Consider the following 57,671-nt stretch of genomic DNA (forward strand, 5'->3'; position numbering starts at 1 on the left):
AACGGCACACTTGCGGTTGAGCTGTGTCGTCGTTATTAGTATCAGTATAGTGTCGATCATTCGTCAATTGACCATACGATTCTGATTAAAAAGGAACTGTCCGTGGCAGAACTGCACCCTGACCTGAGAGAGAACGTCCGCCTGCTGGGCGAGTTGCTGGGCGATAACATCCGCAACTATCCCGGCGAGGAAATCTACGATCTGATCGAGGAAATCCGCGCCGCCGCCAAGGCCGACCGGCTTCAGGAAAGCGGTTCCGGGCAGCGCCTGGTGAGCCTGCTCAGCAACCTGCGGGACGACCAGCTGCTGCCGGTGACCCGGGCCTTCAACCAGTTCCTGAACCTGGCCAATCTGGCGGAACAATACCACGGCATCCGTCGCAAGCGCGGCCACGAGTCCGACCTGATGGTGGAATCCCTGGAGGAAGTCTTCGACCGTCTGAAGGCGGGCGGGGTGGATGCTGACACCCTGCATAGGAAGGTTTCGGATATGCGCCTGGAGTTCGTGCTCACCGCCCATCCCACAGAGGTGGCCCGGCGCACACTGATCATGAAGTATGACGAAATGTCCGGTTGCCTGGCAGCGCTGGACCACGATGACCTGCTGCCCACGGAGCGGGATGAAATCCTGGACCGCCTGCGGCTGCTGGTGGCTGAAGCCTGGCATACCGACGAGATCCGCCATGAGCGACCCACGGCGGTGGACGAGGCCAAGTGGGGCTTTGCGGTCATCGAGAACAGTCTGTGGGAGGCGCTGCCGAAGTTCCTGCGCAGCCTGGATCTGTCCCTGGAGGACGCCACCGGCAAGGGGTTGCCCCTGGACGCCACCCCCATCCGCATCGCGTCCTGGATGGGCGGTGACCGGGACGGCAACCCCAATGTCACCCACGAGGTCACCCGTACCGTGTTCCTGCTCGGTCGCTGGATGGCCGCGGACCTGTACCTGCGGGACATCCAGCAACTCCGGGCCGAGCTGTCCATGTGGCAGGCCAGCGACGAGCTGCGGGAACAGGCGGGGGACTGTCGCGAACCCTACCGGGAAATTCTCGGCCGTCTGCGGGAGCGGCTGATCCGTACCCGGGACTGGGCCGAGGCCAGGGTCAACGGCGAACCGGCGGACGACACCGACATCCTGTTCGAGAACGAGGACCTGACCGCGCCGCTGGAACTGTGCTACCGCTCGCTCATGGAATGTGGCCTGGACACCATCGCCAACGGCCCGTTGCTGGATACCCTGCGCCGGGCCCATACCTTCGGGTTGCCCCTGATCCGCCTGGATATCCGCCAGGAATCCACCCGTCATGCCGAGGCGGTGGCGGAAATGGTGGAGTACCTGGGCATGGGCAATTATCTGGAGTGGAGCGAAGAGGAGCGCCAGCAGTTCCTGGTGCGGGAACTCCAGGGCCGCCGCCCGCTGGTGCCCCGCAACTGGGAACCCTCGGACCCGGTCAGGGAGGTTCTGGACACCTGCGCGGTGGTGGCCGGCCAGACACCGGAGGCCCTGGGCTCCTACGTGATCTCCATGGCCAGCCAACCCTCGGATGTGCTTAGCGTCATCCTGCTGCTGCGGGAGGCAGGCATGAAGTTCCCCATGCGCATCGTGCCCCTGTTTGAGACCCTGGATGACCTGCGGGGCGCCCCGGCGGCCATGGAGGCACTCTATTCCGTGGACTGGTACCGGGAGTACTGCCACGGCGCCCAGGAAGTGATGATCGGCTATTCCGATTCCTCCAAGGATGCCGGCCAGATGATGGCCGCCTGGGCCCAGTACCAGGCCCAGGAGCAACTGACCGAGGTGGCCAACCGCTTCGACATGCACCTGACCCTGTTCCATGGTCGCGGCGGCACCGTGGGGCGGGGCGGCGGTCCCGCCAACCGGGCGATCCTGTCCCAGCCGCCGGGATCGGTGAATGGCAGCTTCCGCATCACCGAGCAGGGGGAGATGATCCGCTTCAAGTTCGGCCTTCCCCGGCTGGCGGAACAGAGCCTGACCCTGTACACCACGGCAGTGGTGGAGGCCACCCTGGCACCACCCCGGGCGCCGGAGCCGGAATGGCGGAAGGCCATGGACTGGCTCACGGAGCGCTCCCTGGAATCCTACCGTGCCGTGGTGCGGGAGAATCCGGATTTCGTGCCCTATTTCCGCCAAGCGACACCGGAACAGGCCCTGGGCAAGCTGGCCCTGGGCAGTCGCCCGGCCAAGCGCAAACCCAGTGGTGGCGTGGAGAGCCTCCGGGCGATCCCATGGATTTTCGCCTGGACCCAGATGCGGCTGATGCTGCCAAGCTGGCTGGGTAGCGACGTGGCCCTGAAGGAGGCCGAGAAGGCGGGCAAGATGCCGCTGCTGCAGGAGATGCGGCAACAGTGGCCGTTCTTCCGCACCTACATCGACATGCTGGAAATGGTGCTGGCCAAGTCGGACCTGCAGATTGCCAGCTACTACGACCAGACGCTGGTGGAAGCCGACCTGCGCCCGCTGGGGCAGGAGCTGCGTGAGCGACTGGCAGGCTGCATCGAGGAGGTCAAGGCCCTGAAGAACCAGCAGGTGCTGCTGGAGGAGGAGCCGGTCTTCGCCCACTCCATGAAGGTGCGCAGCCCCTATACCGACCCGCTCCACTACCTGCAGGCAGAACTGCTGCGGCGTAACCGGGAGGCCGAACAGAATGTGGCCGCCGAAGGTGCCGATGCCGAGGTGCAGCCCATGCCGCAACTGGTGGAACAGGCCCTCAAGGTGACCATGGCGGGCATCGCTGCCGGTATGCGGAACACCGGCTGACGGAGGCCATGATGACAGGGAGTATGATACTCTTTGTCGCCGGTTTATCGTGAACACCGGTTTATAGTGAACTTAAGGAGACGTCAGTGGCAGCGGCCGCCAGAGTCGAGCAGTTTCTCAATCGCAAGGGCCTGGCCTTTGAGTTGGTAACGGTGTCGGAAGATCCCCGTGGCGGGCTGGAGGCGGCCGTGCTCGGGGACGGCATCGACCGGCGCCAGGTGATCCGCAGTACGGCGCTGATCGACGTCAACGGTGTGCTGCTGGTGGTGCATCCCCTGGACAGCTCGCCGGACCTGGATGCCATTGCAGAGCGCACCGGTCGTCGCCTGCAACCACTGACCGTTACCCAGGCGGGCCGGCTGTTCAGCGATTGCGCGCCGGGCTTCGTGCCGCCCTTCGGGTCTGCCTACAACATTCCGGTGCTGGTGGAAGAATCCCTGTACCAGGCGGATCGCGTGGTCATGGCCTGCGGTTCCTCATCGCGTCTGATGATCATGGCAGGACGGGAGTTTCGACTCGCCATGGCCGGTTCGGAAAAGGGGCATGTCACCATCCGCCACAGCGGCCAGACCGCCAACAGCATCACCCTGGAAGAGGTCGCCGAGAAGCTGCAGAAACTGTACCGGCTGCCGCCCATGCCGGCCCTGGCCCTGAAGATCCTCAACCTCACCAGCAACCCGGAGGCCTCGGCCCGGGAACTGGCGGAGGTCATCGAGTACGACCCCAGTGTGACCGCCCAGATTATCCGCTACGCCCGCTCGGCCCTGTTCAACTACCCGGGCCAGATTGATTCAGTGCAGGAGGCCGTCACCCGGGTGCTGGGTTTCGAACGGGTTGCCCATATCGCCCTGGGCATCGCTTCGGTCCGCGCCTTCGACATTCCCCGCCAGGGCCCCCTGGGCATGGACCAGTTCTGGCGCCATTCCCTCTACTGCGCCTTCGTCAGCCAGCGCCTGGCGCCCCAATGCGGGGTGGATACGTCGCTGGCCTACCTGTGCGGCCTGCTCCACAACTTTGGCCTGTTGCTGGTGGGGCACCTGTTCCCCACCGAATTCGAGGAACTCAACCGGCTCCGGGCAGCCAACCCCGAGGTCAGCATGCGGGCCCTGGAGCAACAGGTCTTCGGCGACTCCGACGAACAGCAGATGCTGACGGTGGGGCATGGGGTAATCGGGGGCATCCTGCACAAGCTGTGGCAGATGCCGGATCCGGTGATCAAGGCCGCCGGTGTCCATCAGCAGATGGACTACCAGGGGGACCACAAGACCTATGTCACCATGGTGCAACTGGCCAACGCACTGCTCAAGGAGAAGGGCGTGGGGGACGAGTTCAACCCTGATGATGTCGGCTACCTGGCGGAACAGCTCGGGCTCGATACCGGCAACCTGGACCGCCTGCGGGAGGATGTGGAGCAGGTGGCCGATGATCTGGACAGTCTGGCTCACTCTCTGTCATCCTGACCAACCTTTGTCCGGTCGCCGTTCGTGCCGGCTGGGATGGACTGCGACGGACGTCGACTTTCTCTCACGGTCCCGACTTCGTATAATGCCCGCTTTTCGTGCGCCTGTGGCGGCTGCGAGAGGCTGTTGCCAAGCCTTGTGGCAATTGGGGAGAGTGTTGTAACCCTGGGTTTGGCAACCGCTTTTCAACGATTCAAGACTACACAATTAACCAGGAAATGGGAGCATAACGTATGCGTATTATCATGTTGGGGGCGCCGGGAGCCGGCAAGGGGACCCAGGCACAGTTCATTACGGAACGGTTCGACATTCCCCAGATCTCCACAGGTGACATGCTCCGTGCCGCCGTCAAATCCGGTTCCGAGCTGGGCAAAAAGGTCCAGGCGGTCATGGATTCCGGCTCGCTGGTCTCCGACGACATCATTATCGAGCTGATCGAGGAACGGGTCCAGCAGGATGACTGCCGCAACGGCTTCCTGCTGGATGGCTTCCCGCGTACCATTCCCCAGGCGGAAGCGCTGAAGACCCAGGGCATCAGCATTGACTATGTGGTGGAAATCGCCGTCGACGACGAGGAAATCGTCCAGCGTCTGGCGGGCCGCCGTGTGCACCCGGCCAGTGGTCGCATCTACCACGTCAAGTATGATCCGCCCAAGGTGGACGGCAAGGACGACCAGACCGGCGAACCTCTGGTGCAGCGCGAGGACGACCAGGAAGACACCGTCCGCAGGCGTCTCGAGGTCTACCATGAGCAGACTGAACCGCTTGTGGGCTACTACCAGGACTGGGCCGCCAGCGAGCCGGAACAGGCTCCGAAGTACGTGCGTGTTGAAGGTGTGGGTTCCCTCGACGATATCCGCGAGCAGATCCTCTCCAAACTGGGCTAGTTCACGACCTTGAACCTTCTTGCCATAGATACCTCCACCGATGCCTGCTCCGTGGCCCTGCTTTGTGGCGGGGAACTGAGCGGGCATTGTCGCGTTGAGCCCCGGGGCCATACCCGCCTGATCATGCCCATGGTCCGTCAGTTGCTGGCGGAACAGGGCGTGGCCATGGCTAACCTGGACGCGCTGGCATTCGCCGCCGGGCCTGGCTCGTTCACCGGACTGCGGATTGCCACCGGGGTGATCCAGGGTCTTGCCTGGGGGCTGGATATACCGGTAGTGCCGGTCTCCTCCCTGCAGGCAGTGGCGCTGGAACTGGCGGAGAGCCACGAAGCCGGCGAGGGCGACGGCATGGCGGTGGCCTTCGATGCCCGCATGGATGAGGTCTACTGGGGCTGTTTCCAACTGGTGGATGGCCTGCCGGAGCTACTGACACCTGAGCGGGTCTGCCCCCCGGAACAGGTCAGCCTGCCGGAGGGTTGCAGCCGCTGGTTGGCAGGAGGCAGTGGTTGGCGCTATGCTGACCGCATACCCGAAAGTGTCACGGGTTCGGTGAATCCACCGGATCCGACGCTTACCCCGGATGCCCGCTTCGTCGCCCGACTGGCGGTGGTGGCCTGGCAGCAGGGGAAAGCGGTACCGGCGGCCCGGGCGCAACCGGTGTATCTGCGGGATGAAGTCACCTGGAAGAAACTTCCGGGGCGTTAGGTGGTCTGGTTAGGTTCAGACTCCGTTTAAAGGTACGTGCGGATCAGTGGCCATGATTGGTGGTATCAACTCCAACAACCCCTACGTCGGTAACAACGGCATTGCCCGTGAGCGCAACGATGCGGCCCGCGCTCCCGCTGCACGCCCGGAGGTCCTGACCGATGATCGCCAGGACGCCCGCCCGTCACCGGCCGGTGGCGATGCCCCCGGTACCGGCATGGTGCCCGCCGAGGATAACCAGGGCTACCTGCGCCGGATCCAGGCCCGTTCCGCCGCCGAGGACAGTCGTCTCGAACCCTTCCGGGCGGACGATATTCCCATGGCCAATGCCCGCGCACTGGAGGCCTTTGCTGCTGTCGCCAGCCAGCGTGAGGGCATGGACGGGTACGACGCTGAACTCGCAGGCATCGACATCCGCGTCTGAGCCCCTTTCCCATGCCAACATCTCCGTTTACCGATCACGATGCCGATCACATGGGTATTCCGCCGGTGGCCTGTGACGTTGCCGACCGATACTCCGCTGCCGAAGCCCTGGCCACCCGGCTGGGCGCCAACTTCCTGGGCATCCGATCCGCCAGGGATATCGGGGATAGCCCACTGGTGCTGTTGCTGGACGAGCGTGGCCTTTCACTGCAGGCCACGGGGCGTAAGGCTCCGGGTCCGGTACGGGCGGAGTTTGTCTCCGGCAAGGCCGGCTACCGGCTGGCCCACGGCGGCGGCACCGGCCAGCTTATCGCCAAGGCCATCGGCCTCAAGCGCACCAACGACACCCTGCATATCCTGGATGCCACTGCTGGCCTGGGGCAGGATGCGTTCGTGCTGGCGGGCCTGGGGCACCAGGTCACCCTGCTGGAACGCTCGCCGGTGATCCACGCGCTCCTGGAGGATGGCCTGGCGCGGGCGGCGGCAAACGACAGTACGGCGGCGGTGGTGTCCCGCATGTCCCTGGTACTGGCGGACAGCATCACGTGGCTGAAGGCGCGGGCGGGGGAGCCGGTTGCGGACGTGATCTACCTGGACCCCATGTTCCCGCACCGGGACAAGTCGGCCCTGGTGAAGAAGGAGATGCAGCTGTTCCGGCCGGTGGTGGGGGATGACCCGGATGCCGCCACGCTGCTGGAGGCGGCCCTGGCCTGCGCCCGGTACCGGGTGGTGGTGAAGCGCTCACGCCGGGCACCGGCCATTGAGGGAGCATCGCCGGGCCTCACGCTGGAGGGCAAGAGCAGCCGTTACGATGTCTACCCCCTCAAGGCCCTGCCATCCAACTGATCAGAGCGCGCCGAGCCGGGTCACCTGGGCGATGGCCTGGCGTTTCTCCACATTCAGCACCAGGCGGGCATCCTCCGACACTTCTTCCAGCTCCCGGGTATAGCCCAGTCGCTCGTCGTCGCCGGCAATGATGACGTCGTTCCGGCGCAGGTTGTCGATAAAGTTCCGGAACAGGGCCTTGTCGAAGAATTCCGGGGCATTGAGGCCAAACAGGATCGACATCCGTTCCGCCATCAGCACGCTTTCCTCTTCCAGCTCCCTGGCGGTGAGCATCCCCGGGCCATGCTTGCGCAGGGTGGCGATAACAATGTAGTAGCGCTCCAGGGTCTGGATGATAAACCGTGACAGGGTATGGAGCTGCAGGCGCTGGTCGGTGCCCTCGTCCGGGCCCATGACGCGGTCACCGTCGGTGCGCAGGATACCGTGTTCCACCAGGGTGTCGATCCAGCGGTCCACTTCGACCCCCACGGTGTCGGCGTCGTAACGCAGGAACAGCTCCGACTGCAGATAAGGGTAGATGGCGCTGGCCAGGAAGATCACCCGGTCCCGGGCCAGGGACGTACAGTTCTCGAACAGGCAGGCAATCAGCGCCGGCAGCGCGAACAGGTGCTGGATGTTGTTGCGGTAATAGGTCATCAGGGTGGCATTGACCCCGTCCAGGCCGATGATGTCCCCCAGCTTCTGGGGATGTCGGCCCACCATGCCCATCTTTTCGCAGTAGCGGATCCACTCGCGGCCATCGCCTTCGGGAAAGGTCACGGTGTCCGCATAGGGGTGGGACTTGAGGATTGCCAGATACTGGTCCATCAGCCGTGCCAGTTGCCGCTCGTCCATGGCCATGCGCTCGGTGGCCAGGAGCACCGTCGCCACCAGGGTCACCGGGTTGACGGCCACCGCCGCGTTGATGCCGGTGGCCACCTGCAGGGCCAGGTGATTCACGGCATCGTTCAGCCAGGGCGGCCTGGCCTCCCGTCCGACGGCTTCGTTCTGCCAGCCGGGCCGGGCCTGTTCAAGGGCCGTGGCCAGGTCAATGCCGGTGCCGAAATTGACCGACACCTTGCCGAAGGAGTTGCGCAGTTTGCGGGCCGATTTCGCCAGCCCCACCACGCTTTCCTGTTTCTTCTTCTTGCCCCGCAGTTCGCCCAGGTAGGAACGGCCCTCCATGACCTTCTCATAGCCGATGTAGACGGGCACCAGCACGATGGGCTTCTGGTGGTCCCGCAGGAAACTCCGTACCGTCATGGAAAGCATGCCCGGCCGCGGTTGCAGGGTGCGCCCGGTGCGGCTGCGGCCCCCTTCCACAAAGTACTCCACCGAGTAGCCCCGGGTGAACATGACATGCATGTACTCGTTGAACACCGTGGCGTAGAGGGGGTTGTCGCGGAAACTGCGACGCATGAAGAAGGCACCGCCACGGCGGAGGATGGGGCCCACCACCGGCATGTTCAGGTTGATGCCGGCGGCAATATGGGGCGGCATCAGCCCGTTGCGGTAAAGCACATAGGACAGCAACAGGTAGTCGATATGGGAACGGTGACAGGGCACATAGACCACCGCGTTCTTTTCCGCCAGTTCCTGCACCTCGCGGATGTTGTTGATGCGAACGCCGTTGTAGATCCGGTTCCACAGCCACCCCAGGATGATCTCCAGGATGCGGATGGTGGCGATGGACATACTGGAGGCGATTTCGTTGGCATAGCCCCAGGCCCGGTTGCGGACCTTGTCCGGGTGGACTTCCTCCCGGCGGGAGGTCTCGCGGATGGCGTCCCGCACCGCGGGGGTGCGGATCAGGTCCGCCACCAGGGTGCGACGGTGTGACAGATCCGGCCCCAGCACCGCCTGGCGTACCCGACGGAAGTGGGTGCGCAGCAGCCGGGCGGTCTTGCGGCTGGCCCTGGCCTTGCTGCGATGGTGTTCCCGGACCATGTCGGCCAGGGACATAGGCTCGCCGAAGCGGACCAGGGTATTGCGACCGTGCACCAGGATGATCAGCAGTTTCTGGAAGCGGCCAGCCACCGACCAGGTATCCGACAGCAACAGCTTGAGGAACGACTTCTCCTTGTCCGGTGACCGTCCCCAGAACAGCGAGACCGGCACCAACTGGATGTCCAGGGTGGGGTCTTCCACGGACATGGCCACCAGGTGTTCCATGCGCTGGGTCATCACTGGTGTCGGTCGGGGGCTGAAGGTGCCGCGGGCCCGGCGGTAGAGGAAGCAGAAGGAGTGGCGGGGCCCGTTATGGATCTTCATGGGGCTACGAGCCGGGGGCAGGCCGGCCCTTTCCACCTGCTGCTCCAACACCAGCCGGGCCGACAGGGAACTGTATTGTATGACGTAACAGACCGGGCGCTTGGGATCGAGGTTCAGTTCCTGCTTGCCGGCGCCGAGGACATCCGTGCGCACCCAAAGGAACAGGATCTTTCTCAGCAGGGTGGTCAGAGCGCCGGAAATGGCAGGCAGTAATCGCATTCAGTCAGACTCCGGACAGAGAGGAGCCACAAGTGTACTTTGTCGCCGGTTCCGGACAAAGTGGTGAGTGCGTTCCCCTTTAACAGATATGATACATTTCAGCCTTTGTAACCTGGTGGAGTAGTTGATGGAGAACTGGAGTGCAGGCTGGTCCCGCAAGGCGCCCGCCGCCGACGACCTGGTCGTGGCCATGAATGGCCCGGAAATCTGGTGTCCCGAGGATGGCTGGACCCATCGCTGGGCAGCGGTGGACGGTGCCCTGGATGAGGGGACGGACCCCGTCTACGTGGGTGACCTGGATGGTCGGGCGGTCTACGTGGCCAGCGTCGACCCGGGCATGCTGCTCTACGCCACCCGGCCGATTCACCTGCGGGAGGCACTGCTCACCATGCCGGATGCGCCCGCTGAGATGCTGGGCACCGCCTCCCAGGTGCAGCAGTGGTTCCTGGACCATCGCTTCTGTGGCCGTTGCGGGGGTGAGACCGGGTTCCACCCCGCCGAACGGGCCCGTTGGTGCGGCCGGTGCGATATTCCCTTCTATCCCCGGCTGGCCCCCTGCGTGATCGTGGTGATCCGCCGGGGGGACCGCTTCCTGCTGGCTCGTTCCTCACGGGCTCGCAGCCATTTCTTCAGCCTGATCGCCGGCTTCGTGGAGCCCGGGGAAAGCGCGGAAGAGGCGGTGGCCCGGGAAACGCTGGAGGAAACCGGCCTGACGGTGACCAACGTGCGTTACTGGACATCCCAGCCCTGGCCGTTCCCTCACCAGCTGATGCTGGGCTTCTTTGCCGACTATGAGTCCGGCGACCTGGTGTTGCAGGAGGACGAACTGGCCGAGGCGGACTGGTTTACCCCGGATGATCATCCCCCCGTGCCCCCGGAAACCACCATTGCCGGTCGCCTGATCCGGCAACTGAAGCGGGAGATGGCCGGGTGAGCACGGCACGACCTGACCGGGTGCCGGAAATCCTGGTGTTCGATTCCGGCGTGGGTGGGCTGAGCATTGCCGCCTGTATTCACCAGCATATCCCGGCGGCCCGCCTGACCCACCTGGCGGACAATGCCGGGTTTCCCTATGGCGACCAGCCGGAGGGAGTCGTGGTGGACCGTACCGTCGGCCTGGTACAGGATCAGCTTCGCCAGCGCCCCTTCGATGTGGTGGTGGTGGCCTGTAACACCGCCAGCACCGTGGCGCTGCCGGCGCTACGCTCGGCGGTGAGTGTTCCGGTGGTGGGGGTCGTGCCGGCCATCAAGCCCGCCGCCGCCCTGTCGGAAAACCGTCGTATTGGCCTGCTGGCGACCCCCGCCACGGTACGGCGTCCCTACCTGGAACAACTGGTCCGTGACTTTGCTCCGGATTGTCTGCTGGAACGGGTAGGGCACCCGGAGCTGGTCACCTGGATCGAGGACTGGGCCCGTGGCCGGCCATTACCGGAACCGGCCCTGTCGGTGGCCCTGCAGCCATTCCGCGAGGCGCGGGTCGATACACTGGTACTGGGCTGTACCCATTACCCGCTGATCCGTGACGTGCTCCAGCGCCTGCTGCCGGACGTGCGCCACTGGGTGGATTCCGGTGACGCCATTGCCCGCCGCACCGGGGCCCTGCTGGAAGAAGCGGGCTTTGCACCCCGGGATCTTGTGCGCTACCAGTCCTCCGGCCATCGCTGCCTGTTTTCCGCACCGGCGACGGCGGACATTGATCCCTTCCTGGCCCGGCTCGGATATCGCCGGGACATCGTCCAGGCCTGATCCAGGGCCTGTTCAGAGGCTCTCCAGAAGCGGGAACGGGCTGCGGTCGAGCACCTTGCGCACCTCCGGGCCGGGCTGCGGGCGACCGAACAGGAAACCCTGGACATGGTCGCAGTTGCTGGCGGTCAGGTACTCAAGCTGATCCTGGTTCTCCACCCCCTCGGCGACAATTTCCAGCTTCAGCCCCCGAGCCATGGCGATGATGGCATTAACGATACAGGCCCCGTCGTTGCCGGCACGAATTCCCTGGATAAAACTGCGGTCCACCTTGAGGATGTGTATCGGCAAGTGGTGCAGGTAGCTCAGGGACGAATAGCCGGTGCCGAAATCATCGATGGCAATGCGGATGCCCTGATCGGCCAGCTCCCGCAGCGTCTGGCTCACTTTCTCCAGATCGTTCATGATCACATTCTCGGTGATCTCGATCTCCAGGTTGCCCGGGGGGAAGCCCACCTGGCGCAGTTGCGCCATCAGGCGCTCGGTGAACATGGGATGCTCCACCTGGACCGGCGACAGGTTGACTGCCAGTCGCAGGTCGGGGTGTCCCGAGGCGATCCACTGGCCCACTTCGCGGCAGGCGTTGGCCAGCACCTGATGGCTGACGTCGGCAATCAGGTTGGTTTCCGACGCCAGGGGCAGGAACTCCGATGGCGGTAACAGGCCGCGGTGTGGGTGTCGCCAGCGAACCAGCGCCTCCAGCCCGGCCACCTTGCCGGTGCGCAGGCAGACCTGGGGCTGGTAGTGGACTTCCAGTTCGCCACCTGTGATGGCCCGCCGCAGGTCCCGTTCCAGGGTCAGGCGCTGGCTGGAGTCCACGGTCATGCTGCTGTCAAAGAAGCAGTAGTTGTCCTTGCCCCGGGATTTGACGTGGTACATGGCCAGGTCGGCATTGCGTATCAGTTGTTCGATGCGCTTGCCCGCTTCCGGGTACATGGCGATCCCGATACTGACCCCCACAAAGATATCCTGGTTGTCGAGCCGGAACGGTGCCTTGAGGGCATCGATCAGCTTGCGCGCGATCACGGCGGCGTGATCCCGGTCCGGAACCATCGGCAGCAGCAGAGTGAATTCGTCGCCACCGAATCGTGACAGGGTATCGCCCTTGCGCAGGCATTTTTCCAGGCGCTGGGTTACCGCCTGCAGCAACCGGTCACCCATGGAATGGCCCAGGGTGTCGTTGATGATCTTGAAACGGTCCAGGTCCAGGAACATCACCGCCAGCGGATGACGGTGCCGGTTGGCCTGGTTGATCGCCATGTTGAGCCGGTCCCGGAACAGGGCCCGGTTGGGCAGGCGGGTCAGCAGATCGTGATAGGCCTGGAAACTGATGAAGGCCTCGGCCTCCTTGCGTTCGGTGATATCCCGGGCGATGCCATAGTAGCGTGCGCGTTCGTTGAGCTCGCGCTCGTCGGGATTCCCCGCGCTGCTCCAGCTACCCGGGGCGATGGGGAACGCGGTGATCTCGAAATGTCGGGTTGCCTGGAGGCGGCCCTCGGCCTTCAGGCGAACCTCGAAGGTGGCGGGCCGGTCCGTGCTGATGCCCGGGTCATTGAGAGAGGGGGCGCTCAGTGAGGCGTCCTCGTCATGCAGCAGCAAGCGGAAGTGCTGGCCGATCAGATCGGAGGGCTGGTAGCCGAGCAGGTTGGACACCTTGGGGTTGAGGAAGCAGAAACGCCCCTGGTCGTCGAGCATGAAGACGATGTCGGGGGAGTTGTTGACGATATAGCGGTGCAGGGACTCGGACTTCTCCAGCCGTTGCTGGACGTCCTCGTGGGCGCGCAGCAGTGACTGCCTGCCGAGCACATTTTCCAGGGTCGCCAGAACCTCCTCCGGGTCGAAGGGCTTGCGGATATAGTCGCTGGCTCCCCGCCGCAGGGCGCGACTGACCGACAGGAAGGAGGTTTCGCCACTGACCACCACCAGTGCGCACCGGGGTTGCAGGCGACAGGCTTCCTCCATCACCTGGAAACCGTCGCGCCCGGGCATGTTGAGGTCCAGGAAGGCGAGGGTGAACGGGTGTTGCTGCAACAGGCGGCAGGCTTCATTGCCGTCGGCGGCCATGGAAACCTGGTAGCCATGGTCACAGAGCAGGTCCGACAGGCTTTTCAGCAGGCGCGGATTGTCATCGGCCACCAGTATTCGCTGGCGTTCCCGGTAAGGTTCTGGATCTGATTCGGCTTTATGGATCATCACACGCTACTCGTCGACCTTTGCCGGTTTTCAGCGAGTTCCCTTGCCGCAGTTGCCCCGGGACGATAGCCTCCGGGCCCTGCTGTGCTGTTACCGGTCTTCGGTACTGGTCCCCGCGGGGAATAGCAGCCGGAACAGGGTTCCCGAAGGACTGCTCTGGCAACTGATGATGGCGTCCATGTCATCCATTAACTGTTTGACGATACTCAGGCCCAGGCCACTGTGGGCCCCGCCCTTGCCGGTGGTGACCGGTTCGAACAGGTGTTGGCTGACGGTATCCGGCAGGCCGGGGCCGTCATCCTCCACGGTCAGTTCCACCCATTGCCGGTTCTGTTGCCAGACCGGAGCCATGGACCGAATGACAATCCGTACCGGGCCATCCGGCCGGCTTTCCGCGGCATTGCGAAGCAGGTTAAGCACCACCTGCCGGACCTGGGCTGCGGGGGCCGCAATGGCGGAACTCGTATCACAGAGTTCCAGCGCACAGGTGACCTGCAACTCCTGGAACAGGCCATCCGCCAACAGGTCCCGCAGTGTGCGGACCTCATGGTTGAGGATGGCCTGGCCTTCGGTTTCCCGCTGTCCCGCCGCCCCGTCAGCGTTGTTGCTGGCCAGTTCCCCAAGCAATTCGCTGGCCCGGGCAAGCTCTTCCTCGATGATATCGATGTCCCCCTCGCTGCCGGTTTCCGCCAGGCGCTTGCGCAACTGGTAGAGGTACTGCCGGACCACCGTGAGGGGGTTGTTGATCTCGTGGACCTGCCGGCGTATCTGGTCCGCCGATACCGGTGGGGCCGACTGTTCCATCAGGTCCCGGGCCAGCAGTTCCCGGACGGCGGCGATGGTCAGCCGCCGCGTGGTCTGGTCGCCGTCGTAGTGGACAAAGGCGGGTACGCCCATTTCCCGGGCCAGGTCCCCGGTTTCCAGCCGGATACGGCGCAGGATTTCCGCCGTCAGTTCATCCTCCAGCCCGAACAGTGCCTTTGCCATGGTCAGGCCATGGCCCTCCCGGACAACCAGTTGCACCGCCACCGCAGTAATGCGGGCCAGATGACCGGTGGTGCCGAGGGCGCCGGTATCATCCTGCTGGTGGGCCAGGGCCTCGAGAATCGCCGGGTCCAGTTGCCAGTGGCGGGCTAGGGTGGTGCTCAGTACCACGTAGCCGGTTTCCGGCGGCCGATGGGGGGCGTCGAGTTCCTGTCGTAGCAGGAGCAGTCTGCCGGCATTGTGCAGCATGCCGGTGAGAAAGGCGGTGTCCGTGGCCGGGTAGCGGGTCAGGCGGGCCAGCGCCCGGGCCATCAGGGCAACGGACAGGGCGTCATGCCAGAAACCGTGGAGCTGCTGCCAGTGTCCTTTACCCAGGTCAAACAGCAGTTGTTGCAGGGCCGCGGTCAGTACCAGGTTCTGCACCCGGTCGGTCCCCAGGCGCAGCAGGGCCTGCTCCAGGCTGTCCATCGGTTGGCTGGGGTGCGAGCCGGCGGCGTTGGCCAGGGCAAGGATGCGCGCAGACAGCGCCGTGTCGAGCTGTATGATATCGGTAATTCGCCGGTAGCTTCGCTGCTGTCGACAGGCTTCCAGGGCCCGTAAATGGGGCTCCGGAAGGGTGGGGAGCTGCTCAGTGGCCGACGGCGGTGTCATTGTCTTTGTGTAACGGTCCGTAACGTAATGTTAATGAACAATACGTTAGGATAGTCATTGGAGAATACATATCAAGAGATTTTGTTGAGAAATTGACCGATCGTTCTTTCCATTCCCGGAATGGCCTGAATCAGGGTATCATTCAGGTTTGTTTATTCGCCTGATGATGTTATGGCCGGCTGACGGATAGCGACCATTAGTACAGGGTTATGGATGTGAGCGATTCCCAGAATGACGGGGCACAGGGCAGTGGTGGTGTGCCTGACCGAATGGCGCGCCCCGATATTGTCGCCCTGACGGGCGGCAAGGGCGGCGTCGGCAAGACCTCGGTGGCCGTTAACCTGGCCCTGACCCTGGCGCGTAGGGGCAGGCGCGTGCTGCTACTGGATGCGGACACCGACCTTGCCAATGTCAGTATCCTCCTCGGCCTCTATCCCACACGGACCCTCGAACACGCCATGGCGGGCGAGTGCCGGCTTGCCGATGTCATCCAGGAAGGACCTTTCGGTCTGCATATTATTGCCGGCGCCTCCGGTGTGCAGCGGTGCATGGACCTGGACATCGGCGATGCCGAGGGCGTCCTCCGCGAACTGGCGGGCATGGAGCGGGCCTACGACGCCATCCTTATCGATACCGCCTCCGGGCTGCGGCCGGCGGCGCTGCACATGATCGCCGCGTCGTCCCTGGCCTGCGTGGTGATCACGCCGGAGCCAGCCTCTCTCACCGATGCCTTCTCCCTGCTCCGGGTGTTGCAGCGTCGGGGCTATCGTCGCACACCGGGGGTCATGGTCAACATGGCGTCTGGGGCCTCCCAGGCGCGGGCGGTCTACCGTCGTTTTGCCGGTGCCACCCGGCGTCACCTGGGCATGGACGTGGACTACATCGGCGCCATCTGGCGGGATGAATCCATACGCCAGTCGGTGGAGCTGCAGCGACCGGTGGCCACTCTGTCGGAGTCAGACCCGTCAAGCCGGCAGTTTATTACCCTGTCCGACCAGTTGCTGGGGCATCTGTCACGGCTGCCTGCCCGGAAGGTGGGGCTGGCGGCCTATTGGTATCACCGCAGCCGACGGCAACAGGAAGCGTCCGACCAGGCACTGCCGGCACCAGCCTCTGGATCTGCCGTTGCTCGGCCTGATGGCAATGTACCCACAGGCCATGGTGCGCCGGTGGCACAGGACGCCCCCCCTGACGCCCGTTGCCGGGCACTGTTTGCCGACCTGGAGCAGTTGCTGTCGGAACAGTCCGGGGATGCCCGGCTCAGGCAGGAAGCATTGCGCGGTGTCTCTGCGTTGTTATCTCGGATGGCGTCGTCGGAACCGGAGATGTCGTCACCTCCCCCGGGTGCAGGTTACAGCCGGGCCGATTTTGGTTCCCAGGATGCTCTGCTGGCTCGTTTGAGATCCCAGCCGGATTCCGTGCGTGTCGATGGATTCCTCGCAGCCCTCTCCAATACCGCTGACCAGTAACGGAACACGCCCGGATCCCTCTCCTCTCCGCGCCCCTGAGCCTTGTTATCGGGTGGTCCGGATATGGTATGACGCCTCAAAATCGCCCGTCGCAGGTTTGTCATGCACCTCATTGAGGCGGCCCGGGCCGAATAGGGAGAACTGACGATTGTCGTCAGGCTCCCCCTGGTGAACAATTGAAAACCTCTTGAACACCTTTTGTTATTGAAAACAGTGACGTGATTTTCGTCATGGGCGTCATAAGGTTACGTTCAGGAAATAGGCAGTTTAATTTCCGTGATTTGTCTCTATATTGTCACGATGCCATGCCAGACTCACGGCGTCTCAACTTGAGGGAACGCAGGCTGGCGCGATTTCTGCAAATTCCCCGACAAGGTAGTGCATAGACAGTCGTGACACTGATGTCCAGACGCACATCGGGTATGGCTGAGGCGATGCTTTCCCGGCGAGCCGACAGGTTCAGGGACAACCGGGTTTGACCACCAGGGACGCCATTGGGGTCCGGAACCAACCCCCACTCCGGATCCGCGATATTAACGAGAAGGAGTTCAACTGAAATGACCCATCTGTTTCCGGATATCGACGACACAAGCTCCTCTGTGCGCCGCGCCCTGGAGGGCAAGCATATCCTGATCACCGGCACCACAGGTTTCCTTGGCAAGGCCGTGCTGGAGAAGCTGATACGTACGGTGCCCGAGATCGGCAGCATTCACCTGCTGGTCCGTGGCAATGCCCGCCACCCGGATGCCCGTGAACGCTTCTACAGTGAGATCGCCAGCGCCAGCGTATTCGAACTCCTGCGCAGTGAGGACCAGGAAGGCTTCGAGGCCTTCCTGGAGGATAAGGTGCATTGCGTAAAGGGCGAACTTACCCGCCCCCGTTTCGGCCTGTCCGATGCCGAGTATGAACGCCTGACGTCGCGCATTGACCTGGTGATCAACTCCGCGGCCAGCGTCAACTTCCGTGAGGAGCTGGACAAGGCCCTCACCATCAACACCCTGTGCCTGGATAACGTGGCCCACTTTGCCCGCCACGGTGGTGGCATCCCGGTGGTGCAGGTGTCCACCTGCTACGTGAATGGCATGAACAGCGGTCAGGTGGCCGAAGACGTTATCAAGCCTGCCGGTGCGCCCATTCCCCAGAGTGAGGATGGCTATTTCCAGACCGATGCGCTGGTGCGGCTGCTCCATGACAAGATCACCGATGTGCGGTCCCGGTACTCCGGCAAGCAACTGGAGAAAAAGCTGGTGGAGCTGGGCATCCGCGAGGCCAACCACTACGGCTGGAGCGATACCTACACCTTCACCAAGTGGCTGGGCGAGCAGCGGCTGATGGAGGCGCTGGCGGACCAGAGCCTGACCATCGTGCGGCCCTCCATCATCGAGAGCGCGCTGAAGGAGCCCATGCCTGGCTGGATTGAGGGGGTCAAGGTGGCCGACGCCATTATCCTGGCCTACGCCCGTGAGAAGGTGACCCTGTTCCCGGGCGACCGCGAGGGCGTGATTGACGTCATTCCGGTGGACCTGGTGGCCAACAGTATCCTGCTGGCCGGTGCGGAGGCGGTAAACGCCGAACAGGGCCGCCGTATCTACCAGTGCTGCAGTGGCTCCATGAACCCCATTTCCCTGGGCGAGTTCATCGACCACCTGATGGACGAGGCGAGGGAAAACCACGAGGCCTACGACAAGCTGTTCAGCCGCCAGCCCACCAAACCCTTCATGGCGGTCAACCGCACCCTGTTTGACGCCGCCGTCACCGGCATCCGGGTGCCCCTGTCCCTGGCCAGCAAGGCCATGAAGATGGCGGGCCATAGCCGAGAGCTGAAGCTGTTGCGCAACCTGGACACCACCCGTGCCCTGGCGACCATCTTCGGCTTCTACACCGCGCCGGATTACGTGTTCCATAACGAGAAGCTGATGGATCTGGCCGAACGCATGGGGGATACCGACCGTGAGCTGTTCTCGGTGGATCCGCGCCGTATTGGCTGGGAAACCTACCTCCGCAAGACCCACCTGGGCGGTCTCAACCGCTACGCCCTGGCCGAGCGCCGGGTGTACAGCCTGAGAGCCCGCCGCGAGCGTCGCGCTGCCGCCGCTGCCTGATATCGACAACCGTCGTCCTCTCCCCGGGGCTGCTTTTCAGCCGCCCCGGGGAGAACTATCCTTCCTGTATACGACACTTATCCCTGACACCGTCAGAACACTTTGGTAGTACGTTGGTCTAATTCAATGGTCAGGTCTGACATGGTCAGATAGGGCAATCCACTTATCAGGGATCCGATAGGTCGACCGACTGACGGCCACGATCCCTGTCCGCTGCCTGAAAACCGACTGCCTGGCAGGGGCTGACAAGTTCTGTTCCAACAATTCCGACAACTCAGCAACAGACTCTGAAAAAGGGGGAGATAATGACCGACAAGAAGCTATACCCGGTACCCGACAGCTTCGCGAAACGAGCCATCGTCAATCGCGAGCAGTACGAACAGATGTACAAACAGTCCATCGAGGACCCGGAGACCTTCTGGGGTGAGCACGGCAAGCGCCTGGACTGGATCAAGCCCTACAGCAAGGTCAAGAATTCCACCTACGACTACGACAACCTCTCCATCAAGTGGTTTGAGGACGGCGTTCTCAATGCCTCCGCCAACTGCCTCGACCGGCACCTGGAGTCGCGGGGTGACAAGACCGCAATCATCTTCGAGGGGGACGACCCGGCCGATTCCCGCCATGTGACCTACCGCGAGCTGCACGCCGAGACCGCCAAGTTCGCCAATGTGCTCAAGACCCTGGGCGTGAAGAAGGGCGACGTGGTCACCATCTACATGCCCATGATCGTGGAAACCGCCGTCGCCATGCTGGCCTGTGCCCGCATCGGCGCCATCCACTCCGTGGTATTCGGCGGCTTCTCGCCGGAAGCCCTGGGTGCCCGCATCGAGAACGGCAAGTCCCGGTTCGTGGTGACGGCGGACGAGGGTGTGCGCGGCGGCCGCAAGATTCCGTTGAAGAAGAACGTGGACGCCGCCCTCAAGGGCAAGAACGTGCCGGACGTCGAGAAGGTGGTGGTGGTCAGGCGCACCGGCGGGGATGTGCCCTGGGACGCCAGCCGCGATGTACACTACGAGGACCTGATGAAGGACGCCTCAGCCGAGTGCCCGCCGGAGCCCATGGGCGCGGAGGACCCACTGTTCATGCTGTATACCTCCGGCTCCACCGGCGCCCCCAAGGGTGTACTGCACACCACCGGTGGCTACCTGACATACGTGTCCATGACCCACGAGTATGTCTTTGACTACCAGGAGGGTGATGTCTACTGGTGCACCGCCGACTTCGGTTGGGTGACCGGCCACAGCTATATTCTTTATGGCCCGCTGGCCAATGGCGCGATCACCGTGCTGTTCGAAGGAGTGCCCAACTACCCGGATACTTCCCGCATGGGGCAGGTGGTGGACAAGCACAAGGTCAACGTGCTGTACACCGCGCCCACCGCTATTCGCGCCCTGATGGCCGAAGGCGAGGACTGCATGAAGGGCACCACCCGGGAGAGTCTGCACCTGCTGGGTTCCGTGGGTGAGCCCATCAACCCGGAAGCCTGGGAGTGGTATCACCGGGTGATCGGCAACAGCCAGTGCCCGATTGTGGACACCTGGTGGCAGACCGAGACCGGCGGCATCCTGATTTCCCCGCTGCCCGGGGCCGTGGACCTGAAGCCAGGTTCCGCCACTCTGCCGTTCTTCGGCGTCAAGCCGGCTCTGGTGGACAACGATGGCAATATCCTGGACGGCAAGGCCGAGGGTAACCTGGTGATCCTCGACAGCTGGCCCGGGCAGATGCGCACCATCTACGGGGATCATGAGCGGTTCAAGCAGACCTACTTCAGCACCTATGCCGGCATGTACTTCACCGGTGACGGCGCCCGCCGTGACGAGGACGGCTACTACTGGATCACCGGTCGCGTGGACGACGTGCTGAACGTGTCCGGCCATCGCCTGGGCACCGCCGAGGTGGAAAGCGCCCTGGTGGCCCACGACAAGGTGGCCGAAGCCGCCGTGGTGGGTTATCCCCACGACATCAAGGGGCAGGGCATCTACGTGTACGTGACCGTGGTGCACGGCGTGGAGCCCACCGAGGAGCTGCGCAAGGAGCTGGTCCAGTGGGTGCGCAAGGAGATCGGCCCGATCGCCTCGCCGGATGTTATCCAGTGGGCGCCGGGGCTGCCGAAGACCCGCTCCGGCAAGATCATGCGCCGCATCCTGCGTAAGATCGCCGCCAACGAGCACGACCAGTTGGGGGATACCTCCACCCTGGCGGATCCGAGCGTGGTGGACGAACTTATCAGCGAGCGCGCTTTCAAGTAGACTCCCGACCATAACGACGGAAGACGATGCCCGCAGGGATCATGCCCTGCGGGCATCGTTGTGTTTGGGGTAGAATAACCCTGTTTCCCTCTCGGGTTTTTCGCTGATCGAACGGGTCAGCGTTGAGAGATAGCCCGCTGCCAGGGCACAAACACTGGTTTAACAAGAGGATGTCCGTGGATGGCCCAACACATAATCATCGCCGATGACCACCCGCTGTTCCGCGCCGCACTGCGCCAGGCGGTCAGCCAGGCCGTGCCCGATGCGGAGGTGGCCGAGGTTGAGAGCATCAAGGCCCTGCAGGCCGAGGTGGAGCGGAAGCCGGATGCGGACCTGGTACTACTGGACCTGAACATGCCGGGGGCCCACGGCTTCTCGGGTCTGGTGTTCATGCGGGGCCAGTACCCGGGCCTGCCGGTAGTGGTGGTGTCCGGTTCCGAGGACCTGCAGGTGATGCGCCGTTCCATCGACTATGGCGCCTCGGGCTTCATTCCCAAGTCTGCTCCCCTGCCGGAAATCACCGAGGCCATCCAGGCAGTGCTGGAAGGGGACATGTGGCTGCCGGAAGGCGTCGCTGAAAAGCTGGAACAGATGCAGGCGGAGAGCACCGACTTCTCGGACCGCCTGGCCTCCCTTACACCGCAACAGTTCCGGGTACTCGGGATGCTGGCGGAGGGCATGCTCAACAAGCAGATCGCCTACGACCTGGACGTCTCAGAAGCCACCATCAAGGCCCACATCACCGCGGTCTTCCGCAAACTGGGCGTGCGCAACCGCACCCAGGCAGTAATCGCCATCCAGCAGATGGAGCTGGATCCGTCCGATACCTCCTTGTCAGGCGACTAGTAAAGCAGGACTAAAGCCGACGCCGGCCACCAACGCTTGCGCCTTGATCTCCCTCTCCCCTTGCGGGAGAGGGTCTAATGCCGACCTCTGCCACCATCGCTCGCGCCTTGGTCCCCCTCTCCCCTGGAGGAAGAGGGGGAGAGCGGCCCGGCTGCGGTGTTGATATCTCCACCCTCTCCCCAACCCCTCTCCCGTCAAGGGAGAGGGGCTAAGGCTGGCGCCCGCCACCATTGCTCGCGCCCTGGACCCCCTCTCCCCTGGAGGGAGAGGGTCGGGGAGAGGGGGAGGCGCGCAGCGCCCGATAAATCTCTTCCAGAACCACGTCAGTTTGCCCAAGGATATCGTGGTTCCAGAATCTCAGAACGCGAAATCCTTTCCGGGTCAGCCAGTCGTCCCGTTCAGAGTCATTGTCGCACCCGTTATGCTGACCACCATCCGCTTCCACAATTATTTGGTGCTTCAGCTCAACGAAGTCAACCACATAGGGGCCAATAGGATGTTGCCTTCTGAACTTGGCACCTTCGATCCTTTTGGCACGTAAGTGACGCCAGAGCAGGTGCTCCGCATCAGTCATGTTGCTACGCAGGTTTTTGGCGAACTTCCTTTGTTCCATCTATTGCCTTCCTTGATCGGAGGTGGAGTCTCCACCCTCTCCCCAACCCCTCTCCCGTCGAGGGAGAGGGGCTAAAGCCGGCGCCCGCACCAACGCTCGCTCCTTGGTCTCCCTCTCCCCTTGGGGGAGAGGGCCGGGGAGAGGGGGAGGGCGGTCCGGCTGCGGAGTCGGCATTTCCAGCCTCTCCCCATGCGGGAGTGGGGCTATCAGCGCTTCACGAATTCCAGCCTGCCCGGCGCCACGCGAAGGTCCATATCCGTCATCCCCATCACCCGGGCGCCAAGGCTGGTGTCATCCAGCCGGTACACGGGCACCGTCTCAAGCAACTGCGCCACCACCCGCATAACGTTCTCGGTGACCGGGGCCAGTTCGCCGCTGCTGAAGTAGGGCGTATCCACGCTGCTTTCCAGTAGCTTCAGACGGCGGATGTAGATGGCCTGTTCCTCGCTGTCGTACACCGGTGAACCTTCCACCTTGAGGGCAATGTCCGCGGGTATCTTCGCCATCAGCGCATTCAGGGCCACCTGGCCGGACAGGTCGATCACCGCCACATCGCGACCATCGGGCCCCAGGGTGATGTCCGCCTTGTCCAGTGACAGGCTGAGGGGCGAGCCGGCCTGGAGTTGCTGCCGGTCATAATTGCTTACGGCATCCTGCAGGTGTCGCTCCAGGGTGGATTCGCTGATGGTCAGGGGGGAGAAGCCGGCGCAGCCAGTGATCAGTACACTGGTGAGAATCAGGGCCAGTACAGCACGAACAGTCATGACATTTCCTGTGGACAGTGATAGGTGTTCATAGGGTCTCCGAGGCGGGTTCCGGAGGCAAGCGGAGATGCCGCCAAAAGCGTTACACCTTAGTCATTCTCCGGGGTCGCGGTGAGGTGCAGCTCTTCGCCTTCATCGAACCAGGCGTGGATCAGGATCGGCTGGCAGCAGACCTGGCAGTCCTCCACGTATTCCTGGTCCCGGACACTCGGGTCCACGAAGACTTCCAACTGTTCCCAGCAATAGGGACATTGCAGGGCGGCAGGTTCCAGCATAATGCTCGGTCACCCTGCCGTGGGCTGCTGTGTGTCAGCCCACGGCGCTGTCAGTGATGTATCAGAACTGCTGTTTGGCCATCCATGGGATAATGCGGTCGAAGGCCTCCTCCAGCTTCTCACAGGTGGTGGAGAAGCTCAGACGCAGGGCATTCTGGGTGTGTTCGCCGAAGGCATCGCCGGGCACCGTACACACGCCGGTTTCCTTGAGCATCCGCAGGGCCAGGTCCGACCCGTCCACGTGGGGGGGCAGGTTGGGGAAGGCGAAGAAGGCCCCGCCGGGCTTGTAGCCGGTCAGGTGTGGTGTCTGGTCGATCAGCTCGACGATCTTGTCACGGCGCTCCCGGTAGATGCCCACCATATCCCGGATGCATTGCTGGTCACCGGTCAGGGCCGCAACCCCGGCAAACTGGGCCGGCGTGTTGGCCACCGATGTGGTGAACATGTGATACCGGCGCAGGCTCTTGATAGTGGCCTGGCTGGATATCACCCAGCCTACCCGCAGCCCCGCCATGCTGTAGGTCTTGGAGAAGCTGCTGATGCACATGATGTTGTCCAGGTCTACTGCGCAGTTGAGGACGCTGGCGTAATCATCGTCGTCGAAGATCAGGTGGTCGTAGACCTCATCGGAAAAGATCTGGATCCCCCGATAGGCGCATTCCTCCACGATAGTCTCGATGGTGGAGCGCGGGTAGACCGCCCCGGTGGGGTTGTTGGGGGAGTTCAGGACCAGGGCGAAGGTGCGGGACCCCATGGCCCGGATCACCTCGTCCGGGTCGAGCTGGTGGTCATTCTCCGCCCGGGTAGGAATGTACTTCACCTCGCCGCCGTTCATGCGGATCAGCGGCGCGTACAGCAGGAAGGTGGGGTCGGTAATGATGAACTGCCGTCCCGGCTGCGCCGTGGAGGTGATGGCCAGGTACATGGCCTCGGTGGCGCCGCTGGTGATCAGGATATTGTCCCGGGTCAGCTTGCGGCCGTAGCGCTTGCCGTAGTAGTCCCGCAGGGCCACCAGCAGTTCCGGCAGGCCGGCGTCCATGGTGTAGCCGGTCTGGCCCGCGTTGAGGGCATCCACGTAGGCATCGATCACGTGCTTGGGGGTTGGCAGGTCCGGCTGCCCGATGGACAGGTGGATGACGTCCTTCATGGTGGCCGCCATATTCACCATCCGACGGATACCAGGCACCGGAATCGCCTGCATGGCGGGGTTCCAGGACGCTTTCGCCTTGCGATACTTCACCTTGCGCGGCTGGGTTTGCCCGGTATCTCTTGCAGCCTCTGCCATAAGCACCTCTCACTGCCATGGGTTGTATTGCGGCAAGGCCCTGGGCCGGGCCCGCCAGCGAATCTGTAGCGCCTTTCTTCCTTCTGGCAGAGTAGTCCACGACACAATCCGGGTACAAGAGGCATCAGACCTTTTTCTGATCATTGTCTGACGATCCCTCAGACAGGTTTGACCCCGCATGGTCCAGCGGCCAAACTCATTTCAGGTTATACCCCGTCGTCAGGAGGATCCGACACCCATGAGCCAACAGCAGAAGCCGATCATCACCGTACTCACCGCCCCGGGTGAAGACGCCCCCCCGGGCATCGACGCCGTGAAGGCCCGGGGCGAAGTCCGCTTCGCGTGGGATGAGGCGACATTGCGGGAGGCCCTGCCGGGCAGCCAGGTGATGATGGTGACGGACTTCCGCACGGAAGCCCTGGAGGCGGCCTGGCCCTGTGCCGATAAGCTGGAGTGGATCCACGCCACCAGCGCGGGGGTGGATGCACTGATGTTCCCGGCGCTGATCGACAGCGACGTGACCGTCACCAATGCCCGTGGCATCTTCGACCGCAGTATCGCCGAGTATGTCCTGTGCACCATGCTGATGTTCGCCAAGGACTTTCCCCGATCCATGCGGCTACAGGCCGGCCACAAGTGGAAGCACCGGGATACCGAGCGGGCAGAAGGGAGTGAGGTGCTGGTGGTGGGGGCCGGTTCCATCGGCCGTCAGATCGCACGCCTGGCCCGGGGCATCGGCATGAAGCCCCACGGCATTGCCCGCCGGGCCCGGGGCGACGACGAGGATTTCATCGCGGTGCACGCCAACGAACAGCTCTTCGACCAGTTGGCAGTGGCGGATTTCGTGGTGATTGCCGCGCCCCTGACGCCGCAGACGGAGGGTTTGTTCGACCAGAAGGCCTTCAAGGCCATGAAGAACAGCGCCCGACTGATCAACATCGGTCGCGGGCCCATCGTCAACACCAAAGACCTGATCGACGCCCTCAACAAGGGGGATATCGCCGGCGCCGCCCTGGACGTGTTCGAGGAAGAGCCCCTGCCGGAAGGCCATCCCCTGTGGGAAATGGGTAATGTCATCCTCACACCCCACATGTCAGGCGACTTCATCGGCTGGCGTCGCGCCCTGACGGACCAGTTCCTGGAGAACTTTGATCGCTGGCATCAGGGAGGGCAGTTGTTCAATAACGTGGACAAGAAGTTGGGGTACGCGGGGAGTTAACCTTCCAAGCGTCCGTCGCACATCCCCTCTCCCTCCAGGGGAGAGGGGGTTACACTCCCCTCAGGCGACTCCCAGCCAGGCATACCACCCAGCCAGAATCTCATCCCCAAACCACAACGCCAGCAAACCAGCCGCCGCCAGGTAAGGCCCAAAGGGAATGGGCACGTCCCGACCATGACGATGGAACACCATCAGGCTGATACCGACCATGGCCCCCACCAGGGAGGACAGCAGGATCACCGCCGGCAGCAGTTGCCACCCGAGCCAGGCCCCAATGGCGGCCAGCAACTTGAAATCGCCATGGCCCATGCCTTCCTTGCCGGTCACCAGCTTGAACAGCCAGTACACGGACCACAGCGACAGGTAGCCAGCCACAGCGCCCCAGAAGGCACTGGTGAAGTCCGTCAGGTAACCAAAATAGTTCAGCACCAGCCCCAGCCACATCAGGGGCAGGGTGATGTTGTCCGGCAGCAGTTGGGTGTCAAAGTCGATCATGGTCAGGGCAATCAGCGCCCAGACCAGCACCAGCGCCCATAGCGTGCCCACGGAAGGTCCCAGCAGCCATACCGTCAGCAGAGAGAAAATGGCCGTAACGGCCTCGATCAGCGGGTAGCGAACCGAAATGCCGGCACTACAGTTGCTGCACTTGCCCCTCAGGAACAGGTAGCTGACCACCGGAATATTCTCCCAGGGCCGTATCCGGTGCCCGCAGGAAGGGCAGGTGGACGCCGGGCGGGAGAGGGTGATGGCCTCCTCGGGCTTACGGTCGCCTTCCGGGACCGACAGAAACTCCTCACACTGGCAGCGCCAATCCTGGTGCATCATCTTCGGCAGACGGAGGATGACGACGTTGAGGAAGCTGCCGATGCAGAGGGAGACAAAAAGAACAACCAGTGACAGAAGCCACTGGTTGCTGAGTAGGGTATCGAGAAACTGCTGTAGGATCATTTAGCCGACGACCTGGCCCATCTGGAAGATCGGCAGGTACATGGCTACGATCAGGCCGCCTACCAGAACGCCGAGGACCGACATGATCATCGGTTCCATCAGTGCGGTCAGGTTATCCACCATGTCATCGACCACGGATTCATAGTGGTCGGCCACCTTGGCCAGCATTTCGTCAAGGTTACCGGATTCTTCACCGATCGCAGTTAACTGGACTGCCATCACGGGGAATACGTCGGTCTGGCGCATGGCGGCCTGGAGCTGGACGCCCGATGATACCTCGTTTTTGATGCGCATGATGGCATCTCGATATACGGCGTTGCCCGTGGCTCCGGCAACAGAATCCAACGCATCAACCAGCGGGACACCAGAGGCAAACGTCGTTGAGAGTACGCGGCCAAACTTGGCGACGGCGGACTTATCAATGATCTCTCCCACCACGGGTAGTTTCAGAACGTACTTATCTACCAAGTCGGAAAACTTACGGGATCGTCGTTTGGCCTGACCAAAACCTACGATAAACGCCACAATCCCCAGCAGCACCACAAACCACCATGTCTGCATCCACTCCGACAGGTTGATAACCATTTGTGTAAAGACAGGCAGGTCGGCGCCGAATCCCTGGAACAGGGACTCGAACTGAGGAACAACCTTTACCAGCAAGATCGCCGTTACAATAATTGCGACCACAATAACCGCAATAGGGTATGTCATCGCTTTTTTTACTTTTTTCTTGAGAAGTTCCGTCTTCTCAAGGTATGTGGCAATCCGGTCCAGCATCTGCTCCAGCGCACCTGCTTTTTCACCGGAGTCCACCAGGTTGCAATAAAGGTCATCAAAATGCTTTGGGTGGCGGCGCAGGGCCCCGGCAAAACTGGTGCCTGAGGCAACATCATTGCGAATAGCCACCACCAGGTCCTGCAACCCCTTATGGTCCAGGCCATCCGCAACAATGTCGAAGCTTTGTACCAGTGGTACGCCTGCCTTCATCATTGTCGCGAGCTGTCGGGTAAACATTGCGACATCGAATGCCGTGACTTTCTTGCTGCCACCAAACAGTGGTTTGGGCTTGCGCTTGACTTTACTGGGCATGATGCCCTGCTTGCGTAGCTGCGCCTTCACCAATGCCAGGTTAGTACCGGAAACCTCGCCCTTGGTCTTGTTGCCCTTGCGGTCTTTACCTTCCCAGACGTACGCCTGAAGTTTTTCTGCCTTTTGTGCCTGTGCCATGCTTAATCCTTCGTTACGCGGTTGGCTTCCTCAAGACTGGTCACGCCTTCGATCACCTTGCGAAGGGCCGCTTGACGCAGGTTGCGGAAACCCTCTTTCTGTGCCTCGCGGGCAATAGCCAGTGAGCTGGCCTCCTCCATGATCATGTTTGCCAGAGGGTCAGTAATTTTCACGACCTCATAGATCCCTACGCGGCCCTTATAACCTCCATTGCATTTATCACAGCCCTTGGGTGTGTACAACGTAAAGCCAGTTTCGATTTGTTCTTCTGTGAACCCTTCCTTCAAAAGGGTTTCCTTCGGCACGTCCAGTGGTTGTTTGCAACTGCTACAGAGGCGTCGGCCCAGTCGCTGGGCAATGATCAGGCTGACTGAAGTGGCGATATTGAACGAGGGAACGCCCATGTTCATCATCCGGGTGAGGGTTTCCGCCGCGCTATTGGTATGCAGGGTGGAGAGTACCAGGTGACCGGTCTGTGCGGCCTTGATGGCGATGTTGGCGGTCTCAAGATCCCGGATCTCGCCCACCATGATCACGTCCGGATCCTGCCGCAGGAACGCACGTAATGCTTCCGCAAAGCCAAGCCCGACCTTGTTGTTGACATTGACCTGGTTGATGCCCTCCAGGTTGATTTCCGCCGGGTCTTCGGCCGTGGAGATGTTGATCTCCGGTGTGTTAAGGATATTAAGGCCCGTATAAAGCGAAACGGTCTTACCCGAGCCGGTCGGGCCAGTTACCAGTATCATGCCCTGAGGCTGCTTCAGGGCCTCCATGTAGAGCTCTTTCTGATCCTCTTCATACCCCAGAACATCGATCCCCATCTGTGCCTGACTGGGATCGAGTATCCGTAATACGATCTTTTCACCCCAAAGCGTAGGCAGGGTGTTAACCCGGAAATCGATGGCCTTGGTTTTGGAAAGCTTCATCTTGATCCGGCCATCTTGAGGAACACGTCGTTCGGAGATATCCAACTGGGCCATGATCTTTACGCGGGCAGAGATCTTCGGGGCGAGTTTGATGGAGGGCTTTGAGATCTCCTTGAGCATGCCGTCGGTCCGATACCTCACTCGGTAGGCCTTTTCATAGGGCTCGAAGTGGATGTCGGAAGCACCGCCCCGGATAGCATCAAGCAGAACCTTGTTGACATACTTTACGATTGGGGCGTCATCGACATCGGTGGTGGAAACTGCTCCGTCATCCTCGTCGTGATCTCCGCCCTCGGTTTCTACGCCCTCCAGGTCGGCATCTTCCAGGTCGCCCATAGAGTCGTCCTGGGACTCCAGGTACTTGTCTATAGCCGCTCTCAGCGCTGCGTCGTCTACCAGGATGGCATCGGTACTGAGCCCTGTGTTGAACTTGATCTCATCCAGGGCCTGTATATTGGTGGGGTCCGAAACCGCGATAAAGAGGCGGTTTCCCCTCTTGTAGAGGGGTAAGGCGCTATGCTTGCGGACCAGCTTTTCGTCCACCAGTTTTTCCGGCAGCATTTCCGGTAAAAAGCTGTTCAGGTCCAGAACGCTGACGCCAAATTCCATCGCGGCGGCAAAAGCCAGCTTACGGCTGTCGGCCAGTTGGTTCTGTACCAGGTAGGTTATAAGGGGGATGCGGTTATTGGCGGCCTGCAGGTAGGCATCCTTGGCGACAGCTTCTTCCAGGAGGCCGTCCTCCACGAATCGCCGGGCGAGGCCGGTGAGCGTTACGTTACTCTTGTCGGTTGCCATAGATCCAGAACTTTTGTCGATAAGGCACTGACAGATCAGTCAACTGCCTGTAGTCATCAGATGACAGAGAGTTTAGATGGCGCAAGTATGATTGGAAAGGCCACTGGATGACCATTTGTGTCACTCAGGCGTGTGAGGCTCTTCTCAGTATGACGCAACACGTCACTCATCGACGGAGTAGGGCATATCGTGTCATCGGCAATCATATAAGCTTGGACAAGAAGTTTTCTTTGCAGGCCTATGAAAAATATGAATTTTAGTGTTTTGTGTCTGTGTTGGCACGGCACATGCTCTCCTTCAGGCAGGCTCACACCGGTTCGGGGGCAAAGCTCCGCCGGCCCCGGGGCCATTGTAAGGAAAACGTAAAACTCAGAGGCTTTACATATGAAAAACGTTCAAATGAATCATGGTCAAAAGGGTTTCACCCTGATCGAACTGATGATCGTTGTGGCGATCATCGGCATCCTGGCCGCTGTGGCCATTCCCCAGTACCAGAACTACATCGGTAGCTCCCAGGTTAGCCGTGTAATGGGTGAGACCGGTGCCATCCGTACTGCCATTGAGAACTGCATGATGAATGGCGTTGACGAAGCGGATTGTGAACTGGGCTGGTCTGAAAGCAACCTGCTGGGTGACGGCGGCGTAGATGTGAACGATCAGGAAGGTCTGTCTGTTACTTATGACAATTCTGATGGCACCGCTGAAATTGAAGCCACTTTCGGTGCTAACGCTTCATCTGCTATCCAGGAAGACACGCTGACTTGGACTCGTGCTGGTAACGATGATGAAGAAAATGCACCTGGTTCCTGGTCTTGTGAGACCACCGTTGAGCAGAAGTATGCTCCTGCTGGCTGTGAAGTAGCTGAAGGTGGTGAAGCCTAATTAGGTTTACCCTGAAGCATCGTTGTTAGCTTGGTGGGTAATAGATCCATTATTGCTGATGACTGAAGAACCCCGGAACCTTTGGAACCGGGGTTCTTTCTATTTGGGAGAAGGTATTTGTGAGCTCCACCAGACTTCTTTCGAGAATCCGCGACGGTCTAGTTGTTTTGGTACTGGTTGGTATGGTCGCTGGGGCAGCGCATTTTGTCATCACCAATCCGTTAGGCCCTTCCCGGATCCTATACCAAATAGAGGCACCCATAATCGCCTGGAACACCCATTGCAGTGATGACGCTCCCCACTGGATGAACGATCTGCAGCGGTACGCAACCCGGCAACAGGGTGCCCCCGCCAGCCAGTTGGCTTACATCGAAACGGATGGCAGCCTGTATCATTGTGAAACCGGCTGGAAGGATGGTGTATGGGGCGATCAGCCGCTTCAGGCCGATACGCGTTTCCGGTTCGCCAGCGTGACCAAAACCGTAACGGCGGCGACGGTGGTGGATCTTGTTAACCAGGGGAAGCTGTCACTGAACGATCGCCTGGTGGACGTGATTGGTCTGGAGGTTGAGTTGAAGGACCCCAGGGTCGCCGACATCACGATCGAACACCTTCTGTCCCACCGGGGCGGCTGGGACCGAGAGGCAACCCAGGATGCCATGTTCCTTCGTGGCGTGAAGCCTTGGTGCCCGGAGCAATATCAGGAACTGGCCGGAACGACATTGCAATATCCTCCGGGGAAGCACTACTCCTATTCCAACCTGGGCTATTGTCTGTTAGGGGTGGTGATTGAGAAGGTGTCAGGGCAATCCTACCGTGAGCATGTTGGCGAACGGTTCGGCTTCAATCAAAGCACGTTGAGGTTTGTGGATGGCCCCTATCGACCGGATGAGGTGGTCTACGACACCCGCCATGAGAATTTTTACGACGAGACGTATTACAAGTACTTCGACTTCCAGGCGATAGCCTCTTCTGCCGGGCTCTCCGGTAGCGCCTCCGACCTGGCGCGGCTGGTTCGTCGTCAGATTCAGTCCGAAGACTTGTCCATTACGGATGCTAGCGATAGCAATGCGATCTGCAACCCTGCCGAGTACCGGTCGTGCTATGGGTACGGTCTTTACCGATACCAGCCAGGGCCTGAAGCAGGGCATGTACATTTGCATGGCGGCAAGTTTCCAGGCAATACCTCGGTAGTCATGGTGGACGACCAGGGGGCCGTTCTCGTGTGGGTGGGAGCCGGTTCGAAACCCGGGGCAGGCCGCACGGAAGTATTCTATGACCAGCTCTATCAGTCCATGGTCGGCCACGGTTCCAGATGACGGGAGAAGGAAGTGTCTATAACGGTAAGGTCAATCTCTGCTCCCGACTGCCCGGATCAAGTCGCCTGTAATGATGTTGTGGGGATGAAATATATCCCTGAACTGGACGGCATCCGGGCGCTGTCTGCCCTCCTGATCGTGCTTTTCCATTCGAAGGTTCCGGGCATGACCGGTGGTTTCTTCGCCGTGGATATTTTCTTCGTGCTATCGGGTTTTCTGGTGACTCAGCTGTTATGCAACCGCTATGCGCGGAGCGGGCGTATCGGCTGGGGCAGCTTCATGCGGCGCAGATTGTCGCGCCTGATGCCTGCTCTTGCGGTCATGCTTGTGGCTTATCTGGGCATGGCACCGCTGATGTGGGGCGATGCGGTTCCACTGGAAAAGCACTACCGGGACGCGTTACTGACCATTACATATTCCGTCAACTGGTTACGGTCCTGGGGGGAGCAGGTGGCAGTGCTGGGCCATGTGTGGAGTCTGGCCATTGAGATGCAGTTCTACCTGCTATGGCCGTTGCTGATGTTTCTGGTGCTGAGGCGGAATCGCGTCCATGGGATTGTCATTCTTTGCGTGCTCTATGTCTCAATGACCCTATGGCGGGGTATCGGGGCCATGGGGTTGGACGCCGTCTGGGATGTGTACCCGCGCACGGATATGCACGCCACCGGTCTGATCCTGGGTGCCATCCTGGCATTGCTGCCTCCAAAGCGACTCGGCTATCTGACGGTTCCCGGCATACTGGTTCTTGCTTTCTGCTTTACGTTTTTCAGCACCCACTGGGAGCCAACGGTACGTTACGGGTTTACACTGGCTGAACTGGGGGCCGCCCTACTGATACTGGGCCGCCCTGCCTGGCTTGGCCACCCGGCTCTGGGCTGGTTGGGTCAAGTGTCCTACGGGGTCTACCTCTGGCATTTTCCCATCATGCTGTATATGCGGACGGAAGATCTGCCATGGCAGCAGGTTTTCCTATACGGCCTGTCCTTGGCACTTCTGTTTGCTTCCCTTAGCTATTACCTGGTGGAACTGAGATTCCACAGGCCAATACGAAAAAGGCGCCTGGAATCAAGTGCTGGTTGAGTACGTCCAATAGCACAAATGCATGATTGGCCCCTGGTTTGCACAGCAGGCACTGTAAATAAAAATCCAAGGCAATAAAGGGAGTGCCACATGCGCCGGGGTAGTAACGGCTTTACGCTGATTGAGTTAATGATTGTCGTCGCCATCATTGGTATTTTGGCGGCCGTGTCTATTCCCTTGTATCAGGGATATGTTGCTAAAACGCACGTATCACGGGCCGTTGGTGAGCTCAGTCACTACCGGGCATCCATTGAAGAAGCCCTGGGATCCAATGAACCGGTTACAAACGCGGCGATTGAATATACCCCTTCCAATGTCACAACCGGCGACCTGGCTACCGATATCGCAACGTTTAACCCTGACGGTTCTGGTCACCTGCAGGTGACCCTGGGGGGCAATGCCCACCCCAATGTGACAGGTGTGGTTATCCAGTTCCAGAGAACAACATCCGGTCAGTGGACATGCGTCATCGATAATTCAGCCAACCCATCCGGCTGGAGCGACATGTACCTGCCTTCAGGCTGCACACTTTGATCTCATGGTATCGAGGAAGCTCGATTGTCGAGTGAGTGTATTTTCCGAAGCTGATAGACTTCGGCAGTAACCTTTATAGTCCTTGCTGCAAGCCTATCAGATAGACCCACTCGCAATCAGGAATCCCGATGAACGACGCCTCACTACTGGACAACCTCCTCCAAATCGCCGACACCGCCAGCGAAAAGGTCATGGCAATCTACCAGACCGATTTCGAGGTGAACACCAAGGAAGACGACAGCCCCATCACCGCCGCCGACATCGCCAGCCATCACGTTATTGTGGATGGCCTGAAGGCGCTGACCCCGGATATCCCCATCCTCTCGGAAGAATCCGCCAACGCCCCCTGGGACGAGCGCAAGCACTGGACCCGTTTCTGGCTGGTGGATCCGATTGACGGCACCAAGGATTTCACCAATCGTACCGGGGAGTTCACCGTCAACATTGCGTTGATCGAGGATGGCGAGCCGGTGATGGGCGTGGTCACCGCCCCGGCCCTGAATGAAGCCTACTGGGGCATCAAGGGGCAGGGCGCCTGGAAACGGGAGGCGGATGGCAGTACCCGTAAACTGCAGGTGGTGGAGCCACCGGAAGCGGTGCGTACCGTCGCCAGCAAGAACCACCTGAACCAGGAAACCCGTGACTTCATTGAGCAGTTGGGTAAGCATGAACTGGTCCAGGCCGGCAGCAGCCTGAAGTTCTGCCGTATCGCCGAGGGCAAGGCCGATATCTATCCGCGCCTTGGGCCAACCTGCGAATGGGATACCGGGGCGGCCCATGCGGTGCTGGCCGCCGCCGGTGGAAAGGTCAACAAGCTGGATGGGACGCCGTTGCTCTATGGCAAGGAAGACGTGCTGAATCCATACTTCGTAGCCTCCGGTGCCTGGTACTGATTCCATAGGGGGCTTTGTAACCAGAAATTTCCCACTATTACAGTGCGTTACAATGCCAAAAAACCGACGAAAACAGCGCTCGCAAACGGCAACCGGGTAACAGTATCAAACGGCCAAGGGCCCTAGGATAACACCTCGACGTTTCTCCGGAGGTGCCCCATGGTTGTCGCCCGACTCACTGCCGCTTTACTGATCGCCACCCTTTCACTGTTGCTGGGTGCCTGTGGAGGCGGTGGTAGTGGTGCCGGGAGTTCTTCCTCGGGCACCTCGGCTTCATCCAACACCCCGGAGCCGGAGGAAGACCGCTCCGTGACGATATCCGGCTACGCCGTCAAGGGCGTTATTGCGGAGGGTATTGTCACTGCCTGGGTACTGGATTCCGACGGCGCCTTCGTCCGGGTAGGGGAGCCGGTTCGCAGCGACGAACGCGGTTATTACGACCTGGCCGTCCCGGCTGGCCAGGATCTTATCAAGCTTGAACTGACCAGCGACGGCAACACCCGCATGCGCTGTGATGCTGTCGACGGCTGCCAGGGGTATGGCGGCTCGGGCGCGGCCGCCTTTGGTGAAGACTTCTGGCCAGGCCCTGACCTTCAACTGGAAACCATCGTCGCCATTGGTGGCAGTGAAGGTCCCACCAGTGGGCACCTGACACCCCTCACCACCCTCAGCACCACCCTGTTCGAGGTAACCGGTGCCGATAATGGATGGCAGGGAGTCGAGCAGGCACAACGCCGGGTAGAGGCCTGGTTCGGCCTGCAGGCAGGCGCTGTGGCGGTCACCCCCGTGGACATCACCCGCGAGCTGCCCGCTGACCTTGCCGTAACCGACCTGGAAGCCGCGCTGGTTAACTCCGCCTTCCTGGGACTGGCTGAGGAGTTTCCGGTCGAAGGGGTGCAGGGGGTGATCGATGCTTTTCGACACCAGCTTATGAGCACCGGCGAGATTGCCCCTGATGACGCAGACGGACAACCAGGCAGCGACCGCATCAGGGCGCGTGCGGCAATTCACGCCTACACCCTGGCTGACGGTGAAACCAATACAGACACCCTGTTGTCAGCGGCGGAGCGCTTGGTTGGAACCATGGACGATCCGGTTAACGCAGGCACACAACCGGACGATCATCCGGCATCCGGCGACGAAGATGCAACAACCGAAGGCAAGCCCGAAACCGCACCGGAACCCGAGCAGGACCTGGTCCAGCAGCCAGCGCCGGAGCCCACGCCAGAACCTGCACCGGAAACCGCCGTGGCCAGACTCTCCTGGCAGGCGCCGCTGACCCGTGAAAACGGCAACGCCCTGTCCATGGGCGAAATCGACCGGTACATCGTCCGTTATGGTACCCAGCCCGACGTGGACCAGATGACCAACGAAGTCATCGTGGAAGACGGTCAGGCGATGGAATATGAGGTCACCGATCTACAACAAGGCACCTGGTACTTCGCCATGCGCACGGTTGACCAGAATGGGTTGGAGAGTGCCTGGTCAGAAGTTGCCAGCAAGACAGTGGTCCGGTAAACCCGGAAACTGAAGCAGTCGCCGTTGCATGAAATTGTCTCGGGCGCAGCGGCGATTCATCCAACGGGTGAGATCCCTGTCTCACAAATCTCCCAACCGAACCCTGACCTCCTGCTGCTTCTGCATGAACGAAATCAGCACAATGGCCCGCTCCTCGCCGTCGTAGGCCTGGAAGATCCCCTCCACGCCCCGGAAGGGCCCGTCCTGGATCTGGACCTTCTCGCCCTTCTTCAGGCCGCCTTGCTCCTCAACCGCTGTCAGGCCATCGTGGATATACTCGATCACCTCATCCGGCACCGGTATGGGCCTGCCACCGAAGCCCACCACCCGCAGTACACCGCGGGTGGAGCGCAGCTTGCCCCACAACGGGTCCGACTCATCTATATTGATAAACAGGTATCCGGGGAAAAGGGGCTCCAGCCGGGTAGTGCGCTTACCGGCACGGATGCGTTCCACGGTAACCTTGGGGTGGAAGCACCGGGCATCCTGATTCTGTAGATTCTCCAGCGCCCGGTCCCCCTGGGCGGGTTTGTGTTGGATGGCATACCAGGGCATGGAACGTTCCTTGTGCTCAAAACGTCAGGGTAGACGGTGCGACTCAATCAGTGAAGCCGTTAGCCTATCGAGGGGGGCAAGGGTACCGGGCATTGCCGGAAAAATAAATGCAAAGCGGAAGCTTTGACAGGTGTTAACCAAAAGATACGTCGAATCTCCGGGTTTCGACCAAGGTGCCCTTGTCGTTTCAGTTGGGTTACGTAGAATTGCATCACATTTTTCGAACGTTCGCGCCAGGAATCAACAATCCAACCCCATGCCAGAATGCACTGATATCGGGTTGGTGGGGCGGTAGCGTGTCCGCCGGCCATAGAATTCACCGCTTCAAACGCGAAAGCCGTCAAGAACAGGAACACAGAGAAACATGAAACTACTGGTAACTGGCGGAGCCGGCTTTATCGGATCGGCGGTGATTCGCCATATCATCGCCAATACATCGGATTCAGTGGTCAACGTGGACAAGTTGACCTATGCAGGCAACCTGGAGAGCCTTGCAACGGTTAGCGCCGACCCCCGGTACACCTTTGAACAGGTGGATATCTGCAACCGCACCGAGCTGGATCGTGTCTTCCATGAGCACCAGCCGGACGCTGTCATGCACCTGGCGGCTGAAAGCCATGTAGACCGCTCCATTGACGGCCCTGCAACGTTTATCGAAACCAATATCGTTGGTACCTATACCCTGCTGGAGGCCGCTCGTCAGTACTGGAACAATCTGAAAGGGGAGAGTCGGGAGGCCTTCCGCTTCCATCATATTTCCACCGATGAAGTATACGGCGACCTGGAGGGCCCGGAGGAACTGTTCACGGAAGAAACCTCCTATGCCCCGAGCTCACCCTATTCGGCCAGCAAGGCAAGCTCCGACCACCTGGTGCGAGCCTGGCAACGCACCTACGGCCTGCCGGTACTGGTGACCAACTGTTCCAACAATTATGGCCCGTACCACTTCCCCGAGAAGCTGATCCCGCTGATGATCCTGAATGCGCTGGATGGCAAGCCGCTACCCGTGTATGGCAAGGGCAACCAGGTGCGTGACTGGTTGTATGTGGAAGACCATGCCCGCGCCCTGTATAAAGTGGTAACCGAGGGCGTGGTTGGTGAAACCTACAACATCGGGGGCCATAACGAAAAACAGAACATCGATGTGGTGCGCACCATCTGCATGCTGTTACAGGACCTGGCCCCTTCCGATACCCGTTACCAGGACCTGATCACCTACGTGGCCGACCGCCCGGGGCACGACCTTCGGTATGCCATTGACGCCAGCAAAATCCAGCGTGAATTGGGCTGGGCCCCCGAAGAAACTTTCGAGACCGGCATCCGCAAGACCGTGCAATGGTATCTGGATAACCTGGAATGGTGCCGGCGCGTGCAGGATGGCAGTTATCAGAGAGAACGCCTGGGAGTGAATCAATGAAGGGCATTATTCTGGCCGGTGGCTCCGGTACCCGGCTTTATCCGATTACCCGGGGCATCTCCAAGCAATTGTTGCCGGTTTACGACAAGCCCATGATTTACTACCCGCTATCGGTCCTGATGCTGGCAGGTATAAGGGATATCCTGGTGATTACCACCCCGGAAGATCAGGACGGCTTCAAGCGGCTGCTGGACGATGGACGCCAGTGGGGCATCAACCTGACTTACGCTGTTCAGCCGAGTCCGGATGGTTTGGCTCAGGCCTTTATCATCGGCGAAGACTTTATTGGTGATGACAGTGTTTGCCTGGTGCTGGGCGATAACATCTATTATGGCCAGGGCTTCAGCAAACTGTTGCAGTCTGCCGCATCCCGTGACAAGGGCGCGACTGTGTTCGGTTACCGGGTAACTGACCCGGAGCGTTTTGGTGTTGTCGAGTTCGATGAGCAGCAACGAGCAACATCGATTGAAGAGAAACCCGCACAACCGAAATCGAACTATGCGGTAACGGGCCTGTATTTCTACGACAATGATGTCATCGACATCGCCAAGTCAGTAACGCCCTCATCCCGGGGGGAACTGGAGATCACCTGTGTGAACCGGGCTTACCTGGAACGTGGTGATTTGAACGTGGAGCTGTTGGGGCGTGGCTATGCCTGGTTGGATACGGGAACCTATGATTCACTCCATGAGGCCGCAGGTTTCATCGAAACACTTGAGAAACGCCAGGGCCTGAAAGTGGCTTGTCTGGAGGAGGTCGCCTATCGCATGGGGTACATCGACAAGGCTCAGTTGCTGGAACAGGCGGAACTGCTGAGGAAGAATAGCTACGGACAGTACCTGAAGATGCTGGCTGAACGTGGGTTTTAGGATTCCTCATAGGGTACGCCACGTGAGACTTATTATAACGACTACATACCGCCCGGCCACTGAATGCACCTGCTGATATCGGAAGTAATACACGACTGGGATGTGGAAACACTGCGGCCAACGCTGAGTTCCCTGTCCCGAAGCCTGGATGAGGCCTCCAGGGCCGGGGTACTGACGTCGGCGACGCTTTGGCTCTCATACAACGGCCCGGCTCCCATAAATGAAGGGGCGGCAACGCAGCTTCTGGAGTCCGTATTCAACTGGCCAGTCAACTTGCGGATGAGCCAGCCCAATCTGGGATATGGGGGGACCAACAATCTGGCCCTGGCTGAAATGTTTGAGGTCTCGTCGGCAGAAGCCGCCCAAACCGCCATCCTGGTTATGAACCCGGATGTCCTCCTGGAAGAGAATACAGTTACCGAAGCACTGAGCCATATAAACGCCGATAAACGGTGTGGGCTGGTGTGCCCCCAGATACTGGACTGGTCTGGTCGCGCAACCACCCTGGGGCACAAACGCTATCCGTCGCTGGCCGTACTGGCTGCCCGCTTGCTGTACCTCCTGTTCCGGTTACCCCCCGTCCGCTCGTTGAACGCCCGCTATGAATACCAGGACGTACCCCTCGATCAACCCATGGACGACGTTGAGTTGTGCAGTGGTTGCTTCATGTTGGGGCCCTTCCGTTATTGGCAACAGTTAGAGGGGTTTGATACACGTTACTTCATGTACTTTGAGGATTTTGACCTGGCAATGCGTGGACGGGAACTCGGCTGGAAGAATCGTTACATTCCTTCGGTACGGATTCGACATGCCGGGGGCGGTGGTGGCCAGAAACACTGGCGGCACCAACTGTGGTTGATTCGGTCCGCGTTCAGGTTTTTTAATCGCCATGGCTGGCGCTTTTGGCGAGTGTGAATTCTTCAGGATGGAGGCATCTCTCTAATGATTCTGGTAACCGGTAGCGACGGTCAAGTGGGCTATGCCCTGCTCAGGGCATTGGCGCCCCTTGGCGTAGTGAAAGGGCTAACCCGCGCGGACGGCGACCTCTCCAATCCGGAGGAAGTCAAGGTGCTACTGGACCGGTACCGGCCAACCTGTATTGTAAACGCAGCCGCCTATACGGCGGTTGACCAGGCGGAGTCTGATCCGGAGTCGGCGCAGGCATTGAACGTCGGGCTACCCGAGCAACTAGCCCGGTGGGCAAAAGCCAATGATGCCCATTTGTTCCATTACTCCACGGACTATGTCTACGATGGCAGTGGCTCACAGCCCTGGAGAGAGGAGGATGCCACTGGCCCGCTCTCGGTTTATGGGAAAACCAAGCTGGCCGGTGACCAGGCGCTCCTGGACGCCGGTATTGGTGCGGTCATTTTTCGCACCTCCTGGGTATATGGCTCCCGTGGTCGTAATTTTATGCTGACCATGCTGAAGCTGGCGATGGAACGGGATGAACTGAACGTTGTGGCCGATCAGTGGGGAACGCCGACGCCAGCGTGGTTGATCGCACAGGTCACCAGCGTGGCGGTGCGGGAGAAACTCCGTGACTGCAGTGCGCTGGAAGGGGTTTATCACCTCACGTGTCGGGGCGAGACCACTTGGTGTGATTTCGCCAGGACGATCATGACTGAAGCCCGGCAACTGGGTGCGACCCTGAAGATTGTGACTGATCGAGTCAAACCGATTCCGACATCCGAATATCCCGCACCTGCGCCGCGCCCCCTGAATTCCCGCCTGGATGTGAGCCGGATTGAACAATCCCTCGGCCTGGTACTGCCGGATTGGCAGCAGGCGTTACAGCTGACGGTACGGGACTGGGCTGAATATCGATAATTTGCAAGGTTACTCATGAAGGTTACAAAAACACCCCTTGAGGGCGTATTGATTCTTGAGCCGCCGGTTTTTGGCGATGACCGGGGCTGGTTTACCGAGAGCTTCAACCACAGGAAATTTGCTGATGCCGTCGGGCGGGAAGTGATGTTCGTCCAGGACAACCACTCACGCTCGGCTCGCGGTGTGTTGCGTGGTATCCACTTCCAGATCGGCGAGGGTGCCCAGGGCAAACTGGTGCGCGCGACCGCCGGTGAGATCTTCGATATCGCTGTGGACCTGCGTAAAAGCTCACCCACATTTGGGCAGTGGACTGGTGTGGTGCTCAGTGTGGAAAACAAGAAACAATTCTGGGTACCGGCCGGATTTGGCCACGCCTTCCTGGTGACCAGCGAGTCCGCAGAAGTTCAGTATAAGGTGGACGCCTATTGGTCTCCTGACCATGAGCGGAGTTTGCGATGGGATGATCCCGAGGTCGGGGTTGAGTGGCCTGATGTTGGGGAGATTCAGTTGTCTGGGAAGGATACAGAAGCGCCGACATTGGCTGACCTGAAGCGGGCAGGGGATCTCTTTGACTGATGAACCGCAGAACTCCGTTATGAAAAAGCGAGTCATAGTTGTTCTGGGCATGCACCGCAGCGGAACCAGTGCGATAACGCGTGGTTTGCAGGTACTCGGTGCCGACCTGGGGCCCGAGCTCATGCCGGGTATCAAGGGAGATAACGACAAAGGGTTCTGGGAGGACCTTGGCTGCTACCGGATCAATGAACGGATTCTTGAGAAGCTGGACTCTGCCTGGGATGCTGTTGGAACGGTGTCAGAGCAAGCTTTAACCGGAGAGAAGCTTGCTGAAGAGTATAGCGATGCAGTTACTCTCATTCGGGATCGGCTCGCCCAAGTTGATGCTTTCGCATTTAAGGACCCGAGAACGGTAAATCTTCTGCCGTTCTGGCAAAAGGTGTTTGCTGAACTTGATCTGGATGACCGTTATCTAATTACCCTGCGAAATCCCCGCAGCGTGGCCGATTCTCTTGCCAAACGGAATACATTTGCACGCGAGAAATCCTATTGCCTCTGGATGAAGCATACCTGCAATGCACTGCGTTACGGCACTGCCAGACCATTCGTGGTGGTGGATTATGACCAGTTCATGGAGAATCCGGCCCACGAGCTTGACAGGATGGCAAAACCTTTGGGTTTTGAGGCGCCAGACTCTGAGAGCGCGGAGTATCAGGAGTACATTGGTGAATTTCTTTCAACGGATTTACGGCATAGCAAATACGCAGGGCCTGTTGGAGAAGGCGATGTAGTGCCACTGTTTGTTGCCGACCTGTATCAGATGTTGCTTGAAGAGGCATCTGACAGCAGGAAGGGGGCTGCTGAAACACCGTTGAGTGAGCGATGTCAGCCGCTGCGTGAGAAGTTTGAGCAGTATGCGCCGGTGTTCGATTATGTTGATCGGCTGGAAAAGGCGGAGCGCAAAGAATTGCGTGAGGTTGAACAGGTCCAAAATGAACTTGGTCAGACCCGAAATGAGCTGGAAGTAGTTCGGGGTGATCTGGCGGATGCGCGTGACTCTATTTCGAGTTTGGAAGTTGAACTCAAAGAACAAAAGGGTTTGTTGTCGGAAAAAACAGAGCAATTGAAGCAAGTGTATTCCCGGCTTGAGAGGTTCCATGGGGCTTTGCTGGGCAGACTTTTTCTCCTCAACGAGTGGATTTATCGAGTTCTGCGTTTGCGCCCCCGCTCAAAGAGTCTCTATCTTCAGCTCGTCGAAGAGGGACGTAGCCATCTGCACAACGAGGGTTCCCCGGCATCTGATTATGTGGACGCGCCTGCGGGCCGGCTGCAGATGGTGAGTAGTATCATCAAATACGTAATTCGCCATCCCTATTCCAGTTTGCGATTGGTCAGCTTCTATCGCATCAAGAAGCTGCTGTACACGGTATTTTTGGCTGACTCTTCAACTGCTCGCTCTTGGGTAGGTGCGCGTTTCCCGGCTGATCATGCCGCAAGCCGGAAGCCTGACATCTTTCCGCCGGAAACCATGTCTGAAGATGTGGAACTCATCTTCCCCGAAACCGGTGGTCCGGAAGTTTCCATCGTTATTCCCGTCTATAACCAGTACCAGACAACCCTTTCGTGCCTGATAGCGGTACTCGAGCACACTGGTGAAGTGGATTATGAGGTAATCGTTGCTGACGATTGCTCCACGGATATCACCAGCACTATTGAACATCGCATTCATAACATCCGGGTGGTGCGAGGCGACGAAAACTTCGGTTTTCTTGGCAACTGCAATAACGCGGTAGCCCATGCTCGTGGTAGGTATGTGGTGTTGTTGAATAACGATACCAACGTACAGAAAGGCTGGCTGAGCGCACTGGTGAGCACCATGAAGGCCGACTCCAACGCCGGGATGGTAGGCCCCAAGTTGTTGTTTGAGGATGGTGTGCTGCAGGAAGCTGGTGGCATTGTGTGGAATGATGCTTCCGGATGGAACTATGGCCGGGGCCAGTCCCCGGACCAGCCCGAGTTCAATTATGTGCGAGAAACGGATTACATTTCCGGGGCCTGTGTTCTATTCGAAAAGCAGATCTGGGACGAGCTTGGTGGCTTCGATGCACGCTTCAAACCTGCCTATTACGAAGACACGGATTTAGCCTTCCAGATCCGGGCCCGTGGGCTCAAGGTGCTGTATCAGCCAGAGTCCGAGGTGGTGCACTTTGAGGGTGTGAGTAACGGCACCGACGTTGGAAGCGGCATCAAGAAACACCAGGCCATCAACCAGGAAGTGTTTCGGGAGAAATGGCGGGATGTCCTTGGGAAAGAGCATTTCGCCAATGCCCAGAACGTATTCCAGGCCAGAGAGCGCTCGGCGGCCAAGCGCACCGTGGTGTTTGTTGATCATTACGTGCCGTTCTATGACAAGGACGCTGGTTCACGGTCCACTTACCTGTACGTGAAGTCCATGGTCGACGCCGGGCTGAACGTCAAATTCGTGCCTGCCAACTTCTTCCCTCACCAGCCTTACACTCGAAGCCTTCAGCAACTCGGTGTTGAGGTGCTGCTAGGGGAGAGGTATGCGCGCAGTTGGAAAACCTGGTTCAGTGACAATGCCCAGTATATCGACGTAATTTACCTGCACAGGCCACATATCACGGAAGATTTTATTGATCACATGACCAGACTGCAGCCGAAGCCGAAACTAGTCTACTTCGGTCATGATCTGCATTACCTGCGCACACACCGCGAGGCTGAGATTAGAGGTGATAAGGCAATTACTTCAGCTGCACAAGACTGGCAGAGGCGTGAGTTGGCGATCTTTGAGAAGGTCGATAAGGTGTACTACCCGTCTGAAGTGGAAGTTGCAGAGGTTAAGCGTGTCTCTCCCAGTACACATGTATCTGCGATTCCGCTCTATTTGCTGAATACTCCTGATATCAGACAATACCGTCATCAAGACCGAGAAGGACTGTTGTTCGTAGGTGGATTCGGCCATCCGCCAAACGCTGATGCGGTGCAATGGTTTGTGAGCGAGGTGTTTGCTGCTTTGGTCAGGGAGGTTCCGGATATCTGCTTGCACGTAGTTGGGTCTTCGGTACCGGATAGCATCAAAAATCTTGCGAACGAGCATGTAAAGGTTCACGGCTTTCTATCGGACGAGGACCTGAATGCCCTGTACCGGAAAATCCGGGTATGCGTAGTACCGTTGCGTTTTGGGGCCGGCGTCAAGGGCAAGATTCTGGAGGCTCTGCAGGCTGGAGTTCCCATCTCCACGACCAGTATTGGTGCAGAAGGATTGCCTGAAGCCGACGAAGTGATGGCGATTGCCGATGAGCCGCGAGAAATGACTCGTCAGTTACTTGCGCTTTACAACGAGCCTGAGGAATGCCACAGGTACCTGAGCAAATATCAGGAATACATCGAGAAGAACTTCAGTCAGGCGAAAGTGCAGGAAGTCATCACTGCTGATTTCCTTAATTGATTCAAACTGAGAACAGATAGTTTATGCGTTACGTAATTACCCACGGTCATATTTTCAAGAATGCCGGAACCACCTTTGACTACGCGCTGGAAAAAGCGTTCGGTAAGGACTTCTGCGACCATCGGGATGATAAGGAGATGCGTCAGGGAGGCGCGGAATACCTGAAGCAGTTTATTCTGGATAACCCCAACCTCAAGGCGATCTCGAGCCACCATCTGTGTAATCCCCTGCCTGAGTCGGATGAGTTCACATGTATTCCGGTTTATTTCTTAAGAAATCCCATCGAAAGAGTGCTTTCTGTTTATAACTTTGAGCGAAAGCAGAAAAGAGGATCAAAAGGTGCGGAGATGGCTTCCAAGCTATCATTAGATGATTATATACGTTGGCGAATGACACCAGAGGCTCCAAAAGTAATATTTGATTATCAAACGGCTTACCTTGGGAAAAAAGGCCAGTTGAAGCCGCAAGATACTGTTAGTTTCGAAATGTTTCAGCGAGCATCTCATCGAATCTTAAGTGGGGACGCTTTAGTTGGGGTTGTTGAGCGGTTTGATGAAAGCTTTGACTTTATAAACAAGAAATTGGAAGAGTATTTCCCTGACGCAGCTTTTTCCTACAAGAAGAAGAATGTGAATAGCAGCCTATCAACAAAAGAAAAATACCGAAAAGCTATTAATGAGTTGTCACACAGCCTCCCGGATATAATTTCTGGGAATACGTGGGATCTCGCTCTTTACAAAATTGCCAATGAGCAGCTTGACAAATCATCTAGTTAAAAATTATATAATTCAATGATTAAAGTTATACTTCATATCGGAAGACATAAAACCGGAACATCTTCTCTTCAGCGTTTTTTTTATGAGAATCCTGAGTTGTTGTGGTCTCATGGCTTAGTGTATCCAAGTATTTATTTGAAGAGGATCGCGCACCATAATCTATCTGAACCATTTCGACCGGGGGAGTTTAACAAGTTAACTAACAGAGAAAAATCGTCTCTTATCGCTGATGTAAGATCAGAGCTGTATGCAAATCTGAATCAAAAGGATGTAGTCTACCTCTTCAGTTCAGAGGCATTTCAAAATGTCGATCCAATGATTATTCGGCAAATATTTGATCCCAATATCTTTGAGGTTGTAATTGTTTGTTATTTTCGTGATCAAATAAGTTATTTGGCATCCGCCTATAATCAAAGGGTGCATGCAACCGAGTATTCAGGAACTATCTACGATTATTACAGAAAGTATTTCCGGGCAAATTACTATAAGTTTGCAAGAATATGGAATGATGCCTTCGACTCAGTAGTATATCGGAAGTATGAACGCTCTAGTTTATATCGTTCCGATTTGATACAAGACTTCTTTAAAAGTGTGTTAAATGTTGAGCTATTAGAGGGTGGCCCTCCGAAGGACAGTAATCCCAGCTTAACTGAAAAATTTGTCTATATAAAAAGGAAAATTAATGAGTTGACGGCCAATAAAGAAATTTCTTTACCTAGGCGACGAAGAAGTATTTACTTAGGTCTCGCAGCACTCTCTGAGCAACATGGCGGTGAAAAGTACAGTGTGCCACCGCTACTGGCATTATTGGTCTTTCTTCAGTATAGAGTCTCGAATAAAAAATTTTTTGATTGTTTCATGGACGACAGTAAAGGGTTTTCGTTAAAGCCTTTGTGGGCTTCTGTCAAAAAAACTGGAAAGCAGAGAAGTGTGACTTCAAAGGAAATCAACGAAGTTCTAGCAGCGTTGGAAGATGATAGAAATAACTGAGGTCCATCAATTCTAATTATTTTGTGATAGTTCTAAGTTTTATCATTAGCCTGATTTCTGATGAGTAACGCTGAGCTGAACAAGTGGCATCTAGCCGAAATGCAATTGCAGCAACAGTTATTTTATACTGCGCAATCGTTCTAAGGCTATTCGACCTTTCGTTAAAGGTAAAAAGAACTAACTTGGGCTCTTAAAGAGCTCTGTTGGTGGTAGGCTGGCGCTGGCCAATAGGCTCTAATGACCACTTAGCCCATTGAAGTTTTCCATAATTGTTATTTTGATTGATATAAGTGGTGTCTCGAAAATCGATATTGATTTTATGTTATGAGTGGTAAATCATCGAGAATAGCTTTATTTCTTTCTGGAGTTTTGTGTGGATCAGTACGAGAACTTTTCTGCTGCAGGGTGGCGATAGATCTCAAGCGAGTAAAAAATCTCAATATTTATTCGCTCCAAGAGCATAATCTGAGATTATAATTGCTTTGCTCTTGGTTTTTCCGGGGTTCCAGAAAAATGTTTATTTGGTGATTTATTCCGATTTACTGAGATGTGTTGAATAAAGACAGCGAAATTCTTTAGCATTCCGTTAAGTGGAAGCGATAACCATTGATAGATATAACATTTTCTTATTCTTAAGCTCTTTGTGAAAAACCAGTTGTTTTAAGTGAGGGCAGAGATTTTCAGTCTGGCCTTAGCTTCAATGTTTGAAGGTTTACATATGATTCAACCAGTTATTCTCGCCGGCGGTAGCGGCTCGCGGTTGTGGCCGCTATCCAGAAAGTTGAACCCCAAGCAGTTTCTGGACCTTGTTGAGAAGGATCGGTCGATGCTCCAGGCGACATTGGGGCGATTGGAGGGGCTAGAGGTCTCGGGTCCTACAATCATTTGTAATGAGGATCACCGCTTTCTGGCGGCCGAGCAGATGCGCCAGGCGAATTTTGCTGATGCCCGTATCATCCTCGAGCCAGTGGGGCGTAATACCGCACCGGCTATAGCACTAGCATCGCTGGAAGCCGTTGAAGGAGGCGAAGATCCGGTTCTCTTGGTCTTGGCTGCGGATCACCTTATCAGCGATGTTGGTGCCTTTCAGGAGCAGTTGGCGGTAGCGACGCCTTTGGCAGAGCAAGGCAAGTTGATTACCTTTGGCATTGTGCCCACTTGCCCCGAAACTGGGTACGGTTACATCCATCGAGGCAGTGATGTTGTTGGGGGAGGGTATACGGTATCCCGGTTCGTGGAGAAGCCGGATCTGATGATGGCGGAACAGTACGTGGCTTCGTGTGAGTATCTCTGGAACAGCGGCATGTTCATGTTTCGGGCCAGCCGCTATCTTGAGGAACTGGGTCAATTTCGACCTGACATTCTCAAGGCCTGTCGTTCGGCTGTGCAGGGTAAAGTAAATGATATGGACTTTGTAAGGGTAGATCCTGCTGCCTTCGAGGCTTGCCCGGAGGATTCCGTTGATTATGCAGTGATGGAAAGGACAAAGGACGCTGTGGTTGTGTCCCTGGATGCGGGATGGAGTGATATTGGCTCATGGTCCTCCTTGTGGTCTGTGAGCGACCGGAACGCGGAGGGTAATGTGCTATCAGGTGACGTTATTGCCGTCGAGACTGAAGATACGTTGGTGCGTGCTGACCATCGGCTCGTGGCCACCCTTGGTGTAAAAGACCTGGTGGTAGTTGAAACCAAGGATGCCGTGTTGGTAGCGCATAAGGACCAGGTCCAGGGCGTGAAAAAGGTGGTTGAACAGCTCGAGAAGGATGCTCGTAACGAACATATCAATCACCGGGAGGTCTATCGCCCTTGGGGAGTTTATGATTCGGTTGATAACGGTCACCGCTACCAGGTTAAAAGAATTACCGTGAAACCAGGGCAGAAGCTGTCGTTGCAGATGCATCACCACCGTGCGGAGCACTGGATTGTAGTGAGCGGTACTGCGAAAGTGACCAACGGTGAAAATTCCTATCTGGTCTCAGAGAATCAATCAACTTACATTCCTATTGGACAGGTACACACCCTGGAGAATCCCGGGGTCATTAACCTAGAACTGATTGAGGTGCAATCAGGATCATACCTTGGCGAGGACGATATAGTGCGCTTCGAGGACCGATATGGACGTCGGTGACCAAAGTAGGAGGCCTTTCGGTAAGTCAGACGGTGTTGCTTGTTGACTTCCCGAAACATGAGCAACCCAGCATCGGAGGTAATATGACCTCCGGAGAAATCGCCATCAATCTGGCCGCATGCGAGTGGCGAGAAGGTCATTTTTTCGGGTACCATTGAAGCGGCCGTTGGTGCTTAATGGATTGGTTAATTCCTTGAAATAATAGCACTTTTAGCTGCCTTATTTTATATCCTATGAGGAATCAGGCTACACTGGCGTAAGTCAGGCTGAAGTAAGGGGGAATGGACATTAATTCTGAGGAAAAGCCAAGCTTGAACTTTATAATGGAAGAGAAGGATATTAATTATAGTAGAAATACCATTTGGTTTTTTTGGGATGAAGGTCTCGAATTAGCTCCGGAATTGGTTAAGATAAGCTACGATAATTGGCGCGTAATGAATCCGGAGTATGACGTAGTATTGTTAACTACAGAAAACGTTGAAGAGAAAATCGGTCTAAATATTACAAGCCTTTTTCAGTCAGCATCTGCTCGGCTTGGTATGGCAGGGAAAACTGACTTTCTACGTTTGTATCTTCTCTATCACTGGGGGGGCGTATGGGTGGACGCCACAACATTCTGTCTTAAACCCTTAGGGCAGTGGCTCAATGTACAGGCTGAAGCTCCATTTTTTTGCTTCGTTCAGCCTGATAGCTGCCCCGATAGGCAGTTGATTTCGTGGTTCATAAGCGCACAACCTAAGAACCCTTTAATATATCATCTTTTGATTGATGCATACTTATATATATTCAAGGAGAGATCTCAGAATATAGGTATTAGTTCAATATCAACTGCAGATAAAAATAAATATCCTGAGCTTGTTTCAAGAACTTCTACTGGTAAAGCATATCTCCAAAAAGAAGAAGAAAGAGGCGTAGTGCCTTATTTTTGGTTGTTTTACCTATTCAATGAAGTGGTAAAGACGCCAGGCCTAGAAAAACATCTTTCTATTGACAGTTACCTTTCCAGAAGATACTCCCAGCCTTCCGCGAAATTTTCCGACTTTATTCAGTCGTATGTTTCAAAGCAAACATACCGAGTGAGCCTCTCCGATTTCAGAGAACGACTAAATTTTCTAGAAGAGAAGAATATGATTAGTGAGGTGGGCATGAACTTGATTGAATGCAGCCGTTTTTCGTCGTAGACCGGTTTGTGAATGTGCTTTTCTTTTATGAAGAAAGTTGATGAAGTTAATCGGAGTGAGATTCAATGAAATATCTTTGTTCAGGTTGGAATCGTACAGGTACAACCACAATGGGGAGTGTCTTTAAAAAACTGGGTGGAAAACATGTCACTTTTAGCGAAGAGCTGTTTGATTGCTTAATTGAAGGAAGGGTAGAGCACCTCCTTGATGTTGCTTCAAATGCTGATTCAGCTGACGACTTTCCTTTTAATATCTTGTATCCGGAATTAAAAAAGGAGAATAAAGATCTTAAAGTGGTCCATACATATGTTCGTGATCCTGAAGTATGGATAAAGAGACAAAAAACACTCGCATTAAGAGCCCCTACAAAGCGTTTAAGAATTTGCAATTTATTTCTTTATGGAAAGGCATCGCCGTTTGGGAACGAGAAATCTTTCATTGATAGATATCTGAGCTACAATAATGAAGTTTTATCTTTTTTTGAAGGTGATCCTAACTTTATTAAAGTGGATCTAACCGATTTTGAAGATAAAAAAAGACTATCTTCGTGGATAGAAGTAGAGTTAAATCATGATATTGGAGGAGATGATTTTACTATGGAAAATGTCACAAAAAAGCCGTTCTCTAGTTACAGCCTTAATCATCTTCAAACTATCAAGCATAATGTGAAATCAAGTTAATGGCTATGAAATTCCCAACCCACGATCGTAAGATACTTCAATTCTTAAGAGAAATTAGGTTTTCTATTGATAATGACTCGGACGAATTGGCAGTAGATAAGTTTTCAACACTTTGCTCTTTGTTTGAAGAGCTTTGCGACTTTAATTATGAGGTCCATGAAGGATATATTAGAGTTGAGCAAAATGGTTTAACAATTGCTTTTCCTTTTCCCTTGCCAAGAATAAAGCTAGAGCATATCGCTTGTGGCTATGAAAATTGGCTGTTTAATAAATATCAGTTAGAGGGCTTTGTTGAGGTTGATCAAGGCGATACTGTTGTAGATTGTGGAGCGTTTGTTGGTGGTTTTTCTGTAGCGTGTGCCAAAATTGCAAAGTCTGTCATTGCGATTGAACCCTCATCACTTAACTATTTTTGCTTGGATGATAACCTAAAGCCGTACCAAAATTCGTTGTCTCTTCGATTTGCACTGGGTGATAGGTGCGGTATTGTGAGCCTAAACTGTTCCTCCTCAGCTGTAGAGCATTCACTGTTGGAGCCCGATGATGGAGCTGCTTCTTACACAGAGACAGTAGCATTGTCTAGAATCGACACTTTAATGCAGGCAATTGGTATTGATAGAATTGATTTTCTGAAACTCGAAGCCGAAGGTTTTGAACCAGAGATTATCTATGGGCTGGGGGAATTTCGTCCTAAAAAGCTAGCGATTGATGTTAGTCCTGAAAGAAATAATGAGTCTCCTGCTCATGAAATTGCTGAAGTTTTAGGTCGCAGTGGATATGAGTGTAGACAAAGGGGGCAAGTCTTATTCGCTAAGGATGCTTCGAGCTGGAGATCCTGAACGGCCTAACCTATTGCCTATATTTAAGATTGAAGCATTCTATGTAGTATCTTTGAAGCTTCGGAATACTTCTGATTAGTGGTAGCTTGTTCAAGATTGTGACAAAGAGCCAGCAATTGTGATGTCGCTCTGTCGTTGTCATCTGTAGCTCGATTACATGGCTCAATGCTCCATTCTCCCCAGTAGGTTGATATGATGTCTTCATTTGAACACATCAAGAGCAGGTTTGACTTGTTCCTTGGGTTTCGGATTGCGAGCGGCAATGCTTTTAGTTCTTCTTTCCACGTTGGTAATAACGCAAGCGCTTCTTTCTTAAGATCTTTACCATCTTCTGTTGATGAGGCAGTGATTCGCTCTATAAGCTTTTTATCAATTCGGTCCCATATCATTAGCCTTGAACGCTGATGCTGCTCAATCAGTTCGGAAGATGGCGTGATTTGTGAAAGTGTTTGATCAAGTTCGCTGAGTGCGCTCTTTTTTCTTGAAGTGGGAAGCGGGGTGCAGCCTGAAATGTCAAAGATGTGAATATGGAACTGTTTCTTTGTGGTCGCCGCGCGCAATAGTTCGGGGCTGGGTAGATTTTCCGGCGGCGCCAGTAGGAGCGTGGCTTCATGCCGGGCTTTGGCAGTTTTGTTTTTGTCGAAGACCCTAACCAGATACTTCTGATCTGGTGAGCGAACTTCTACTATAAAGTGGAGGATATTTTGCAATCCCGTGTCCATCCAGCTTATGCGGGTCTCGCTTGGTTTCGCGCCGCTTAATTTGCATACGTATTCAATCAGTTCTTGTTGGTCTGCATCGTCGGTCAGATAACCCCACACGGAACCTTGCTTTCCGTGGTAAGTATTAGCAAAGGCGTGATTCTCGAAGGTAATAGCTTTAATCTTCGGTTGATGGGTATTAAGGAAATAGATGCTATTTATGCCGGCTGCCATCTGAGAGAAAAGCTGGCGCGAAAGAATAATTGAGAGCAAAACAGCGAGAAATCCAGGGATTGTGTCTACCATATAGTCAATTACTATGGTTAGGAATAGCGCCAGGAAGCCAACATTTGAAAGAGTGCCGAGGTGTTTTCCGAGTTGGCTTGATATTGTTGTCCATTGGCTGGGTGCTTTTGCCCAAATCCCAGAATAGATTCCTAGACATACCGCCACGTAGATAGCGGCAACGGCCGCGAGTTCCCAATATAGCCAAGTAAGAATGGCAAGTCCTGCGATGACAAAGAGCAGGCTGGCGATTGTTGCTGTAAACTTTAACAAGGCGGTTTGTGCAAGGTTGTCTTGGTTTTCAAACAGAGCCAGTTTATCCGCGTGCTGCTGTACTTTTGAGGCGCCTTTTCCGGCTAGATTTTCAATAGTTTTAGTGGCGATGCTGTTGAACAGAAAGGCGCCGATTGCTATTGCTGCTAATGCAGAGATGAGAATATTTTCGTTTACATGGTCAAAAGCCGACGGAAGAACATTAGGTATATTTCCGCTGCTCATGATCATCACGATCTTCAAGGGCAACAGGAGAGAGGCGATCAAGGCCAGTTGAGCGAGAAAGGTCAGGGTGATGGCTGAAACGGTACCCACCGGGAAAACCCGAAAAAATCTTGCTCCGAGCATGGCATACCATTGTAGTGCCGCTCCAATCTCTTTCAGCATAATGGTTTGATGATCCTTGACTTAGTGGTGGGTTCGGTGCTTTGGGACGAAGGCCTAGTCTAGCTGGCAATTCTACCACAGCGAATTCGTTGGATGTGCCGTCCTACCTGTCTGCGGTTGCAGTATGGAAACAGGCAAGTATACTTCGGGCGTGTTCAGGAGACGTGCTTCTACGGCATGGTCCTACAGCTGCAGAGTCACGTTTCGAATTAGCCTCATACCATCGTGATGCCGTTGGGTCTTTAGGACGCAAGTCAGTATCCATTCCTACGTTAATTTTAGTTGCAGGTTACATCTTTGATGCCTATGTCTAATGGTAACTCCGTAGCAGGCTGCCTTCCGGCACTTCTGGGGAAATTTTCCGATCGTAAAGCCGTGATTGGCGTAGTCGGATTGGGCTATGTGGGCCTGCCGCTGGTCCTGCGGTACAGTTCCGTTGGCTACAGGGTGATTGGGCTCGATATCGATGAAGCGAAAGTAGCCAGGCTGAACGCGGGTCGCAGCTACATTGAGCACATTTCGGACGAGAAGGTGGCTGCTGCCCGGGATGCCGGCTTTGAGGGGACAACGGACTTCAGTAGCGCAGCGGAGTGCGACGCCCTTATTCTTTGCGTGCCCACGCCGCTGAACAAGTACCGCGAGCCGGATATCAGCTACGTTGTGAACACCACGGAAGCCCTCCGACCTTACTTCCGGGAAGGGCAGGTGATCTCTCTCGAAAGCACCACCTATCCCGGCACTACGGAGGAAGAGTTACTTCCCCGGATTGAGAACGACTACCTCACGGTCGGCGAGAACATTTTCCTGGTGTACTCCCCGGAGCGGGAAGATCCCGGTAATCCGGATTTCGAGACACGGACCATTCCAAAAGTGGTCGGGGGGCATACCCCGAATTGCCTCGAGGTTGGTGTTGCCCTGTACGGGCAGGCCATCGATCGGGTGGTGCCGGTCAGTTCCACCAAGGCGGCGGAAATGACCAAGTTGCTGGAGAACATCCACCGGGCCGTCAACATTGGTCTGGTCAACGAAATGAAGATCGTCGCAGACCGCATGGGCATAGACCTGTTTGAGGTGATTGATGCCGCTGCCACCAAACCCTTTGGTTTTACCGCCTACTATCCGGGGCCGGGTCTTGGTGGTCACTGTATTCCCATCGACCCCTTCTACCTGACCTGGAAGGCTCGGGAGTACGGACTGCATACCCGTTTCATTGAGCTTTCCGGTGAAATCAACAAGGCCATGCCTGAATACGTGGTGGGCAAGGTGATGGACGGGCTGAACGATGCCGGCAGGGCGCTTAAGGGCAGCAAGGTGCTGGTGCTCGGCATTGCCTACAAGAAGAATGTAGACGATATGCGGGAGTCCCCTTCCGTTGAGATCATGGAGATTCTGGAGCAGAAGGGGGCAGTGGTGTCATACAGCGATCCTCACGTGCCGGTGTTTCCGGAAATGCGGGAGCATCACTTCGATTTATCGAGCGTTGAGCTGTCGGAGCAGGCATTATCTGAATACGATGCTGTCATACTTGCGACCGACCATGATCGGTTTGATTACGACCTGATCAAGTCTGCTGCCCGTCTGATCATTGATAGCCGCGGGAAATACCGCGAGACTGCTGCTAACGTTATCAAAGCCTGAACCGGAATCGATCCATGAAGAACTTTGCGCTCATTGGCGCGGCGGGCTACATCGCCCCACGCCACATGAAAGCCATCAAGGAGACTGGCAATCACCTGAGCATTGCCTACGATACCAACGATTCGGTCGGTATCATCGACAGCATCTCCCCAGCCAGCGAATTCTTTACCGAGTTCGAGCGCTTCCAGGAATACGCCTGGCAACTCAAGCGTAGCCCGGAAACTGCATTGGACTACGTGGCTGTGTGCTCACCCAACTATCTGCACCACGCCCACATCGCCGCAGGCCTGCGTCTGGGCTGTGATGTGATCTGTGAAAAGCCCCTGGTGCCGACGCCGGAGTTGTTGGACGAGCTGGCACTGATTGAGCGGGAAACCGGCAGGAAGGTATACAACATCCTGCAACTCCGCCATCACCAGGCCATCCTGGACCTGAAGGAAAAGGTTGCCAGCGAGAACCGCGCGGACAAGTATGAGGTGGAGCTCACCTACATCACCTCTCGTGGCAGGTGGTACATGGAAAGCTGGAAGGGGGATCCCCGCCGGTCATTTGGCGTGGCCACCAACATTGGTGTGCACTTCTTCGACATGCTGCATTTCGTTTTCGGCAGGTTGCAGAAAAACGTTCTGCACTATGCCAACGAATACAAGGCCGCCGGCTATCTGGAATACGAAAAAGCCAGGGTACCCTGGTTCCTCTCCATCGACGCGAACGACCTGCCGGAGAGCGTAAAAGGCAAACAGCCAACCTATCGTTCCATCACCTGCGAAGGCGAAGCAATCGAGTTCTCCAGCGGCTTCACAGATCTGCATACCGTAAGTTACCAGGAAATCCTGGCCGGTCGGGGCTACGGCATAGAAGACGCCCGCCATTGCGTGGAAACCGTCAACCACATCCGCACCGCTCCCCAGGAAACCCCGGCGCCAAACGAAGCCCACCCCTTCCTGAACCGCCTGATTAAGTAGAAGGTCAGCGGTGTACTCTTCCCCTCTCCCTCGACGGGACCAGCGAAGCGCAGAACAGCCGCAGGCTGGCCCGGAGGGCGAGGGGCGAAGTCCCGAGTAATGGGGGCAGGGGAGAGGGTGGAGTAGGCCCGAACCAAGTCAGAGCTAAGAGCAGGAACCTACAATGTCTGTGCAAATACACCCAAGTGCAATAGTAGACGAAGGCGCCCAAATCGGAGAAGGCTCCCGCGTATGGCACTTCGTCCACGTCTGTGGCGGTGCCGTTATAGGCAGGAACGTCTCCATGGGCCAGGGCGTATTCGTGGGCAACAAGGTCACCATTGGCGACAACTGCAAGATCCAGAACAATGTTTCCGTCTATGACAACGTTCACCTGGAAGAAGGGGTGTTCTGTGGCCCGAGTATGGTGTTCACCAATGTCTATAATCCCCGTTCCTTGATTGAGCGAAAGGATGAGTACCGGGACACCATCGTGAAGAAAGGCGCCAGCCTGGGGGCCAACTGCACCATTGTGTGCGGCGTCACCATTGGCAGCTACGCTTTTATAGGTGCGGGTGCTGTTGTTAACAAGGATGTGCCGGCCTATGCGCTGATGGTAGGCGTGCCAGCGAGGCAGATTGGCTGGATGAGCGAGTTTGGTGAACAACTGGACCTGCCTGTCACCGGCGATGGAGAGACGGTGTGTGCCCATACGGGTACCCGTTACCTTTTGACGAATGGGCTGCTTTCCAAAGCCTGAATACTATACTCCATCCGGCATACCTTCCCGATTCAAAGGTTAACCAAGCATGCAGTTCATAGACCTGGCGGCCCAGCAGGCCCGAATCAAAGACAAGATCGACGCCAACCTTCAGACAGTCCTGGCCCATGGCAAGTATATCCTGGGGCCGGAGGTGACCGAGCTGGAAGAAAAGCTGACTGCCTATACTGGAGCCAGGCACTGTATAACCGTAGCCAATGGTACTGACGCTCTTCAGATCGCCCAGATGGCTCTGGGTGTGGGGCCTGGTGACGAGGTCATCGTGCCGGGGTTCAGTTACATTGCTACGGCGGAAACGCCTGCGCTGCTGGGTGCTAAGCCGGTTTATGTCGACATAGACCCACAGACTTACAATATGGATCCGGCAAAGCTGGAGGCCGCCATCACACCGCGCACCAGGGCGATTATCCCGGTATCGCTCTATGGCCAGTGCGCGGATTTCGACGCCATCAATGAGATTGCATCCAGGCACAACGTGCCTGTGATCGAGGATGGCGCTCAAAGCTTCGGTGCAAGCTATAAGGGAAGAAGAAGCTGCAACCTGAGTGATATTGGTTGCACAAGCTTTTTTCCAAGTAAGCCGTTGGGCTGCTATGGGGATGGCGGGGCGATTTTCACCAATGATGATGATCTTGCCGTTATTCTCCGCCAGATTGCCCGTCATGGGCAGGACAGGCGTTACCACCATGTCCGCGTGGGGGTGAATAGCCGGCTTGATACCATCCAGGCAGCTATCCTGCTGGTTAAGCTTGATATCCTGGATGACGAGATCGAGGCACGGAATCGGGTAGCCAGGCGATATAGCGATGCCTTCGCCAGTGAACTGCCTGGAAGTGCGCCGGTTGTCCTTCCGCAATGTCGGTGCGCCTGGGCCCAGTACACCCTGGGTCTGAAGAACAGGGATGCGGTTGCGGAGCGGCTCAGGGCACGGAATATACCAACCGCAATACACTACCCCACGCCATTGAATAAACAGCCGGCCGTTCAGTCTGACGAGGTGACTTTACCTGTTGGGGATCTGGCCGCAGGTCGGGTTCTTAGCCTCCCCATTCACCCTTACCTGAGCGACGTTGATCAGGACAGGGTTATTAGCTCACTCATAGAAACCATTGGATGATCCCCTAGGAAATGAATCAAAGCGAAACGCAACAGCACCCCTTCGAGAAAAAACGTGTCCCATTTGTCGATTTGGTGAGGATTTTCCTGGGCAGGAAACGTTATTTCATACTCGGTCTGGCAATATGCCTGCTTGCCTCTATAGCAATCACCTATACCAAAGAACCCCAGTACCGTTACACAAGCCTCTTCCAGATTGGATCCCTGGAACGG

General features: G+C 57.3%; 48 protein-coding genes and 1 pseudogene (1 of these 49 running past the window's edge). 36 read left to right on the top strand and 13 right to left on the bottom strand.

The window, feature by feature from the left end; translation table 11 throughout:
• Window positions 1-102 precede the first annotated feature (102 nt).
• The 6 genes from ppc to ACJO2E_RS12305 all read left to right on the top strand — a co-directional run bounded on the left by ppc (window position 103) and on the right by ACJO2E_RS12305 (window position 7,096).
• Window positions 103-2,775: a phosphoenolpyruvate carboxylase gene (gene ppc / locus ACJO2E_RS12280; protein WP_406964182.1), complete on the top strand. Its 2,673-nt coding sequence runs from the start codon at window positions 103-105 to the stop codon at window positions 2,773-2,775.
• Between the two features lie 86 nt (window positions 2,776-2,861).
• Window positions 2,862-4,235: an HDOD domain-containing protein gene (locus tag ACJO2E_RS12285; protein ID WP_406964183.1), complete on the top strand. Its 1,374-nt coding sequence runs from the start codon at window positions 2,862-2,864 to the stop codon at window positions 4,233-4,235.
• A gap of 233 nt (window positions 4,236-4,468) precedes the next feature.
• The gene (gene adk / locus ACJO2E_RS12290) at window positions 4,469-5,122 is read left to right on the top strand and encodes an adenylate kinase (RefSeq protein WP_406964184.1); all 654 of its coding nucleotides are present in this window, start codon (window positions 4,469-4,471) and stop codon (window positions 5,120-5,122) included.
• A gap of 9 nt (window positions 5,123-5,131) precedes the next feature.
• The gene (tsaB, locus tag ACJO2E_RS12295; RefSeq protein WP_406964185.1) at window positions 5,132-5,827 is read left to right on the top strand and encodes a tRNA (adenosine(37)-N6)-threonylcarbamoyltransferase complex dimerization subunit type 1 TsaB; all 696 of its coding nucleotides are present in this window, start codon (window positions 5,132-5,134) and stop codon (window positions 5,825-5,827) included.
• Between the two features lie 52 nt (window positions 5,828-5,879).
• The gene (locus ACJO2E_RS12300) at window positions 5,880-6,251 is read left to right on the top strand and encodes a UDP pyrophosphate phosphatase (protein ID WP_406964186.1); all 372 of its coding nucleotides are present in this window, start codon (window positions 5,880-5,882) and stop codon (window positions 6,249-6,251) included.
• 11 nt (window positions 6,252-6,262) lie between these two features.
• Window positions 6,263-7,096, top strand: a complete 834-nt coding sequence (locus tag ACJO2E_RS12305) for a class I SAM-dependent methyltransferase (protein ID WP_406964188.1) — start codon at window positions 6,263-6,265, stop codon at window positions 7,094-7,096.
• Here ACJO2E_RS12305 and plsB read toward each other — a convergent pair whose 3' ends face one another.
• Complete coding sequence (plsB, locus tag ACJO2E_RS12310; RefSeq protein WP_406964189.1) at window positions 7,097-9,565, bottom strand: glycerol-3-phosphate 1-O-acyltransferase PlsB; 2,469 nt, start codon at window positions 9,563-9,565, stop codon at window positions 7,097-7,099. It lies immediately after the preceding gene.
• Window positions 9,566-9,692: 127 nt separating this feature from the next.
• Here plsB and nudC point away from each other — a divergent pair, with 127 nt between their 5' ends.
• Together nudC and murI are read left to right on the top strand one after the other, a co-directional pair.
• Entirely contained in the window at window positions 9,693-10,499 is an 807-nt protein-coding gene (gene nudC, locus ACJO2E_RS12315; RefSeq protein ID WP_406964191.1) for an NAD(+) diphosphatase, read from the top strand.
• Complete coding sequence (murI, locus tag ACJO2E_RS12320) at window positions 10,496-11,311, top strand: glutamate racemase (protein ID WP_406964192.1); 816 nt, start codon at window positions 10,496-10,498, stop codon at window positions 11,309-11,311. Before nudC ends, murI begins: the two co-directional genes overlap by 4 nt.
• Window positions 11,312-11,323: 12 nt before the next feature.
• On the opposite strand, the gene ACJO2E_RS12325 is transcribed toward murI, so the two are convergent.
• Together ACJO2E_RS12325 and ACJO2E_RS12330 are read right to left on the bottom strand one after the other, a co-directional pair.
• Window positions 11,324-13,501 carry an EAL domain-containing protein gene (locus ACJO2E_RS12325; protein WP_406964193.1) on the bottom strand — a complete coding sequence of 726 codons (2,178 nt, stop codon included), beginning with the start codon at window positions 13,499-13,501 and terminating at the stop codon, window positions 11,324-11,326.
• 90 nt (window positions 13,502-13,591) lie between these two features.
• On the bottom strand, window positions 13,592-15,136 hold the full coding sequence (locus ACJO2E_RS12330) for an HDOD domain-containing protein (RefSeq protein WP_406964194.1): 1,545 nt from the start codon (window positions 15,134-15,136) through the stop codon (window positions 13,592-13,594).
• A gap of 215 nt (window positions 15,137-15,351) precedes the next feature.
• Here ACJO2E_RS12330 and ACJO2E_RS12335 point away from each other — a divergent pair, with 215 nt between their 5' ends.
• From ACJO2E_RS12335 to ACJO2E_RS12350, 4 genes are all read left to right on the top strand, one after another.
• The gene (locus ACJO2E_RS12335; protein WP_406964196.1) at window positions 15,352-16,605 is read left to right on the top strand and encodes a MinD/ParA family ATP-binding protein; all 1,254 of its coding nucleotides are present in this window, start codon (window positions 15,352-15,354) and stop codon (window positions 16,603-16,605) included.
• A 557-nt stretch (window positions 16,606-17,162) separates the two neighbouring features.
• Entirely contained in the window at window positions 17,163-18,707 is a 1,545-nt protein-coding gene (locus ACJO2E_RS12340; RefSeq protein ID WP_406964197.1) for a fatty acyl-CoA reductase, read from the top strand.
• 305 nt (window positions 18,708-19,012) lie between these two features.
• A complete protein-coding gene (gene acs, locus ACJO2E_RS12345) occupies window positions 19,013-20,959 on the top strand; it encodes an acetate--CoA ligase (RefSeq protein WP_406964199.1) in 1,947 nt (648 codons plus the stop codon).
• Between the two features lie 180 nt (window positions 20,960-21,139).
• Entirely contained in the window at window positions 21,140-21,805 is a 666-nt protein-coding gene (locus ACJO2E_RS12350; RefSeq protein ID WP_406964200.1) for a response regulator, read from the top strand.
• A gap of 208 nt (window positions 21,806-22,013) precedes the next feature.
• Here ACJO2E_RS12350 and ACJO2E_RS12355 read toward each other — a convergent pair whose 3' ends face one another.
• From ACJO2E_RS12355 to ACJO2E_RS12370, 4 genes are all read right to left on the bottom strand, one after another.
• Window positions 22,014-22,418: an endonuclease domain-containing protein gene (locus ACJO2E_RS12355; protein WP_406964202.1), complete on the bottom strand. Its 405-nt coding sequence runs from the start codon at window positions 22,416-22,418 to the stop codon at window positions 22,014-22,016.
• A gap of 206 nt (window positions 22,419-22,624) precedes the next feature.
• Window positions 22,625-23,182 (bottom strand): YceB family lipoprotein, encoded by a 558-nt coding sequence (locus tag ACJO2E_RS12360; protein ID WP_406964204.1) that lies wholly within the window; start codon window positions 23,180-23,182, stop codon window positions 22,625-22,627.
• An 89-nt stretch (window positions 23,183-23,271) separates the two neighbouring features.
• Window positions 23,272-23,457 carry a CPXCG motif-containing cysteine-rich protein gene (locus ACJO2E_RS12365; protein WP_406964206.1) on the bottom strand — a complete coding sequence of 62 codons (186 nt, stop codon included), beginning with the start codon at window positions 23,455-23,457 and terminating at the stop codon, window positions 23,272-23,274.
• A 61-nt stretch (window positions 23,458-23,518) separates the two neighbouring features.
• Entirely contained in the window at window positions 23,519-24,742 is a 1,224-nt protein-coding gene (locus tag ACJO2E_RS12370) for a pyridoxal phosphate-dependent aminotransferase (protein ID WP_406964208.1), read from the bottom strand.
• 238 nt (window positions 24,743-24,980) lie between these two features.
• On the opposite strand from ACJO2E_RS12370, the gene ACJO2E_RS12375 reads away from it, so the two are divergent.
• Window positions 24,981-25,961 carry a D-2-hydroxyacid dehydrogenase gene (locus tag ACJO2E_RS12375; protein WP_406964209.1) on the top strand — a complete coding sequence of 327 codons (981 nt, stop codon included), beginning with the start codon at window positions 24,981-24,983 and terminating at the stop codon, window positions 25,959-25,961.
• Window positions 25,962-26,021: 60 nt separating this feature from the next.
• On the opposite strand, the gene ACJO2E_RS12380 is transcribed toward ACJO2E_RS12375, so the two are convergent.
• Genes ACJO2E_RS12380 through pilB form a run of 3 tightly spaced genes read right to left on the bottom strand, consistent with a single transcriptional unit; the run spans window position 26,022 to window position 29,857 of the window.
• Window positions 26,022-26,909: a prepilin peptidase gene (locus ACJO2E_RS12380; protein ID WP_406964210.1), complete on the bottom strand. Its 888-nt coding sequence runs from the start codon at window positions 26,907-26,909 to the stop codon at window positions 26,022-26,024.
• Window positions 26,910-28,136 carry a type II secretion system F family protein gene (locus tag ACJO2E_RS12385; RefSeq protein ID WP_406964211.1) on the bottom strand — a complete coding sequence of 409 codons (1,227 nt, stop codon included), beginning with the start codon at window positions 28,134-28,136 and terminating at the stop codon, window positions 26,910-26,912.
• A gap of 2 nt (window positions 28,137-28,138) precedes the next feature.
• Window positions 28,139-29,857 (bottom strand): type IV-A pilus assembly ATPase PilB, encoded by a 1,719-nt coding sequence (gene pilB / locus ACJO2E_RS12390; protein ID WP_406964212.1) that lies wholly within the window; start codon window positions 29,855-29,857, stop codon window positions 28,139-28,141.
• Window positions 29,858-30,241: 384 nt separating this feature from the next.
• On the opposite strand from pilB, the gene ACJO2E_RS12395 reads away from it, so the two are divergent.
• From ACJO2E_RS12395 to ACJO2E_RS12420, 6 genes are all read left to right on the top strand, one after another.
• Window positions 30,242-30,739: a pilin gene (locus ACJO2E_RS12395; RefSeq protein WP_406964214.1), complete on the top strand. Its 498-nt coding sequence runs from the start codon at window positions 30,242-30,244 to the stop codon at window positions 30,737-30,739.
• Window positions 30,740-30,858: 119 nt separating this feature from the next.
• On the top strand, window positions 30,859-32,058 hold the full coding sequence (locus tag ACJO2E_RS12400) for a serine hydrolase domain-containing protein (RefSeq protein WP_406964215.1): 1,200 nt from the start codon (window positions 30,859-30,861) through the stop codon (window positions 32,056-32,058).
• A gap of 84 nt (window positions 32,059-32,142) precedes the next feature.
• Window positions 32,143-33,138, top strand: coding sequence for an acyltransferase family protein (locus ACJO2E_RS12405; RefSeq protein WP_406964216.1), 996 nt, complete (start codon window positions 32,143-32,145; stop codon window positions 33,136-33,138).
• Window positions 33,139-33,228: 90 nt separating this feature from the next.
• On the top strand, window positions 33,229-33,672 hold the full coding sequence (locus ACJO2E_RS12410) for a pilin (RefSeq protein WP_406964217.1): 444 nt from the start codon (window positions 33,229-33,231) through the stop codon (window positions 33,670-33,672).
• 128 nt (window positions 33,673-33,800) lie between these two features.
• A complete protein-coding gene (gene cysQ / locus ACJO2E_RS12415; protein WP_406964219.1) occupies window positions 33,801-34,565 on the top strand; it encodes a 3'(2'),5'-bisphosphate nucleotidase CysQ in 765 nt (254 codons plus the stop codon).
• Window positions 34,566-34,724: 159 nt separating this feature from the next.
• Window positions 34,725-36,083: a fibronectin type III domain-containing protein gene (locus ACJO2E_RS12420; protein ID WP_406964220.1), complete on the top strand. Its 1,359-nt coding sequence runs from the start codon at window positions 34,725-34,727 to the stop codon at window positions 36,081-36,083.
• Window positions 36,084-36,164: 81 nt separating this feature from the next.
• Here the strand turns inward: ACJO2E_RS12420 and rfaH are convergent, their stop codons facing one another.
• Window positions 36,165-36,638, bottom strand: coding sequence for a transcription/translation regulatory transformer protein RfaH (gene rfaH, locus ACJO2E_RS12425; RefSeq protein ID WP_406964221.1), 474 nt, complete (start codon window positions 36,636-36,638; stop codon window positions 36,165-36,167).
• A 364-nt stretch (window positions 36,639-37,002) separates the two neighbouring features.
• On the opposite strand from rfaH, the gene rfbB reads away from it, so the two are divergent.
• The 9 genes from rfbB (at window position 37,003) to ACJO2E_RS12470 (ending at window position 48,633) form a co-directional block, all read left to right on the top strand.
• Entirely contained in the window at window positions 37,003-38,055 is a 1,053-nt protein-coding gene (rfbB, locus tag ACJO2E_RS12430) for a dTDP-glucose 4,6-dehydratase (RefSeq protein ID WP_406964222.1), read from the top strand.
• Entirely contained in the window at window positions 38,052-38,924 is an 873-nt protein-coding gene (gene rfbA, locus ACJO2E_RS12435) for a glucose-1-phosphate thymidylyltransferase RfbA (RefSeq protein ID WP_406964224.1), read from the top strand. Before rfbB ends, rfbA begins: the two co-directional genes overlap by 4 nt.
• Window positions 38,925-38,987: 63 nt before the next feature.
• Window positions 38,988-39,839, top strand: a complete 852-nt coding sequence (locus ACJO2E_RS12440) for a glycosyltransferase family protein (RefSeq protein WP_406964225.1) — start codon at window positions 38,988-38,990, stop codon at window positions 39,837-39,839.
• 27 nt (window positions 39,840-39,866) lie between these two features.
• Entirely contained in the window at window positions 39,867-40,754 is an 888-nt protein-coding gene (gene rfbD / locus ACJO2E_RS12445; protein WP_406964226.1) for a dTDP-4-dehydrorhamnose reductase, read from the top strand.
• A 15-nt stretch (window positions 40,755-40,769) separates the two neighbouring features.
• A complete protein-coding gene (gene rfbC, locus ACJO2E_RS12450) occupies window positions 40,770-41,330 on the top strand; it encodes a dTDP-4-dehydrorhamnose 3,5-epimerase (protein WP_406964227.1) in 561 nt (186 codons plus the stop codon).
• Window positions 41,323-44,739 (top strand): glycosyltransferase, encoded by a 3,417-nt coding sequence (locus ACJO2E_RS12455; protein WP_406964228.1) that lies wholly within the window; start codon window positions 41,323-41,325, stop codon window positions 44,737-44,739. The genes rfbC and ACJO2E_RS12455 overlap by 8 nt, the downstream gene beginning before the upstream one ends.
• A 23-nt stretch (window positions 44,740-44,762) precedes the next feature.
• A complete protein-coding gene (locus ACJO2E_RS12460) occupies window positions 44,763-45,515 on the top strand; it encodes a sulfotransferase family 2 domain-containing protein (RefSeq protein WP_406964229.1) in 753 nt (250 codons plus the stop codon).
• A gap of 15 nt (window positions 45,516-45,530) precedes the next feature.
• Window positions 45,531-46,505: a hypothetical protein gene (locus ACJO2E_RS12465; protein ID WP_406964231.1), complete on the top strand. Its 975-nt coding sequence runs from the start codon at window positions 45,531-45,533 to the stop codon at window positions 46,503-46,505.
• A gap of 718 nt (window positions 46,506-47,223) precedes the next feature.
• On the top strand, window positions 47,224-48,633 hold the full coding sequence (locus ACJO2E_RS12470; RefSeq protein ID WP_406964233.1) for a mannose-1-phosphate guanylyltransferase/mannose-6-phosphate isomerase: 1,410 nt from the start codon (window positions 47,224-47,226) through the stop codon (window positions 48,631-48,633).
• A 10-nt stretch (window positions 48,634-48,643) separates the two neighbouring features.
• Here ACJO2E_RS12470 and ACJO2E_RS12475 read toward each other — a convergent pair.
• Window positions 48,644-48,788 (bottom strand): annotated as a pseudogene (locus tag ACJO2E_RS12475) (IS1380 family transposase); the annotation flags it as partial.
• Between the two features lie 126 nt (window positions 48,789-48,914).
• On the opposite strand from ACJO2E_RS12475, the gene ACJO2E_RS12480 reads away from it, so the two are divergent.
• The 3 genes from ACJO2E_RS12480 to ACJO2E_RS12490 all read left to right on the top strand — a co-directional run bounded on the left by ACJO2E_RS12480 (window position 48,915) and on the right by ACJO2E_RS12490 (window position 51,333).
• Window positions 48,915-49,814 (top strand): capsular polysaccharide synthesis protein, encoded by a 900-nt coding sequence (locus tag ACJO2E_RS12480; protein ID WP_406964234.1) that lies wholly within the window; start codon window positions 48,915-48,917, stop codon window positions 49,812-49,814.
• A gap of 65 nt (window positions 49,815-49,879) precedes the next feature.
• Window positions 49,880-50,494 (top strand): sulfotransferase, encoded by a 615-nt coding sequence (locus ACJO2E_RS12485; RefSeq protein WP_406964235.1) that lies wholly within the window; start codon window positions 49,880-49,882, stop codon window positions 50,492-50,494.
• Window positions 50,494-51,333, top strand: coding sequence for an FkbM family methyltransferase (locus tag ACJO2E_RS12490; protein ID WP_406964236.1), 840 nt, complete (start codon window positions 50,494-50,496; stop codon window positions 51,331-51,333). The genes ACJO2E_RS12485 and ACJO2E_RS12490 overlap by 1 nt, the downstream gene beginning before the upstream one ends.
• Before the next feature lie 23 nt (window positions 51,334-51,356).
• Here the strand turns inward: ACJO2E_RS12490 and ACJO2E_RS12495 are convergent, their stop codons facing one another.
• Entirely contained in the window at window positions 51,357-52,979 is a 1,623-nt protein-coding gene (locus tag ACJO2E_RS12495; protein WP_406964238.1) for a hypothetical protein, read from the bottom strand.
• A gap of 306 nt (window positions 52,980-53,285) precedes the next feature.
• On the opposite strand from ACJO2E_RS12495, the gene ACJO2E_RS12500 reads away from it, so the two are divergent.
• The 5 genes from ACJO2E_RS12500 to ACJO2E_RS12520 all read left to right on the top strand — a co-directional run.
• Window positions 53,286-54,617: a nucleotide sugar dehydrogenase gene (locus ACJO2E_RS12500; RefSeq protein ID WP_406964769.1), complete on the top strand. Its 1,332-nt coding sequence runs from the start codon at window positions 53,286-53,288 to the stop codon at window positions 54,615-54,617.
• Window positions 54,618-54,631: 14 nt separating this feature from the next.
• Window positions 54,632-55,582, top strand: a complete 951-nt coding sequence (locus ACJO2E_RS12505; RefSeq protein WP_406964240.1) for a Gfo/Idh/MocA family oxidoreductase — start codon at window positions 54,632-54,634, stop codon at window positions 55,580-55,582.
• Window positions 55,583-55,745: 163 nt separating this feature from the next.
• Window positions 55,746-56,321: an acyltransferase gene (locus tag ACJO2E_RS12510; RefSeq protein ID WP_406964241.1), complete on the top strand. Its 576-nt coding sequence runs from the start codon at window positions 55,746-55,748 to the stop codon at window positions 56,319-56,321.
• Window positions 56,322-56,370: 49 nt separating this feature from the next.
• Complete coding sequence (locus ACJO2E_RS12515) at window positions 56,371-57,459, top strand: DegT/DnrJ/EryC1/StrS family aminotransferase (protein ID WP_406964243.1); 1,089 nt, start codon at window positions 56,371-56,373, stop codon at window positions 57,457-57,459.
• Between the two features lie 11 nt (window positions 57,460-57,470).
• Window positions 57,471-57,671, top strand: partial view of a hypothetical protein gene (locus tag ACJO2E_RS12520; RefSeq protein ID WP_406964244.1) — the 5' end (the start) only. Its footprint extends 552 nt past the window's final position; only the first 201 of its 753 coding nucleotides appear in the window; it begins with the start codon at window positions 57,471-57,473; the stop codon falls past the right edge of the window.

The sequence above is a fragment of the Marinobacter shunpengi genome (genome assembly GCF_045449695.1).
Classification (GTDB): domain Bacteria; phylum Pseudomonadota; class Gammaproteobacteria; order Pseudomonadales; family Oleiphilaceae; genus Marinobacter.

Coding starts and splice junctions, on each gene's coding strand:
- rfbB (WP_406964222.1), top strand. CDS start 37,003: ATGAAACTACTGGTAACTGGCGGAGCCGGCTTTATCGGATCGGCGGTG.
- ACJO2E_RS12460 (WP_406964229.1), top strand. CDS start 44,763: ATGCGTTACGTAATTACCCACGGTCATATTTTCAAGAATGCCGGAACC.
- ACJO2E_RS12515 (WP_406964243.1), top strand. CDS start 56,371: ATGCAGTTCATAGACCTGGCGGCCCAGCAGGCCCGAATCAAAGACAAG.
- ACJO2E_RS12420 (WP_406964220.1), top strand. CDS start 34,725: ATGGTTGTCGCCCGACTCACTGCCGCTTTACTGATCGCCACCCTTTCA.
- ACJO2E_RS12385 (WP_406964211.1), bottom strand. CDS start 28,136: ATGGCACAGGCACAAAAGGCAGAAAAACTTCAGGCGTACGTCTGGGAA.
- ACJO2E_RS12340 (WP_406964197.1), top strand. CDS start 17,163: ATGACCCATCTGTTTCCGGATATCGACGACACAAGCTCCTCTGTGCGC.
- pilB (WP_406964212.1), bottom strand. CDS start 29,857: ATGGCAACCGACAAGAGTAACGTAACGCTCACCGGCCTCGCCCGGCGA.
- ACJO2E_RS12470 (WP_406964233.1), top strand. CDS start 47,224: ATGATTCAACCAGTTATTCTCGCCGGCGGTAGCGGCTCGCGGTTGTGG.
- ACJO2E_RS12480 (WP_406964234.1), top strand. CDS start 48,915: ATGGACATTAATTCTGAGGAAAAGCCAAGCTTGAACTTTATAATGGAA.
- nudC (WP_406964191.1), top strand. CDS start 9,693: ATGGAGAACTGGAGTGCAGGCTGGTCCCGCAAGGCGCCCGCCGCCGAC.
- ACJO2E_RS12510 (WP_406964241.1), top strand. CDS start 55,746: ATGTCTGTGCAAATACACCCAAGTGCAATAGTAGACGAAGGCGCCCAA.
- rfbA (WP_406964224.1), top strand. CDS start 38,052: ATGAAGGGCATTATTCTGGCCGGTGGCTCCGGTACCCGGCTTTATCCG.
- ACJO2E_RS12440 (WP_406964225.1), top strand. CDS start 38,988: ATGCACCTGCTGATATCGGAAGTAATACACGACTGGGATGTGGAAACA.
- adk (WP_406964184.1), top strand. CDS start 4,469: ATGCGTATTATCATGTTGGGGGCGCCGGGAGCCGGCAAGGGGACCCAG.
- ACJO2E_RS12490 (WP_406964236.1), top strand. CDS start 50,494: ATGGCTATGAAATTCCCAACCCACGATCGTAAGATACTTCAATTCTTA.
- ACJO2E_RS12410 (WP_406964217.1), top strand. CDS start 33,229: ATGCGCCGGGGTAGTAACGGCTTTACGCTGATTGAGTTAATGATTGTC.
- acs (WP_406964199.1), top strand. CDS start 19,013: ATGACCGACAAGAAGCTATACCCGGTACCCGACAGCTTCGCGAAACGA.
- ACJO2E_RS12500 (WP_406964769.1), top strand. CDS start 53,286: ATGTCTAATGGTAACTCCGTAGCAGGCTGCCTTCCGGCACTTCTGGGG.
- ACJO2E_RS12355 (WP_406964202.1), bottom strand. CDS start 22,418: ATGGAACAAAGGAAGTTCGCCAAAAACCTGCGTAGCAACATGACTGAT.
- ACJO2E_RS12370 (WP_406964208.1), bottom strand. CDS start 24,742: ATGGCAGAGGCTGCAAGAGATACCGGGCAAACCCAGCCGCGCAAGGTG.
- ACJO2E_RS12325 (WP_406964193.1), bottom strand. CDS start 13,501: ATGATCCATAAAGCCGAATCAGATCCAGAACCTTACCGGGAACGCCAG.
- rfaH (WP_406964221.1), bottom strand. CDS start 36,638: ATGCCCTGGTATGCCATCCAACACAAACCCGCCCAGGGGGACCGGGCG.
- rfbD (WP_406964226.1), top strand. CDS start 39,867: ATGATTCTGGTAACCGGTAGCGACGGTCAAGTGGGCTATGCCCTGCTC.
- rfbC (WP_406964227.1), top strand. CDS start 40,770: ATGAAGGTTACAAAAACACCCCTTGAGGGCGTATTGATTCTTGAGCCG.
- cysQ (WP_406964219.1), top strand. CDS start 33,801: ATGAACGACGCCTCACTACTGGACAACCTCCTCCAAATCGCCGACACC.
- ACJO2E_RS12395 (WP_406964214.1), top strand. CDS start 30,242: ATGAAAAACGTTCAAATGAATCATGGTCAAAAGGGTTTCACCCTGATC.
- plsB (WP_406964189.1), bottom strand. CDS start 9,565: ATGCGATTACTGCCTGCCATTTCCGGCGCTCTGACCACCCTGCTGAGA.
- ACJO2E_RS12465 (WP_406964231.1), top strand. CDS start 45,531: ATGATTAAAGTTATACTTCATATCGGAAGACATAAAACCGGAACATCT.
- ACJO2E_RS12305 (WP_406964188.1), top strand. CDS start 6,263: ATGCCAACATCTCCGTTTACCGATCACGATGCCGATCACATGGGTATT.
- ACJO2E_RS12300 (WP_406964186.1), top strand. CDS start 5,880: ATGATTGGTGGTATCAACTCCAACAACCCCTACGTCGGTAACAACGGC.
- ACJO2E_RS12360 (WP_406964204.1), bottom strand. CDS start 23,182: ATGACTGTTCGTGCTGTACTGGCCCTGATTCTCACCAGTGTACTGATC.
- ACJO2E_RS12365 (WP_406964206.1), bottom strand. CDS start 23,457: ATGCTGGAACCTGCCGCCCTGCAATGTCCCTATTGCTGGGAACAGTTG.
- ACJO2E_RS12380 (WP_406964210.1), bottom strand. CDS start 26,909: ATGATCCTACAGCAGTTTCTCGATACCCTACTCAGCAACCAGTGGCTT.
- ACJO2E_RS12375 (WP_406964209.1), top strand. CDS start 24,981: ATGAGCCAACAGCAGAAGCCGATCATCACCGTACTCACCGCCCCGGGT.
- ACJO2E_RS12330 (WP_406964194.1), bottom strand. CDS start 15,136: ATGACACCGCCGTCGGCCACTGAGCAGCTCCCCACCCTTCCGGAGCCC.
- ACJO2E_RS12485 (WP_406964235.1), top strand. CDS start 49,880: ATGAAATATCTTTGTTCAGGTTGGAATCGTACAGGTACAACCACAATG.
- ACJO2E_RS12405 (WP_406964216.1), top strand. CDS start 32,143: ATGAAATATATCCCTGAACTGGACGGCATCCGGGCGCTGTCTGCCCTC.
- ACJO2E_RS12495 (WP_406964238.1), bottom strand. CDS start 52,979: ATGCTGAAAGAGATTGGAGCGGCACTACAATGGTATGCCATGCTCGGA.
- ACJO2E_RS12350 (WP_406964200.1), top strand. CDS start 21,140: ATGGCCCAACACATAATCATCGCCGATGACCACCCGCTGTTCCGCGCC.
- ACJO2E_RS12505 (WP_406964240.1), top strand. CDS start 54,632: ATGAAGAACTTTGCGCTCATTGGCGCGGCGGGCTACATCGCCCCACGC.